Origin of the sequence: Chitinophaga sp. SYP-B3965 (assembly GCF_009647655.1) — a bacterium.
Classification (GTDB): Bacteria; Bacteroidota; Bacteroidia; order Chitinophagales; family Chitinophagaceae; genus Chitinophaga.
Genome location: NZ_WJFD01000006.1, coordinates 230,686 through 288,356, shown reverse-complemented (window position 1 = coordinate 288,356; position 57,671 = coordinate 230,686). Strand labels below are relative to the sequence as shown.

At 44.8% G+C, this 57,671-nt stretch carries 50 protein-coding genes (2 of these 50 only partly in view); 25 read left to right on the top strand and 25 right to left on the bottom strand.

Annotation, left to right across the window (positions count from 1 at the left end; genetic code table 11):
• Positions 1-1,823 carry the 5' portion of a TonB-dependent receptor gene (locus GFS24_RS26065; RefSeq protein ID WP_153664888.1) on the bottom strand. 1,471 nt of this gene lie to the left of the window's left edge, so the window shows 1,823 of its 3,294 coding nt (coding positions 1-1,823); it begins with the start codon at positions 1,821-1,823; its stop codon lies off the left edge, out of view.
• 280 nt (positions 1,824-2,103) lie between these two features.
• Between GFS24_RS26065 and GFS24_RS26060 the strand changes: the two genes are divergently transcribed.
• Positions 2,104-2,928 carry a sugar phosphate isomerase/epimerase gene (locus GFS24_RS26060; protein ID WP_216647537.1) on the top strand — a complete coding sequence of 275 codons (825 nt, stop codon included), beginning with the start codon at positions 2,104-2,106 and terminating at the stop codon, positions 2,926-2,928.
• Here GFS24_RS26060 and GFS24_RS26055 read toward each other — a convergent pair.
• Positions 2,922-3,995 carry a glycoside hydrolase family 26 protein gene (locus GFS24_RS26055; RefSeq protein WP_153664886.1) on the bottom strand — a complete coding sequence of 358 codons (1,074 nt, stop codon included), beginning with the start codon at positions 3,993-3,995 and terminating at the stop codon, positions 2,922-2,924. The genes GFS24_RS26060 and GFS24_RS26055 overlap by 7 nt on opposite strands.
• A 194-nt stretch (positions 3,996-4,189) precedes the next feature.
• On the opposite strand from GFS24_RS26055, the gene GFS24_RS26050 reads away from it, so the two are divergent.
• The 3 genes from GFS24_RS26050 (at position 4,190) to GFS24_RS26040 (ending at position 7,926) form a co-directional block, all read left to right on the top strand.
• The gene (locus GFS24_RS26050; RefSeq protein ID WP_153664884.1) at positions 4,190-6,235 is read left to right on the top strand and encodes a hypothetical protein; all 2,046 of its coding nucleotides are present in this window, start codon (positions 4,190-4,192) and stop codon (positions 6,233-6,235) included.
• 2 nt (positions 6,236-6,237) lie between these two features.
• Complete coding sequence (locus tag GFS24_RS26045; protein ID WP_153664882.1) at positions 6,238-7,074, top strand: helix-turn-helix domain-containing protein; 837 nt, start codon at positions 6,238-6,240, stop codon at positions 7,072-7,074.
• 93 nt (positions 7,075-7,167) lie between these two features.
• On the top strand, positions 7,168-7,926 hold the full coding sequence (locus GFS24_RS26040; protein ID WP_153664880.1) for a phytanoyl-CoA dioxygenase family protein: 759 nt from the start codon (positions 7,168-7,170) through the stop codon (positions 7,924-7,926).
• A gap of 45 nt (positions 7,927-7,971) precedes the next feature.
• On the opposite strand, the gene GFS24_RS26035 is transcribed toward GFS24_RS26040, so the two are convergent.
• Together GFS24_RS26035 and GFS24_RS26030 are read right to left on the bottom strand one after the other, a co-directional pair.
• A complete protein-coding gene (locus tag GFS24_RS26035; protein WP_153664877.1) occupies positions 7,972-8,400 on the bottom strand; it encodes a GNAT family N-acetyltransferase in 429 nt (142 codons plus the stop codon).
• Positions 8,401-8,482: 82 nt separating this feature from the next.
• Positions 8,483-9,946, bottom strand: a complete 1,464-nt coding sequence (locus GFS24_RS26030) for a PLP-dependent aminotransferase family protein (protein ID WP_153664875.1) — start codon at positions 9,944-9,946, stop codon at positions 8,483-8,485.
• A 135-nt stretch (positions 9,947-10,081) separates the two neighbouring features.
• Between GFS24_RS26030 and GFS24_RS26025 the strand changes: the two genes are divergently transcribed.
• A complete protein-coding gene (locus GFS24_RS26025; RefSeq protein ID WP_173003202.1) occupies positions 10,082-10,516 on the top strand; it encodes a DoxX family membrane protein in 435 nt (144 codons plus the stop codon).
• A gap of 1 nt (position 10,517) precedes the next feature.
• Entirely contained in the window at positions 10,518-11,066 is a 549-nt protein-coding gene (locus GFS24_RS26020; RefSeq protein ID WP_153664871.1) for a hypothetical protein, read from the top strand.
• A gap of 47 nt (positions 11,067-11,113) precedes the next feature.
• Here the strand turns inward: GFS24_RS26020 and GFS24_RS26015 are convergent, their stop codons facing one another.
• Positions 11,114-11,548: a carboxymuconolactone decarboxylase family protein gene (locus GFS24_RS26015; protein ID WP_153664869.1), complete on the bottom strand. Its 435-nt coding sequence runs from the start codon at positions 11,546-11,548 to the stop codon at positions 11,114-11,116.
• Positions 11,549-11,747: 199 nt separating this feature from the next.
• Here GFS24_RS26015 and GFS24_RS26010 point away from each other — a divergent pair, with 199 nt between their 5' ends.
• Positions 11,748-13,028, top strand: coding sequence for an OmpA family protein (locus GFS24_RS26010; RefSeq protein WP_153664867.1), 1,281 nt, complete (start codon positions 11,748-11,750; stop codon positions 13,026-13,028).
• A gap of 25 nt (positions 13,029-13,053) precedes the next feature.
• On the opposite strand, the gene GFS24_RS26005 is transcribed toward GFS24_RS26010, so the two are convergent.
• Positions 13,054-14,442 (bottom strand): glycosyl hydrolase family 28 protein, encoded by a 1,389-nt coding sequence (locus tag GFS24_RS26005; protein ID WP_216647535.1) that lies wholly within the window; start codon positions 14,440-14,442, stop codon positions 13,054-13,056.
• Between GFS24_RS26005 and GFS24_RS26000 the strand changes: the two genes are divergently transcribed.
• The 4 genes from GFS24_RS26000 (at position 14,427) to GFS24_RS25985 (ending at position 17,638) form a co-directional block, all read left to right on the top strand.
• Positions 14,427-14,894 (top strand): DUF5763 domain-containing protein, encoded by a 468-nt coding sequence (locus GFS24_RS26000; protein ID WP_173003187.1) that lies wholly within the window; start codon positions 14,427-14,429, stop codon positions 14,892-14,894. The genes GFS24_RS26005 and GFS24_RS26000 overlap by 16 nt on opposite strands.
• Positions 14,895-14,936: 42 nt before the next feature.
• The gene (locus tag GFS24_RS25995; protein ID WP_153664861.1) at positions 14,937-15,773 is read left to right on the top strand and encodes an oxaloacetate decarboxylase; all 837 of its coding nucleotides are present in this window, start codon (positions 14,937-14,939) and stop codon (positions 15,771-15,773) included.
• 83 nt (positions 15,774-15,856) lie between these two features.
• A complete protein-coding gene (locus tag GFS24_RS25990) occupies positions 15,857-16,267 on the top strand; it encodes a fasciclin domain-containing protein (protein WP_153664859.1) in 411 nt (136 codons plus the stop codon).
• A gap of 144 nt (positions 16,268-16,411) precedes the next feature.
• Positions 16,412-17,638: a hypothetical protein gene (locus GFS24_RS25985; protein ID WP_153664857.1), complete on the top strand. Its 1,227-nt coding sequence runs from the start codon at positions 16,412-16,414 to the stop codon at positions 17,636-17,638.
• A 19-nt stretch (positions 17,639-17,657) separates the two neighbouring features.
• Here the strand turns inward: GFS24_RS25985 and GFS24_RS25980 are convergent, their stop codons facing one another.
• Genes GFS24_RS25980 through GFS24_RS25970 form a run of 3 tightly spaced genes read right to left on the bottom strand, consistent with a single transcriptional unit; the run spans position 17,658 to position 19,885 of the window.
• Positions 17,658-18,635 carry a GlxA family transcriptional regulator gene (locus GFS24_RS25980; protein WP_153664855.1) on the bottom strand — a complete coding sequence of 326 codons (978 nt, stop codon included), beginning with the start codon at positions 18,633-18,635 and terminating at the stop codon, positions 17,658-17,660.
• A gap of 58 nt (positions 18,636-18,693) precedes the next feature.
• Positions 18,694-19,101, bottom strand: coding sequence for a VOC family protein (locus GFS24_RS25975; RefSeq protein WP_153664853.1), 408 nt, complete (start codon positions 19,099-19,101; stop codon positions 18,694-18,696).
• A 25-nt stretch (positions 19,102-19,126) separates the two neighbouring features.
• Entirely contained in the window at positions 19,127-19,885 is a 759-nt protein-coding gene (locus tag GFS24_RS25970; RefSeq protein ID WP_153664851.1) for an AraC family transcriptional regulator, read from the bottom strand.
• A gap of 275 nt (positions 19,886-20,160) precedes the next feature.
• On the opposite strand from GFS24_RS25970, the gene GFS24_RS25965 reads away from it, so the two are divergent.
• Complete coding sequence (locus tag GFS24_RS25965; protein WP_153664848.1) at positions 20,161-20,382, top strand: hypothetical protein; 222 nt, start codon at positions 20,161-20,163, stop codon at positions 20,380-20,382.
• Positions 20,383-20,412: 30 nt separating this feature from the next.
• On the top strand, positions 20,413-21,063 hold the full coding sequence (locus GFS24_RS25960; RefSeq protein ID WP_153664846.1) for a hypothetical protein: 651 nt from the start codon (positions 20,413-20,415) through the stop codon (positions 21,061-21,063).
• On the opposite strand, the gene GFS24_RS25955 is transcribed toward GFS24_RS25960, so the two are convergent.
• The 4 genes from GFS24_RS25955 to GFS24_RS25945 are packed head-to-tail and all read right to left on the bottom strand — an operon-like array spanning position 21,060 to position 23,916.
• On the bottom strand, positions 21,060-22,493 hold the full coding sequence (locus tag GFS24_RS25955; RefSeq protein WP_173003201.1) for an aspartyl protease family protein: 1,434 nt from the start codon (positions 22,491-22,493) through the stop codon (positions 21,060-21,062). The two genes, GFS24_RS25960 and GFS24_RS25955, sit on opposite strands and share 4 nt — an antisense overlap.
• 11 nt (positions 22,494-22,504) lie before the next feature.
• The gene (locus tag GFS24_RS29020; protein ID WP_173003200.1) at positions 22,505-22,930 is read right to left on the bottom strand and encodes a hypothetical protein; all 426 of its coding nucleotides are present in this window, start codon (positions 22,928-22,930) and stop codon (positions 22,505-22,507) included.
• A gap of 24 nt (positions 22,931-22,954) precedes the next feature.
• Positions 22,955-23,380, bottom strand: coding sequence for a hypothetical protein (locus GFS24_RS25950; protein WP_153664842.1), 426 nt, complete (start codon positions 23,378-23,380; stop codon positions 22,955-22,957).
• Complete coding sequence (locus GFS24_RS25945) at positions 23,377-23,916, bottom strand: RNA polymerase sigma factor (RefSeq protein ID WP_153664840.1); 540 nt, start codon at positions 23,914-23,916, stop codon at positions 23,377-23,379. Before GFS24_RS25945 ends, GFS24_RS25950 begins: the two co-directional genes overlap by 4 nt.
• Positions 23,917-23,995: 79 nt before the next feature.
• Between GFS24_RS25945 and GFS24_RS25940 the strand changes: the two genes are divergently transcribed.
• Genes GFS24_RS25940 through recB form a run of 6 tightly spaced genes read left to right on the top strand, consistent with a single transcriptional unit; the run spans position 23,996 to position 35,920 of the window.
• Positions 23,996-25,645 (top strand): glycoside hydrolase family 9 protein, encoded by a 1,650-nt coding sequence (locus tag GFS24_RS25940; protein ID WP_153664838.1) that lies wholly within the window; start codon positions 23,996-23,998, stop codon positions 25,643-25,645.
• An 11-nt stretch (positions 25,646-25,656) separates the two neighbouring features.
• Complete coding sequence (locus GFS24_RS25935) at positions 25,657-26,658, top strand: HNH endonuclease (protein ID WP_153664836.1); 1,002 nt, start codon at positions 25,657-25,659, stop codon at positions 26,656-26,658.
• Between the two features lie 16 nt (positions 26,659-26,674).
• Positions 26,675-27,610 carry an ABC transporter ATP-binding protein gene (locus tag GFS24_RS25930; protein ID WP_153664834.1) on the top strand — a complete coding sequence of 312 codons (936 nt, stop codon included), beginning with the start codon at positions 26,675-26,677 and terminating at the stop codon, positions 27,608-27,610.
• Positions 27,611-27,643: 33 nt separating this feature from the next.
• Positions 27,644-29,389, top strand: a complete 1,746-nt coding sequence (gene recD, locus GFS24_RS25925) for an exodeoxyribonuclease V subunit alpha (RefSeq protein WP_153664832.1) — start codon at positions 27,644-27,646, stop codon at positions 29,387-29,389.
• Positions 29,389-32,559 (top strand): exodeoxyribonuclease V subunit gamma, encoded by a 3,171-nt coding sequence (gene recC, locus GFS24_RS25920; protein WP_153664830.1) that lies wholly within the window; start codon positions 29,389-29,391, stop codon positions 32,557-32,559. Before recD ends, recC begins: the two co-directional genes overlap by 1 nt.
• Complete coding sequence (gene recB, locus GFS24_RS25915) at positions 32,552-35,920, top strand: exodeoxyribonuclease V subunit beta (RefSeq protein WP_153664828.1); 3,369 nt, start codon at positions 32,552-32,554, stop codon at positions 35,918-35,920. Before recC ends, recB begins: the two co-directional genes overlap by 8 nt.
• Here recB and GFS24_RS25910 read toward each other — a convergent pair.
• Entirely contained in the window at positions 35,883-36,272 is a 390-nt protein-coding gene (locus tag GFS24_RS25910) for an SWIM zinc finger domain-containing protein (RefSeq protein ID WP_153664826.1), read from the bottom strand. The genes recB and GFS24_RS25910 overlap by 38 nt on opposite strands.
• 31 nt (positions 36,273-36,303) lie before the next feature.
• The gene (locus GFS24_RS25905) at positions 36,304-37,191 is read right to left on the bottom strand and encodes an SMP-30/gluconolactonase/LRE family protein (RefSeq protein WP_153664824.1); all 888 of its coding nucleotides are present in this window, start codon (positions 37,189-37,191) and stop codon (positions 36,304-36,306) included.
• Between the two features lie 50 nt (positions 37,192-37,241).
• Between GFS24_RS25905 and GFS24_RS25900 the strand changes: the two genes are divergently transcribed.
• Positions 37,242-38,384, top strand: coding sequence for a methionine aminotransferase (locus GFS24_RS25900; protein WP_153664822.1), 1,143 nt, complete (start codon positions 37,242-37,244; stop codon positions 38,382-38,384).
• 30 nt (positions 38,385-38,414) lie between these two features.
• The gene (locus GFS24_RS25895; RefSeq protein WP_153664820.1) at positions 38,415-39,200 is read left to right on the top strand and encodes a DUF5995 family protein; all 786 of its coding nucleotides are present in this window, start codon (positions 38,415-38,417) and stop codon (positions 39,198-39,200) included.
• On the opposite strand, the gene GFS24_RS25890 is transcribed toward GFS24_RS25895, so the two are convergent.
• From GFS24_RS25890 to GFS24_RS25860, 7 genes are all read right to left on the bottom strand, one after another.
• Positions 39,201-41,099 (bottom strand): gamma-glutamyltransferase family protein, encoded by a 1,899-nt coding sequence (locus GFS24_RS25890; protein ID WP_153664818.1) that lies wholly within the window; start codon positions 41,097-41,099, stop codon positions 39,201-39,203.
• Between the two features lie 50 nt (positions 41,100-41,149).
• Complete coding sequence (locus tag GFS24_RS25885; protein ID WP_153664816.1) at positions 41,150-42,142, bottom strand: hypothetical protein; 993 nt, start codon at positions 42,140-42,142, stop codon at positions 41,150-41,152.
• Positions 42,143-42,160: 18 nt separating this feature from the next.
• A complete protein-coding gene (locus GFS24_RS25880) occupies positions 42,161-43,213 on the bottom strand; it encodes a hypothetical protein (RefSeq protein ID WP_153664814.1) in 1,053 nt (350 codons plus the stop codon).
• A 66-nt stretch (positions 43,214-43,279) separates the two neighbouring features.
• Positions 43,280-44,815 (bottom strand): T9SS type A sorting domain-containing protein, encoded by a 1,536-nt coding sequence (locus tag GFS24_RS25875; RefSeq protein ID WP_153664812.1) that lies wholly within the window; start codon positions 44,813-44,815, stop codon positions 43,280-43,282.
• Between the two features lie 9 nt (positions 44,816-44,824).
• Positions 44,825-46,003, bottom strand: a complete 1,179-nt coding sequence (locus GFS24_RS25870; protein WP_153664810.1) for a hypothetical protein — start codon at positions 46,001-46,003, stop codon at positions 44,825-44,827.
• Between the two features lie 68 nt (positions 46,004-46,071).
• Entirely contained in the window at positions 46,072-47,433 is a 1,362-nt protein-coding gene (locus GFS24_RS25865; protein WP_153664808.1) for a hypothetical protein, read from the bottom strand.
• A 254-nt stretch (positions 47,434-47,687) separates the two neighbouring features.
• On the bottom strand, positions 47,688-48,560 hold the full coding sequence (locus GFS24_RS25860) for an acyl-CoA desaturase (RefSeq protein ID WP_153664806.1): 873 nt from the start codon (positions 48,558-48,560) through the stop codon (positions 47,688-47,690).
• Between the two features lie 384 nt (positions 48,561-48,944).
• On the opposite strand from GFS24_RS25860, the gene GFS24_RS25855 reads away from it, so the two are divergent.
• Genes GFS24_RS25855 through GFS24_RS25845 form a run of 3 tightly spaced genes read left to right on the top strand, consistent with a single transcriptional unit; the run spans position 48,945 to position 54,531 of the window.
• Positions 48,945-52,067: a TonB-dependent receptor gene (locus GFS24_RS25855; RefSeq protein WP_153664804.1), complete on the top strand. Its 3,123-nt coding sequence runs from the start codon at positions 48,945-48,947 to the stop codon at positions 52,065-52,067.
• An 11-nt stretch (positions 52,068-52,078) separates the two neighbouring features.
• The gene (locus GFS24_RS25850) at positions 52,079-53,563 is read left to right on the top strand and encodes a RagB/SusD family nutrient uptake outer membrane protein (protein WP_153664802.1); all 1,485 of its coding nucleotides are present in this window, start codon (positions 52,079-52,081) and stop codon (positions 53,561-53,563) included.
• Positions 53,560-54,531, top strand: coding sequence for a TlpA disulfide reductase family protein (locus GFS24_RS25845; RefSeq protein ID WP_153664800.1), 972 nt, complete (start codon positions 53,560-53,562; stop codon positions 54,529-54,531). Before GFS24_RS25850 ends, GFS24_RS25845 begins: the two co-directional genes overlap by 4 nt.
• Positions 54,532-54,590: 59 nt before the next feature.
• On the opposite strand, the gene GFS24_RS25840 is transcribed toward GFS24_RS25845, so the two are convergent.
• On the bottom strand, positions 54,591-54,797 hold the full coding sequence (locus GFS24_RS25840) for a hypothetical protein (protein WP_153664798.1): 207 nt from the start codon (positions 54,795-54,797) through the stop codon (positions 54,591-54,593).
• A gap of 92 nt (positions 54,798-54,889) precedes the next feature.
• Here GFS24_RS25840 and GFS24_RS25835 point away from each other — a divergent pair, with 92 nt between their 5' ends.
• A complete protein-coding gene (locus GFS24_RS25835; protein ID WP_153664796.1) occupies positions 54,890-55,597 on the top strand; it encodes a hypothetical protein in 708 nt (235 codons plus the stop codon).
• Between the two features lie 179 nt (positions 55,598-55,776).
• On the opposite strand, the gene GFS24_RS25830 is transcribed toward GFS24_RS25835, so the two are convergent.
• Entirely contained in the window at positions 55,777-56,823 is a 1,047-nt protein-coding gene (locus tag GFS24_RS25830; RefSeq protein WP_153664794.1) for an agmatine/peptidylarginine deiminase, read from the bottom strand.
• Positions 56,820-57,671, bottom strand: partial view of a carbon-nitrogen hydrolase gene (locus GFS24_RS25825; RefSeq protein ID WP_153664792.1) — the 3' portion only. 27 nt of this gene lie beyond the right edge of the window; 852 of the gene's 879 nt are visible here — the last part of the coding sequence; its start codon lies off the right edge, out of view; the stop codon is at positions 56,820-56,822. The genes GFS24_RS25830 and GFS24_RS25825 overlap by 4 nt, the downstream gene beginning before the upstream one ends.

The following is a 57,671-nucleotide window of genomic DNA, read 5'->3' as shown; positions in this document are numbered from 1 at the left end:
CTATAGCCAACTCTGGTAAAGAAAGAAACGATCCTGCTTTTTGTATCTGTGGATGCAGGATACAGCGGGGTAGAGGTTCCCAGGCTCAACTGTGAAAAGGCTTTTTCGGGTGTTATGCCTATCGGGAGATATCTTACCTGGTCTGTTTGTGAAAGGGAAGAAGCCTGGTATATTTCCTGGCCCAAAAGCACAGTGATGGAATTGTCCTTGTGAAACTTAGATTTGAAAACACTGTTGTTAAAAGTAAGTGCTGCATTCTCAGTGATGGAGGTCGTGTTGCTGTTAACGATGTTGATGATGGGTTTGCCCGAGCTATTGGTGATAGCATTCCAGGTTATATAATCATCGAACACGTTCAGTTTCCCATCATTTTTATTAATACCACCGGTAACACGCAGCGACAGGTATTTAGTGAATGCATATTGCAAATAGGAGCTGATGGTGGTGCTCACCGCACGGTTACGCCGGTAAGAAGCATTGGAAAATTGAACGGGATTGATGAGGTAGTACCCTGTGGCATTTGTCTGTTCAAAATAAGACGCATCATTAGAGTTGTTGGGATCATCTGAATTAACCAGGAAGGGCCTGTATTTAACCGAATTGCGCAGGCGGTTATTGGTCACATTGCCTGATGCGCTCGTTCCGGGACCATTGATCACCTGGTCGTTATAGGCGAAGTTCAACCCCACCTTAAATTTATCTGAAACAATATGATCCAGCCGCACATTTAAGAGATTCCTTAAATAGTTGGAATTGATCATTACGCTTTTCTCATTGTTGTTGGTGTAGCTGATGTTGAAAGTAGTTGCCCTGTCTCCTCCGGTAACACTTACATTATGGGTTTGGGTGGGCGCATTTTCTCCGAACGTGAGGTCCTGCCAGTCTACGCCAGGCGCATTCCTGATCGAATCCAGCCCTGCTCCCCAGTTATTGCCATATTGAGAAGTAAAAGCAGAACTGTCTGCCAAAGTGTTCCTTGTTTTTTCCCAATTGTATTCGATGAAATCTTTTGGATTCATCACATCGAATTTTTTTGCGAGCTTGTTGATGCCATAAAAATAATTGTAGGCCACAACTGTCTTCATGGGTTTACCGCCTTTGGTAGTAATGATAACAACCCCATTTGCTCCTCTGGCGCCATAAATGGAAGTGGCCGCTGCATCCTTCAATACGTCCACAGACTCAATATCCTGCGGTGCTATTTTCGAAAGTGCATCTTCCACCTGGATACCATCTACTACATATAGTGGTGTATTATCCTGGGTGATAGAACCGCCACCCCGTACTTTGATAGTGACAGGTGCTCCGGGCCCTCCTTCTGTCGTTGAAATATTCACACCTGCCAGCCTGCCCTGCAATGCCTGCATGGCGGAACTGAGGGGGATATCTTTTATCTGCCCTGCGTTAACTGATGATACGGATACCGTAAGGTCCTGCCGGCGCTGGGTGCCATAGCCAATGACCACAACATCATTTAACTCCGTCGCTTTGTCCGCCAGGGATACGTTCACAACCTGGCCAGCAGTTACTTTCACTTCCTTTGTGGCAACGTTGATAGCAGAAAACACCAGGATAGCTTCTTTGCCCTGGATGCGAATGCGGAAATCACCACGGCTGTCAGCCTGGGAGAAATTCTTCGTGCCTTTCTCAGTGATCGTAATTCCCGCCATGAGCTCACCTTTTTCGTTGGTGATATGCCCGGTGACGACATTCGTGGCCGGTGGGGCGCTGGTTGGCTGCTGAGCTGATACAGCAGTGGAAAGGTATAGGATTCCTGCGGAAACAAGCACAACCCGGCAGGACATGTGTAGCGATTTTAGCATAACGGAAATCTATTTTAGAATAATAATGAGATTACTTTACAGAAAATAATGAAGTACGTGGAAAGCCTTACCCGAACCAAAGAATAAGAGAGTCTTAATATTGTTCACAACGTTCACCTATGTATTCAACTAACGCTGTAAAAATAACGACTACTTTCAAGGTGGAATCAGTTTCCTTTTATCTTAAAATAGCTGTTTTTTACGCTAAAACGACTTTTGGGCATTGTTACCCTATGGATGTGCTTACCTTACAACAACAACCTATAAATCAGATCTTAATATGAATAATGAATTTGAACTAAAGATCCTGGCCACCAACTGGGGCTTTCCCGGCACTATCGATGAACTTTGCAGGAAGGTAAAAGAGGAAGGATATGATGGGATCGAAACATTATGGCCATCAGAAAAAAAAGTGCAGGAAGAATTATTTGCGGCACTGAAAAAATATGAGCTGGAAGTTGGATTACTGTGTGCCGGTTTCAGCAGTAACTATCAAAAGCATTTTGATGAGTTTACTGCCATGATAGATGAAGCCGCCACACAAACTATTCAGCGGCCGCTTTACATCAATTGCCATTCCGGAAGGGACTTTTTCAGCTATGATCAGAACAAAGCTTTCATTGATCATACCACCAAATTATCCAGGCAAACGGGTATCATTATTTGTCATGAAACACATCGGGCAAGGATGCTGTATGCAGCGCCGGTGGCCAGGCATTATATTGATACCATTCCGGAGTTACGTATCACTTTCGATGTGTCGCATTGGTGTAATGTGAGCGAAACCCTGCTGGAGGATCAGCAGGAAACCCTTGATCTTACATTGTCCCGTGTAGACCATATTCATGCACGCATTGGTCATCCGGAAGGGCCGCAGGTGAATGATCCCCGGGCGCCTGAATGGGAATCTGCAGTGAATGCGCATTTTGACTGGTGGGATAAAGTGGTGGAAGCAAAAAAGAAAGCAGGTGAGCGACTTACAGTATTAACTGAATTCGGCCCACCTGATTATATGCCAACGCTTCCCTATACACGTGATCCCTTATCTGATCAATGGGCCATTAATGTGTATATGCTGCAATTGCTGCGGAAGCGTTATCAATAGTTAACATCACTGGCCCATGCCACCCAGCTGTGATTGATGAGATTACTATAATTATTTTTGTACATAGATTTATAGATCCATCCCAGCTGGGTGGTGTTCCAGTCATGCCAGCACAGCCAGCCTATCACATTGGGATAGGTGGTCCTGATCTTTTCCGCCAGCAGGTTATAGTCAAACGTGCCATTCAGGTTCGGATCACTGTTTCCTCTTACGCCATGGCCAGTGCCGAATTCTGTTAGCATGATAGGTTTGGCCAGGGTTCTTATCACACTGTAATCATTGATGACCATATTGTCGGCATACACATCCGCTCCCACAATGTCTACATAGCTGGTACCGGGGTAGTAATTGGTGTAGGCACCGTCACCCACTACATTATTGTTAGGGGCATAGATCCAGATGAGATTATTTAAATGTTTAGTATTCGTGAGATAATTGAACAGGTCGGCCCACAGTGCTCTGAAGTTTGCATGGTTAGTTGTGTAATACCAGCACCAGCTACCGTTCATTTCGTGGAAAGGCCGGTATAATATGCTTACCTGGTTTGCCTGGAAGTACGCTAATTTGGCCGCCATGGAATCCATGTTGGTCACCCATTGCGCTCTCAGCGAGCCGCCAGGTAATAAAGCGCTGAGATCACTGCCGCTGGTAACTCCAGGGTTGTTGAGGCCGCCGCAGATCTCAATAATACATCCATGCTGCTTGTTCAGATCTTTCAGGAAAGGGGAATGATTTCTCCAGTTGTCAATATCATTAAAATCAGAACCAACAATGGCCGGATACTTTCCGGTAGCTTGCGCAAAAGGATGAATGATCTGATCATCTCCCAGTTTATATTGCGTTTTATGAGAGATGTTACTGTTTTGCCCGGCCAGTATCCGTTTGCCCGGTTGATTCTTAAGGTTCTGAATGAACCTTAACAGTGAATCGGTGCTGCGGTCCAGCGTAGGATTGGCGCCCATTATCAGGTTATCGGGAATAGTAACAAGCGTGTTTTCCTGCTTCACACAGCCCGAACTGAGCATCACCTGCATTAATGTAAATAGTTTCAGGATAGCGATTTTCATAACGTTTCTTTTTTAGATGAACAGAAATTTTTTGCCTTGCGGTTATAAGATACACACATCAGGAGGGCTATTCTTCAGCATAGTCGGTTTAGCGTAGTAAACAGCTATTTTAAGATAAAAGGAAACTGCTTCCTCCCTGAAAGTTTCACTATTTTTAGGTTCTATCCAGCAAATAAAAAAGATAAAACTAACGGATGAAAATACGCTTTGCAAGAACTGGTCAACTCATATTCCTGCTCACATGTTGTTGCTCTCAGCTGATGGCCCAGTCCAAATGGCAGCTCAAAGATTTTGCGATTGACCTGAACGCGCTGGTCACACCTCCCAACCACCTTTGGGTGGGAAGTGGTTATACCAGTGTAAACCCGGTTTTAAATTCCGTCTTAGGAGTGGGAGAGGTAATGTCTCCGCCAATTTCAGGCAATGGATTTAAGTTTGAAGCCCGGTTTGTAGTGAATGGCGATACTATCAGAGATCACTTCGTTTGGGGCAGCAAGATTAGGAATATCCTTTATACCGGTGGGCAATGGCAGCCAGACAGGATCATACGCAGAGGCACCTATCACAGGATGCATGAAGGTGGCCTGATTTCCTTTGAGATCAATTCACACCTCATACCACTGGCAGACAAGCCAGGCTTTTTAATACGTTATGAGATAAAGAACAGAACAGCAGTTAACATGGATGTGACGATGATCCCCTTAATAAATAAAGGGAAACCTGCTGCATATCCGCTGAAGGAATGGGGCTTTATGCCACCGGCTGATCCGCAGAAGAACGACATTGTAAAAGTGAATGTGTTGCAGGAAGGACAGCACCTGAACATTACCCCGCAGCAAAGCCAGACTGGTTATATCGCCGTGGTGTTCGCTGAAAGTACAAACAATGATGGCCTGGCAGCCTGGGAAAAACAAACAGATGAAGCTTGGAAAAAACGACTGGCATGGGCGTTGAAAGATATCCCTACACTTAAAACAAACCATGCAGCACTCGAGAGCTATTATAAAAGATCCATTGCTTCAGGATTGGTATGCATCTGGGAAAAACCGGAATTTAAATTGCAACCTACCATTGTTACCAGCGGACTGGATGGAGGTGGCATGAACACTTACCTGTGGGATGTGGCAGGATATGCGCCCGGGCTTGTTTCCCTGATGATGGGAGACAAATTGCTGGACATTGCGCGCATGATGACGGCCATCGACCTGGAAAATTATTATGCTTTTGCACAGGATGGAACGGGACTGGGTGTAAGATATGCATACAGCACTACTGCCTTTACGGCTCTCGTATATGCCATAGCTTGCCAGGACCGTGTTTATCCCGATCTGTTTGAACAGGTAAAGAAGCTCGTGCTAAGCGATGAAAAAAGACCCATGATAAATGGCGTGATCGATTACGGAAACCAGCATAATTTACTTGAAATGCGGGGCATGGGCTGGGAACATATGGTGCCCAGTCCCAATGCAGAACGGGCATGGTGTTTCAGGCGTTTGGCAGATATGGGAGAAAAGATCGGTTATGATAAAACAGCTGTTCAGCAATGGCGCAAAAATGCAGATGTTATTGCCGGGGATGTTAAAAAAGCGCTCTGGGATGAAGCAACCGGATGGTTCTGCTGCAAATATCCCGACGGCCATAAAGAGATTGTATATTCCATCCAGGTGTTCGATATCCTCCGGACCGGTATATGCACACCAGCTATGAAGAAAAGAATGCTGGAACAATTGGAAGAAGGCAAATTCCTTTTTCCTTATGGTGTTAGCAGTGTATCCAAAGCAGATTCCATTCATTACGAAGTGACAGATACAGATTGGGGCGGCGGCGGCGCTTACTCAGGAGATCTGCCCCAGCTGGCATTAGACCTTTACCAGGAGAATCTTCCGGAAAAAGCCTGGGACGTATTAAAACGTCAATTCTGGATAGGCCAGCAACTCCCTTATTTTCCGCAGGAGCATTATTGCGATCGTCCCGGCGCACCTTCCTTTAAAAGGGCTAATGTTGTTGCAGGGCTAATGGGCGCGGGTGCTATCCTGTATGGCATGGTAGGGTTAGATCCCCGTTTGGACGGCAGCTTGTGGATCCATCCCCGATCCACTATAAAAGATAAGGTTGAAATAAAAGGATTCTCTCATAGGAACCATGTAGTAGATGTGGAGCTTTCTTCAACCTTTTGTAAGATCACGCTGGATGGTAAAATAAAGTATCAGGGGAAACCCGGAACAATAAAGATATTCTGATCATGGGCGTAAAGAAATTCCTGTTGAAAAATTTTGTGAGAGGCGATGAGGCCTTTCACCTGGCCAGGGTTACTATTCATTCCCGTCACGACCTGTCTTTGCATAAGCATGATTTTGCGGAGATCTTTTGGGTGGAAAGCGGAAACGGCACCCATTTGATCAATGGCTGCAAAGTGATGCTGGAACCCGGTCACCTGGTTATGGTCCGGCCGGATGATCAGCACACTTTCACTTCTGCAAAAGGAGGCATTACTTTAATGAACCTTGCTTTTTCGCTGGATACTTTACAACATTTAAGAAGCAGATATTTTGCCGGCTCCGATACCTTTTTCTGGACCCGTGATATTGTTCCCTATCAGACGCTGATGGCAGTTTCATCTATCCGCAGGATCTCACAACGGGCCGAAGAGGTATTGCAGAACCGCAAATCCAGCTTTTATCTGGATCATTTACTGCTGTTCATTTTCCGTTTATTGTTTGATAATGATCCGCTATCTGTAGATCAGAAAATACCTGCCTGGTTAAACCAGGCTATAAAAGGCTTTTCCACACCTTTTCTGTTTAAGCAGGGTGTACGCGGTTTTGCCAATCTTGCGGAAAGAAATATAGACCATGTGAACAGAACTGTGCAACGGACCCTGCATAAAACATTGACGGACCTGGTGACTGAACTGCGTATGAATTTTGCTACCAAACAACTCTCTATCACCAATGCGCCTATAAAAACAATCTGCAATGATTGCGGATTCACCAACCTTGGTCATTTTTATAAAACCTTTAAACAGCTATACCAACAAACACCATCAGCATATAGGAAAAGCAGCCAGACGATAGTGTAGGTCGCTTTAGCGTAAAAAACAGGGGTTAAAGAGTAAAAGATAGACCGTATTCTGATGCCCTTGCTCACTACATTTACATCAAAACATGATGTAATGGAAACAGAAGAAAAAACAAGGCTTTCTCAGGAAGAAATTTCCTATTACAAAGACAACGGATACCTACTTACCAGCAGACCCTTATTCAGTAAAGAACGATTCAACGAGTTATTTACCATTTTTGAAGAGCATCTGAATAACCGGGGTAACTTAAGGCCGGACGAACTGGATGTGCCGCACATGAAGGATGCACGTTTATTTAAATTTTTAATGGCTCCCGAAGTATTGGATATTGTTCAGGGATTAATAGGCCCGAATATAGGATTGTGGAGCAGTCACTTCATCTGCAAAGAACCAAAAACCGGAAAGAAAACACCCTGGCATGAGGACAGCGCTTATTGGAATGGCCGCTTCGACCGTTTTGATAGCATTGTTACACTTTGGCTGGCTATAGATGAATCTGTACAAGAGAACGGTTGTATGGGCGTGATCCCGGGTTCGCACAATAACGGGTTTTCCGAATATGAAAAAATGAATACGGATCACAGCATTTTTAATATTGAAATAAAAAGATCAGCAGTTGATGAGAGCAAGGTGGTGTGGCTTGAGCTGAAGCAAAATCATTACTCCCTGCATGACTCCCGCATTATTCATGGCGCCAATCCCAATACAAGTGATAAAAGAAGGACTGGCTATACCATGCGGTATTTTAATACGGACCTCGTCATGAACCAGCAACATCCTGATAATATAAATCATAAAGTATATCATTGCCGGGGAGAGAACAGGGGCAATAATCCTTTGATATTCTTATAGCAATACCATAAAGAAGCGAAAAGATAGCTTCTTTTCGCTTCTTTATTATTTTCTCAGATCACAGGCAAGATGAAGCGCAGCCAGCTTAAACCCATTCTTCAGATATAACTTCTGCGCCGTATTATTATTAAAATCGGTATCAAGCACTACTGCATCCATATTATTTGATACAGCAATAGTTTCCACATATTTTAATAATTGAGACGCCAGGCCTTTCCCTCTATAAGTTTCCAGCGTGCAGAGATCGTCAATGTAAATTATATAACCGCTATGCAGTGAAGTCATGATGCGGTATCCTGCAAAGGCAACAATTTTATCATTGTCCATAATTCCGGCGATACTGTACTTTTCATTTTGCATCATCTCCGAGATCATGGAAACCCAGTTATCTTTATTCAGATGTGGCCTTAGCAGAAAAGCAACTTCCCGGCATTGTTCAATTTCCAGCGCTGTTTTTATTATTTTAACCTCCATAATTGTTTGTTTGCTACAAAACTAGGGCAGCGACGTGGATGCTAAATATGCCAGCCAGAAGATAATGGGTGGCCCACCGGCCTTAATGCAAAATCTTTTTCAGTATCCCGAGCGCTTTTATCATTTCACTTTCTTCCAGTGAAGCAAACCCCATTCTCAGTGCATTGGTTGAAAAGGATTCGTTCTTATAAAAATTCCCATTTCCGATATAAAGCCCTTTCTTTAAGGCATCTTCAGACATTTTGATCAGATCGATCTTTTTATCAAAATTGGACCATACGCCAAGTCCTCCCTCTGGTGTTTTGAACGCTATCACATCATTAAAATCGGCTTTGAGCAAATGACAGAAATAATCCCTGCGCTGCTTATAGATCTTTAATGATTTCCGGAAGTGCCTGTCCATTTCGCCATTGTCGAACAGCACAGCAAAAGCTTCTTCCAATAGGGTGTCACCTTGTTTGTCTATCAGCTGCCTTAATGAAGATGCGGCTTCCACAAACGCAGAAGGCCCTGTCATAAACCCGATCCGCAGGGCAGGGGCAAAGGTTTTCGAAATTGAACCGATATAGATTACATGCTGATTGTGATCAACACTGGCCAATGGCAGGTAGGGTTTATTATCATAGTGGAAATCAAAATCATAATCGTCTTCGATAATGGCAAAACGGTATTCTTTGGCGAGGTTTAATAGTTTTAACCTCCGCTCCATGCTCATAGTTACCGTTGTTGGAAAGTGATGATGCGGCACCACATATAGGGCCTTTATTTTCTTGTGCTGTAAGAGTTCTTCGAGGTGATCAATATCCATTCCATGGAGATCAACAGGGATCCGCAGGAGGTTTGCACCCGAATGCCTGAAAGTATCATCTGCTGAAATGTAATTAGAAACCCCCACTGCTATATTATCAGCAGGCTTAAGCAGCAGTTGTGCAGCTAAATAGATGCCCATCTGGCTGCCTTTTGTAATGAGTATGTTTTCAGCAGAAACAACTAAACCCCTGCTATTGGAAAGGTAGTTGCAAATAGCGGTGCGAAGATGTTCTGATCCCTTAGAACTACCATACTTCAGAAAGTTCCTCCTGTAAAATCTCCTGGAAAGACTTCGATATTCCCGCATGAGCTGATCTACCGGTGCCAGGCGCACATCAGGAAAACCATCATCAATAGCAAGAAGTGTTTGCTGAAGATTTTCGGCAGGTGTCGCATTTTCAAAGTTATTGGTCCATATGAACCCCTCTTGTGGACTGTTGCTTTTGTTAGCTTCCGGAAGCCTGTTTTTGGAAAGCACAGGTAACCTGGATAGTACAAACACGCCTTTGCGTTCAATGGATTCAGCCCAACCCTGACTGATCAGTTCTTCATACGCCAGTTTCACGGTGTTCCTGTTAATGCCGATCAGATCTGCCAGTATCCGGGAGCTTGGTAACAGATCCGATGGCTGTAGCGTGCCATTCGTGATCAATGATATAAATGTATTGCAGACCTGTATATACAATGGTACAGCAGCATTTCGATCAACCTGTATTAATGATTTATATGGTAACATCCGCGCTTTGGTTTGGTGAATATCGGTATTCAAATATAGTCATTATACAGGTATCTGGGCTGGTGCCTTTCTTATAACTGGCCTATAATTACAGCCCAGCAAGTGCCTAGTTTTGCATCAATAAAAACAATGTTTATGACAAATTCATTTAAAGTACCACAACTTCTTTTGCGCATTGCATTAGGCATGGGCTTCCTCACAACGGTATCGGACAGGCTTGGTTTGCTGGGGCCGTTCGGAAACAGAAATATTGAATGGGGGAGCTGGGATAGCTTCATCAGTTATACCGGCACACTAATGCCTTTTCTGGACAGGCCAATCGTTAACGTAATGGGGAGCATCGCCACTTTTGCCGAAGTGGTTATTGGCATTCTGCTCATTATTGGATTTAGAACAAGACAGGCTGCCATCGCCAGTTGTATACTGACCTTCATTTTTGGATCAGCCATGGCCATGTTTTTAGGGATCAAAGCCCCCATCAACTTTGCCGTATTTCCGGTTTGCACCGCCAGCCTGTTACTTGCAACAATCCCTGAGTACAAATGGAGTATTGATAATTCTAAGCTATAAGATGAAAAAGATGCTGACTCTTTTACTTATCCTTCTGCCATTTTTAGCGCAAGCCCAGCTGGAGGTATATGGCAGATATACTGCAGGGGGCACGGTTGAACCTAACATTAATTATTTTTTGTCGAAGAAGATCACACAGAAGATCGCATTAACTTTCTTTGGACTCGTAGAACAAAAATGGAGTGAGGCATTGATCGGTGCTACCTATTCTCCATCCAGTTCATTTAGTGTTGGTGCAAGCGCTGGTATTGAACATGGAACAACCAGCCCTCGTTTCGGTGCCAGTATATGGACGGGGAAAGGGAAAACATCCTTCTTTATTTTAGGGGAATTGGGTAGCGGGAAGGAGAATTATTTGTATAAGGCCAACTTATTCCATAAATACACGGACCGCTTTACACTGGGTCTTACAGCCTGGAGGCTCCATGGTATAGGACCCAATTTTCGGTTCACTATTCCTAAGTTTTTATCAACTATCTGGGTAATGCCGGCTTTTGATCCCGAAGCAGATAAAGCAAGACTGATGATTGGTATCAGTGCGAAGATATAAAAGGAAAAGCCCTCGCTAAGAGGGCTTTCTTATTTATGTTTCACACACTATACTGGTATCAGGTTGGTCGTGATGCCAATCCTGTTCCAAACATTAATAGTAATAATTGCCAGGATCACTTGTGCGAGGTATTTTTCATCCAGCACTTTAGCGGCCTGCTCATATGTTTCATCTTTTACATGGTTGCTGATCAATGTAACTTCCTCGGTCAGCGCCAATATGGCCCGCTCATCTTCTGAGAAGAAAGGCGTATCACGCCAGGCATTCAGGGCATAGATGCGTTGTTCTGTTTCACCTGCCTTACGGGCTTCCTTAGTATGCATGTCAATACAGAAAGCACATCCGTTTATTTGGGAAGATCTGATCTTGATCAGGTCTTTATGTTTTCTTGTCAGTGGTGTGCTTTCTATGAATTTTTCCAGCCCGAGAACGGCGTTGTATCCTGCCGGCTCTAGTTTGTCAATTTTAATTCGTGTTTTCATTTGTTTTGTTTGCCCACAAAATTAGACCAACGCCATGGATACGGAATATGCCAATTACAAAATATAAGGTAGCCCAGCGCTTGATATTGATAAAAATAATAACTTCGTATCAGAGAGTATTTAATACCCCATAGTAGATAATAGATCAGCAGGCATATTTGAACCCCAAATTTTAGCACCTACCTCAAAAACATTTGTAATGAAAACAACATTCATTCTCCTGACATGTTTCCTCAATTGTATCACCCTGCAAGGGCAGGATATCCTGAAAAGAATAGAAGACAGAGCCAAACGAAAAGCCAATGAGCGGATAGACCGTACCATTGATAAAGGCTTAGATAAGGCAGACAAGTCCCTGGACAGTTCTTTTAGCAAGAAAGAAAAAAAGAATATTAATAAGCCGGTTATTGCAGAAACCAGTGCCAGAGGGGCGGCAGGCACAGCAGCTCCCAGGGTAAGGGTGAGCCAGCGGAGCAGTTTCCTGGATTTTGTACCAGGCAACCAGGTGATCTTTGAAGATCATTTTGAAAAGGATGCCCTGATGGATTTTCCGGCTAACTGGAATACAACAGGAACCGGAAAGGTGATCACGGTGGATGGTTTCCCGGGCCGCTGGTTTGAAGTATCGCACAATTCTGTTGTAAATCCCGTATTGAAAAAAGCACTGCCGGAGAACTGCACCATTGAATTCGATCTGATCCTTTTAGATGAAGGCGAACGACGTACCCCCAATATTGATTTTGGCCTGACACCAGTAAAAGATATACTGAAAGAGGATCTTTATTATAAAGACAAATTTTATACAACTATCCGAAGGTATAATGAAAAGGATGGAAGAACACTGGAATATGGCTTGCGGGAAGTAGTGGGCAATAAAAACGAATTCCCCTTGCCGTCTTATGTCAACAATGTGTTGCGGGTGAGTATGGCGATCAATAAAACACGTATACGGGTTTACCTGGATCAGACGAAGATCCTGGATCTGCCGCGTGCATTAACAGATCCCATGCGGAATAATTTTTTCCTGACCAATGGATATGTGATACCGGCTTCTGAACTGCCAATGGTTTTTGGAAACATACGCATCGCTTCCGGAAATGTGGATGCGCGGAGCCTGCTGATCAAACAGCTGATGGAAGAAGGGAAGGCTGTGACAAGTGATATTCTTTTTGATGTGAGCAGTGATGTGATAAAACCGGCATCCTACGATATCATCAAACAATTTGGCGATGCCCTGGTGGCCAATCCCTCCCTTAAAATAAAGATCATCGGCCATACAGACAGCGATGGTGGGGACGCTGAAAATGTTTCCCTTTCACAAAAGAGGGCAGCAGCTGTGAAGATGTATATCACAGAAAATTATGCGGTAGCCGGTTCAAGGATACAGACAGACGGGAAAGGAGAGGCGCAGCCCGTTGCGCCTAATACAAACAGTGATGGGAAAGCAAAGAACCGGCGGGTGGAGTTTGTTAAGTTATAAGAAAGCAGGGTAAAATGATAATTTGTCATTTTACCCTCACATCTTTCACAAAAGCATTCGTATCTATTATATCCCTGGTAAGTTGCTTTCCATTAAGCACAACATTTTGAAAGAGGACATCTTCAACAAGATGTGCTTCATCAATACCAACTAATTGCACTGTCAGCGGATCACCATCGGCTTTGATATCTTTAAATACTACACCCTTTATATGACCCCTCTCTGTATCTCTGGACCAAATAGCTTTTCCTATCCATAATGAAATATATCTTTTCCCCTGCTCAATGCGGATATTCTCGAATCGTACATTACTGATCAAAGCGGCATCGCACTGATAGATCCGCAACAACCATTCCCTGCCCTGATCATGAATAATATCACAGTCAGTGAACAGTACATCGTCCACATTCTCCCGAAGCTCTGCACCTATACTGAGTGCATGCGCCACCTGGTTCCAGAGTACACATTTCCTGGCTACTATATGTTTTACTTCTCCCTGATCTTTGTCTGCTTTGACTACAATGAGGTCATCCAGGGTACGGATAAAGCAATGCTGAACAGTTACGTTACGGCTGTTTGCAATGTCGATACCATCAGAGTTGGCCCTGTAACCGAGTAATTTGATATTATCTATCATCACGCGGTCCGACTGGCGGACAGGGACCGTCCAAAGGCTTGCATCCCGAAGGATCACACCTTCAAGTTGTACATCAGATGATCCACGAATAGAAATAACGTTCCGTGCATGTGTAGTACAACCGCTTTGATCGATGATCCCACGGCCACGGATGGTGATGTTCTTTCCCCGGAGATCAAAAGTAGGAGCATATCCTCGCAGGCCGCTTTCTTTGTTGACACGGAACTTTTCATCCGGCTTAATAATGGCACGCACAATAGCGCCACCGGCAATATATACAGTCTTGTTATCGCCCACAACTAATGAACTCACCTCATGTATCCCCGGGCCAAAATAAATAACATTCGGATCATCGGGGCGGGGTATATCTGTTTCCGGCGGATTGACGAAAAGGTGTAATGACCGTACCCATTCACCATTGATCTCAATTGTCAGGTTCTGAGGAGAGGAGACTTTAAAAGAAATAGTATTTCCTTTAATAACAGGCGTGATGCCAGCCGAAGCAGGTAATACTTTGGCGGAAGTTACAGTAGAAGGAACCGTAACGGTAACAATGGCAGAACCTGACAGGTCGAAATAAGCAAAGGAGGCTGTATCGCAATAGTTGGCAGAATTCACTTTATCGTCCATTGCTTTTGCTCGTTTGACAGCATCAGCAGGTGCTACCTTTGCAAGGTAAACCGGAACATCTTTCTTTCCGGCAGAAACCTTAAACGCCTGGCTGAGTATCTCTCCCTTTGGGGCAGGGTATACCGTTACTGATGCCGGCGGCTTCATGGAAAGGACTAATATCAAAAAGCAGGGAAGGAGGCCCCAACTATGTATTTTACGGTATTTTAACATATAAAAGATCTTCCTGCAATTTTATCTTTTTTCTTAGATTTATCAAGCCTATGATAAGAATTACAATAATACTGTTGTTATTTGCTTTTTCAGCAAGCGGTCAATCTATTTATAAAACCCCTTCAGGCAAAAAGTATCATCTGGCCAGTTGCAGGATGGTAGAAAATGTATCGGAGAAAATAACTCCTGAAAAAGTTAAAGAATTAGGTTTGGAACCCTGTAAAATATGCAAGCCTGTAATTGGCATCCTCCGCATTTCAACAGAAGATAAAGCAGCAGGCAAAAGCAAAACGGTGCAATGCAGTGGAAAGACTAAAAGCGGTACAAGATGTAAGCACAAAACAAGTATTGCCAATGGCTATTGTTTTCAGCACCAACCGGATTAAATGTTTCCGTAACTTCCCCCCTTAACCTAACGCCCGCAAAAAATGAAACCATCGCAACACACCAAAGCCACAGCCCTCAAAGCCCTCCACGAAAGAGAAGGCATATTCGTCATCCCCAATCCATGGGATGCCGGCTCCGCAAAATTACTCGCCAGTCTCGGATTTGAAGCACTCGCCACCACCAGTGCCGGCCTCGCTTTTATGCTGGGAAAACCTGATGGGGAAGGAGCAGTCACGAAAGAAGAAACATTAAAGAACATACAGGATATTATTGCCGCCACAGATCTCCCCGTTTCTGCTGATCTGGAAAACGGCTACGGAGATGAACCGGAAGCTTGTGCTACTACTATCTTACAAGCCGCAAAAGCCGGACTTGCCGGAGGTTCCATAGAAGACGCCACCGGGCGCCCGGATGATCCTATCTATCCATTTGAATTATCTGTAGCGCGTGTACGCGCAGCCGTAGAAGCAGCCCGCAGCCTGCCATTCCCTTTTACATTCACTGCAAGGGCAGAAAACCTCATCTATGGGCGCATAGACCTGAAAGATACAATACGCAGATTAGTAGCCTATGCAGAAGCAGGGGCAGATGTGCTCTTTGCACCAGGTTTGAAAACGCGCGAAGAAATTGAAAGTGTTGTAAAAGCGGTAGCGCCCAAACCGATAAGCGTGGTAATGGGATTGGGCAATGTAATTTTTTCATTGGATGAACTGGAACAATTGGGTGTAAAAAGAGTAAGCCTTGGTTCTTCCCTTGCACGTGCGGCTTATGGCAGTTTCTATTATGCGGCGCAGGAGATCAGAGAAAAAGGTACTTTCTCTTTCGTGAAAGATGCGGTTCCATATGCGCGGTTAAATGAAGTATTTAAAACATTGTGATATATAACATTATCAGTGATTACGTTTAATTAAGCTTACCTTTTGTTGTTGCCGGTTATACTATCGGCAGGTAAAACAACAAAATGTCAAATATTACGCAGGTTATTAACACAGACAGATACCTGAAAACTTTAAAAAAAGGTGTTCACTCCTCAGACCTGGATCAATTGCTGAGCAGCAGGGGCCCGTTCACTTTTTTCGCTCCTAATGATATTGCTTTTGATAAACTGGATAAAGGGATAATGGAAGGCCTTCTTGAAAAGGACAATAAGCTGAAACTTACAGACCTGATGAATAATCACATCGTGAACGGAAAGATCCTTTTTAAAGATCTGAAGGACGGTGATAAACTGAATACATTAGGCGGCACAGTGCTGGCAGTAGAAGTGAAAGAAGGAAAAGTGAGTATTGGCGGAGCTGTTATCCTGGAACGTGAAGCCAGAATAACAAACGGAACAATACACGCTACTGATACTGTATTTCAGAAAAGTTAGTCGTATAAAAAGAGAAGGTCAAACCGGCCTTCTCAATTCTTCCCGCCCCGTTCCACACTTTTTATCTCCCGCTTTCAGATCTATGATATGCCCGCCTGCATTTTTTTTGTTGCGACAAAAAAGATAAATCATTAATTTTCAGCATTGAATCGGAAACTGCTCATATGGTTTATTTTGTTAACCGGCATTACGCATACTGTAATGGCACAGGCCGATAAATGGGCCGGTACCTGGCAGATGAGCAGCAAACGCTGGCCTCACATTCCTGCTATAATCCTCGAGTTAAAAATAGGTGCCCCGGAACGAGGTGTTCTCTATCCTGCCAAGATCAAGCTACAATACGGTTCCTTTACCGGTATTTACGAAGTGCTGCTGGCCAGGAAGAATGATCAGCAGCTGGGCATCGGCCGTGGCAAATACCCTTTGCTGGAAACACCCTTCAAACTGGGCATCTGGATGTGGTATATCAATGGTACCCTGAATTTCCAGGAGGGAAAGATATCCGTGAAAAGGATGTGGATAGATGGTTTTGGCATCTGGATGCGGGGATTGGATGATGATGAGCTCTATACGAACACCAAAGTGCAATTAAGGGAATTTTTATACAGGGATTCCATTACCTTAAAGAAGATCAGCAGCCAACCACTGGAAGATTCAAGCGTACGACGGATCCTGCGAAAGGAAACCTCAGACATATACCTGGGCATCTATGATCCTATCATGGCCGGGGACAGTATGATCACCATGCAGGTAGAAGACCAGGAAAAACACGATAAGGACACGGTTACCTTGCTTCATAACAACAGAACGATATTTAGCCGGCAGGAGATAAATGACCAGAACCGGCGCCAGCAGATCAAACTGGATACCGGCCGCAACCTGTTTGTGTTCTTTGCAGACAACTATGGCCGTCTTCCGCCAAATACCGGGAACCTGTACACGAAGATAGGAGAGAAGGAATACAGCTTCGATTTCCGGCACAGGGCTAATGCTTTTGCCACTTTTGTGGTAGCAGATATCTATTATAAACAAAGTGCCCAAAGAGAATCCATCCCCCTCGCCAGCATAAAAGTAGACACCGCCAACATCGTACTGGAACTCTGGGACAGTGCAAAAGAAGATGGAGATAGTATTTCCCTGCGTCTGAACGGTGAATGGATCAGAACCGGCTTCCCTGTAAAGAATGCCCTGCAAAAGATCCCCATCCGCCTGCAGCCCGGTGAAAACACCCTCTTATTTATGGCAGACAATCTCGGATCAATTCCTCCAAACACAGCAGAGCTAAGGATCCGTTATGGCACGAAATCTAAAAATCTGCGCCTCAGTACGGACATGAAGAAGAATAATGAGATCAGGCTAATACTGGAATAAAAGAATTTTGCACCAGCCATCACATCTGATGCACCCTGTTATATTTATTCCTGTATTCTTTAGGCAGCAACCCTGTTACCATTTTGAAGGAGGTTCTGAATGTTTTGGTATCAGAGTAACCCACTTCATACATGATGTCCATGATCTTTTTACTGCTCATTTCCAGGTGTTTTTTGGCCGCTTCTATTTTCACCCGTTGGGTATATTCATTCAGTGTATTGGCTGTAGCTTTTTTAAATCTCCTTTCCAGGCTTCTCTTGCCTACAGACACTATCCCCGCTAATTGATCTACGGTTATTTTCTGCTGGAAATTATTTTCAATATAGGTTTGCGCCTGTTTCACCGGTTCATCGCTATGATCTTTTTGTCCCTGGAAAATGCTGAAAGGTGATTGGTTGTAACGGTCAGTATCCACCTGGAAGAATTTCGCGCAATAGACAGCGGCATCTTTTCCTGCATACTTTTCAACGAGGTATACGATCAGGTTCAGGAAAGAGATACCACCGCCACTGGAATAGATACCAGCTTCATCCGTTATGATCTTATCTACTACCAGTTTTACATCAGGGTACATATTCCTGAAGTTGTTGGCGGCTTTCCAATGTGTGGCACATTTCCTTCCTGTCAAAAGTCCCGTTCCTGCGAGTAAGAATGCACCTACACAAAGGCTGGCCAGTTCGGCACCTTTGGCATATTGCTCCCTCATCCATTCTATCAGTGCAAGGTTGTTCTTCACATGGTTATGCACGTCCCCATAAACAGCCGGGATAATGATCAGGTCCGTTTTCCTGGCCTCATCAATAGTGATGTCTGTTTGCACCGTGAACAAACCATCATTCAATTGCATGGATTTGCAAACACCTACAAACTGGATCTTAAATATGGGTGCTTTTCCCAGTCCGGCTAAATAATCATTGATCTCTGTAAATACCTGGCGGGGGAATTCGATATTGGAAAGAACGCCACCCGACGGTACAACGATGGATATTAGCTTCATGTACTAAAAATACAAAATGTTGCAATACCCTTCGTTGTTGTTGATGGGTTGGAAACCGTTATTCACCGGCATGAATCGCCACTTTGTTTCCTTCTGTGTCGATGAATACGGAAATATAACCAGCAGGGATCTGTGTTCTGGGCAGTATTACTTTCCCGCCGGCAGCTTCGATCTTGTCTATTACTGTTTGCAGAACAGGATAAGCATTTAAGTATACAGTAGTACCTTCAGCGGAAGGTTTGGAACGGCTGTTCCTCACAAGCGCGCCAGACACTCTGCCTGAACCAGCCTGAATTACACCAGGAGCCGAAGGGAAAAAGGTTAACTCTTCATTTGTTTCCGGAAACGCCTGTGTCCTCATTTCAATATCCAGGATGGTCTCATAGAATTTCTTAGCTCTGGCGGTGTCCAGCACAGGAATTTCGAACCATGTTATAACATCGGTTTCCATGCTTAGTTTTTCCATCATCATTATATTTTATGATGTAAAATTACTTCTTCCGGAGGGTGGATAATTGAATAAATCGGCCGTTTTTATTTTCTGCCAATCTTTTGGGTGTAACACCTGAATACTTTTTAACATCCCTGATAAAGTGTGCCTGATCTGCATAACCTTCTTCCGGGTAAAGTTGTTGTTCTTTCAGTTGACCGAAAGAAGCCCTGTATCGCAGGATGTTACTATAGGCCTTTAAGGAAATACCAAACCTGTCTTTAAAATAACGGCTGATCTGCCGGTTGCTCCAATGAATAGTTTGAGAGATGGATTCTGCAGAAGCTTTGCCATGAGAGGAGTAGAGGATAGCAAATAATAGTTGCTTCCTGTTATCAAAATCTTTATTAACAGCAGTGTTGATCTGTTGCAAAGCATGTTTCACAAAATGATCGAAATCAAAATCCGTTAATGGAATATTCCACAGACTGCCGGGTAATATTTGTTCTTTATCTAACAACGACGCGATCGGCTGTTTAAAAAGATAATCCACCGCGAGTAGTTTGAAACTGATCCCGATAGAAAAACTATTTGCCGGTACAACAACTGGCATTACCTTTGTCCATAAACCAGAGAGGGAAACTTTGTAAGGTTGACCATTAACTGAATGGAATATCACATCAAAATATCCATCAGGAAGAATAGAATACACCTGGTCTTTTTCCGTAGGATTTTGTACAGACCAGAAGCATTGAATGATGTCCTCCAGCGGCTTATTTGGGAGGGCATTCCGGTAGATGTAATTGGCCGTTTCCTGCATGTTGCAAATATCGGCCGTTTTACGCTAAAAGCCCTGTATTATCTGGTGTTTTACCGGATTTCCACAAAAAGCCCCTCCACATCAAGTCCACATCATTTCCAGGGCATCTCCACACCATCTACACGGTTCTCTTTACCTTCCTGTATCATTCACCTTACGTTTACTTATAGTATCCCCATAGATGAAACATTTCACACCATGATCTGCAATAATTCATGTGCAGAAATTCTCTTGGTAAGAAAAAATATTCCGCTTAATTTTATAAAAAGATAACTATGATTGACTACACTGAATACATGCTTAACGATGTTGCTCTCTTTAAGAGACTTGTTAAAGAAAATAGAGAAAAACCACTAACTGCAGAAGAAGCCACAAAAAAACTCCAGGACGCAGGTATACTTGATGAAAATGGAGAACACACGAAACCGTATGAAAATCTTGGGCGTTGGATAAAGGAAAATAACCCAGGTAAAGTAATGAAGGTAATGAAGAGATAATAAGTTTGTTACACCCAATCAAGTGTTTTTATGTATAATGTTAAACCCAATCTGATCTTTGGCTTTCACGGCTGTGATGCCCAGGTCAGGGATAGTCTGCTTAAGAATCCTGATGTTATTAGAATAAGTAAGGAGCCGTTTGACTGGTTAGGCCATGGTATGTACTTTTGGGAGAATAATATTGAGCGGGCAATGCAATGGGCCATTGAGAAGAAAAGGAGAGGGACTATTAAGGATCCCGCAGTTATTGGTGCAATATTAAACTTAGGGTATTGTTGCGATTTTCTGGATAGTCACTTTATTGAGACGCTTAAGGATTCGCACCAATTGATGTCAGCGTTCTACAATCAAAATGGCATAAGTCTACCTGTAAATAAAAATGCGCCTAATGATGCAAACAACGACAAACTTTTAAGAGAACTGGACTGCGCCGTAATAGAATTCATGCACGAGGGAAAAGACATTCAGGCCAAACGAGATCTCTCCACCCACGGTTTCCTAAAAAACCTCCCCTTCGACTCCACCCGCAGCGTCTTCACCGAAGGCGCCCCCGCATACGAAGGCGCCGGCATCCACGATAAAAACCACATCCAGATCTGCATCCGTAACATGAACTGCATCAAAGGGTTCTTCATCCCCCGCAGCAAAACCAACTTCCTGGAATACCTCAAAACCGCCTAAAGTTTCTTAGCAAACATCCGCTGCCCATTTTGAGAGAGCTGTAATCTATTTACTTTTCCAGCTTCATCCAGCTCAAATTCCAGCGTAACGCCCACCTCTTTCAACAGGAACCGGTGCTGACCACTCACCGTTAATGCCCTCTTCTCCCCATTCTTAGGCCGCCCCATCAACTGTCCGTTTTCCACTGATATTTCCAGCAGGGAATGATCCTCCAGTTCATAAGTGCCCGTATACACCTGCAAATGCGGAATGACTGATTCTCGTTGTTTTATTTGCCGGAAGGGCGCTTTGATTAAAGCGTTCGGAGAAAGATAGATGTAGCTGTTTTGATAATCAATGATCGTATTAAACCGATTCAGTACTTCATTCCCGATAAGCCCAAATGAAATATTCTCCGCACGGGATGGAAGTTCAAGATGAGTAGGGATGGCAGCCAAAGTATGTTCCCCGATCTGCAGCGAAGGTAGTAAAGCCACTACATTTTTGATGGCATTGGGCCCTGCACCTTTGGCCACTCCATCTCCGATCTTTTCCAATGCAGCATACAGGTCATGCTCTATGGAGAATTCATCATCCAGGCTCAGGCATCCTGCGTTGCCGGTATCGAAGCAAAACCAATCTGTGATATGATCGTTCAAAGTGACTTTAATATAAGGTAGTCGCCCTCTCATCTGCATATCCATTTGTGTATAACCTGGTGGGATTGGAAACGCAGCACCATGTATCACCATGAATTGCTGATCATAATTGATCTCAATGATCTTGTTCTCAAATATTTTGAATCCAATGACACCCGGCGAACTTTCCCGTTCATTATAGGCAACAGTAACATTATCCCATTTCAATTTGGCAATGGATAGTTTGTTGTGCTTGCTGGTAGAGTCAGCATAACTGCCACCATATCCAAGCCCTTTATAGATCCCGTCGAATGTCATGTTCACTTTATTTCTGCCGGATGAGGAAAGGATAATACCATAAGCGCCTGTATCAAACATAAAGTCAATGTCTTCGGAGTTGTTGATGCGCCCGGTAAAATGTATCCTGTTGTCTGTTCCAAGCTTAAAAGGGATCGTATCCCGGGAAGGAATGTATTTCACCGGGTCGGGCCAGCAAATTTGCGTATAGCAGGAATCTTTGCCATTTAGCAGGATAATGAAATCATAGGTATTGCCAGGTTTTACCTGGAAGGAGATAGAATCGATATCCGTATAGAACGTCATTTTTCTTTCTCTCTTAGGACCGATGGGATAAAAACGATCAGGCCTGGTGGAAGGAGAGAGGTCCCATATTCCTTTTCGAAAGAGATCGCCATCTTTAATATTTACGCTGGTGGAAGTAGCTTTTATGATGGGTAATTGTGCTATCAGTGGCTGGCTCAGTAAGAGCAAAAGGCTCCCTGCCCATATAGGGATGAATTTTAAAGCAGTCATATGTGGAAGTTTTATTTTTTCAGGTAAAGGAAATAAGCGAGATAACTCAATGCAATGCAGAACGCCATGATAGCCATAGAGTGAACCCCAATGGGGAGTGAATAGTATACGATGGATAATCCTGCACCAATACCGGTTAGCAGGAGGAACCATTTAAAAGCATGGGTACGATCATCTTTATGACCAGGCTGCAAAAACTGTTCAACAACTTTCTCCGGAACACCTTTCTCCAGCATTTTAGATTTGAGACGATGGTCAAGATTTGTTTTAATGAGTTTGAGGATAAAATTAATAACCAGGTATAGCGCGATCAAAGTCGCCGGCAGCGTAACAAATTGCTGGGATACATAACGGTTGTCCGGAAGGCGGTAGTAATCTTGTCCGTAGAGAAGAATGGGGGAAAGCGTTACTATGAATATGGAAAGTATCTTTTTCATCTTTTTTTTCTTAGAATGAATAAATTAAAAACGGTTCAGGATCGTCATTTTTTGCTGGTAACCTTTATACATATCGGCCAGCAGGAATAAAGCCACTGCGGCTGTGGAGACAATAATAAAATAAAGGAGAAGCGGCGGTATGCCGGTAAAGAGGCCATATATATCATTCCGAAAGAAATAACATCCGCCTGCGCAAAGAATGCTTATCAGCATGGCGAAAACAGGGATGGGTTTTCGTTCTTTTCTATGCAATTCTCTCAACACAAGAGCGCTCACATCAAAATCAAAAACGGCTGCCTCCTGTGCTTTCATACCCACAAACAATACCTCATAAGCTCCCGCCACCTCCCTGCAGGTATCACAAGTTTTCATATGTGCAACAATATCCGGACTGCAGGTAGCCTTATCCAGCACATATTCCTGTATTTCCATATCCGTCAGATGTATCATAAGTCTTCTTTTTTGTAGTGAAACGTCAGGTATTCTCTTAAAGCCTTTCTTGCCCTGAATAAATAATTCTTTACAGTTCCATCCGGCAGTCCGGTTATCTGGCCTATTTCTTCATAGCTTAATTCCTCCTGGTGATATAAAGTGATCAGTGTTTTATAAACGGGTGATAACTGATCGATAGCCGTATTTAAGATGGAGGAAACATCTTTTGAAAAGACAAACACCTCACTTCCTTCCGGTACGATCTCTCCCGGCAGCAATAACTTTTTCTTCCTGAGATGATCCATGCAGGTATTATAACTGATCTGGGCTATCCAGGTAGAAAGTTTAGCCTGATACCGGAAACCAGGCAGTTGTTTGTATACTTTTAAATAGATATCCTGCGCCAGGTCTTTCCTGTCTTCCACGTTAGGGATCATCTTGCAAACGATCTGAGCCACCAGCTTTTCCGTATTTTTAATAATGGCACCAAAAGCCTGGGTGTCTCCACTCAATGCTTTATTAACCAGTTGACTGTCTGCCGGATTCGGATTCATTGCTTATTTGACGGGTGAAGGCGGAAAATGTTGCAGGAAATCTAATTTAAAAACCGGGCTTTTTTTAATATATTGATATATGTTTCTAATTTCCCTCTCCATCAGCGCCATCATGCTCAACCAGGCTGGCTTTTACCCACAGGCCCCAAAAGTAGCCGTGATCACCAACAGCCCTGCAGCATCTAAGTTCTACGTTATCACCGCAGATAAAAAAGACACTGTTTTCTCCGGTAACTTAAGCGACGAAAAGCAATCCACTAATTCCGATACAAAAACCCGGATAGCGGATTTCACAAAACTCACAACAAAAGGCAGCTTTGTCGTAAATGTCCCCGGCATAGGTAACTCCCCAATTTTTAAGATCAGCAATGATGTCGGAAGGGAAGTAGCTATTGCCACACTGAAAGGATTCTACTACCAAAGAGTATCCATGCCCCTGGAGGAAAAATATGCCGGCAAATGGCATCGCCCGGCAGGCCATCCCGATACTGTAGTATATATTCATCCATCCGCAGCAGATGAAAAACGCCCCGCAGGAACAGTCATCTCATCTCCCGGAGGATGGTATGATGCCGGAGATTATAATAAGTATATCGTGAATTCAGGCATTACCATGGGCACGCTCTTGTCTGCCTATGAAGATTTCCCCGCGTACTATTCAAAAATAAACACCAATATCCCCGAAAGCAAAGACGCCATCCCGGATATCCTGAACGAAGTGATCTACAACCTCCGCTGGATGCTCAGCATGCAGGATCCCAATGACGGAGGTGTATACAACAAATGCACCAATGCAGCCTTCGACGGAATGGTAATGCCCGGCGTTACAAAAGCACCACGTTATGTTGTACAAAAAGGCACCGCTGCTACATTAGACTTTGCAGCAGTAACCGCACAGGCCAGCAGGATCTTAAAACAATACAACAAAAGGTTAGCAGATAGTTGCTTAAAAGCAGCAGAGAAAGCATGGGAGTGGGCAAAGTTACATCCCGATATGGAATATGATCAGCGGAACTTCCAGCCGGCTATTACCACTGGCCCGTATGGCGATAAGTATTTTAAAGATGAATGGTTCTGGGCAGGAGTAGAGTTATACATCACTACTAAAGAGGAAAAATACAAACCCGCCATCATAGATGCAGGACTGCCAACGTGGTCAAACGTAGCCATGCTGGGTTATTACACCCTGCTACGCTTCAATAAGGAACCAAAACTAAAAGAAAAGATAATAACCATGGCAAACGGATACGCAACGAAGTTGACCGCCTTCCAAACCGTTATGGGCCAATCCGTAAGAGATTTCAACTGGGGATCAAATTCCAATGCCGGCAACCAGGGTATCCTGCTCATCAATGCTTATAAGTTAACGGGAGACAAAAAATACTTAAACCTCGCCTTATCCAACCTGGATTATCTCTTAGGCAGAAATGCCACCGGTTATTGTTTTGTAACAGGCATCGGAACTAAATCTACTATGCATCCGCACCATCGCCCCTCTGTGGCAGATGGTATCAAAGATCCTGTGCCTGGTTTATTGGCCGCAGGTCCTAATCCCGGTATGCAGGATAAATGTAAATATGAATTTACCGCACCGGAACTGGCTTATTCGGATATTGATTGCGCCTATGCCTCCAACGAGATTACGATCAACTGGAATGCGCCTATCGTTTATCTCGCCAATGCTTTGGAGGCCTTGAAGGACAACGCAGGATACACAAAGCGTAAATAAAAGCCAAAACCATGAGCAAAATAATCCTGCAGCCGTGCGCTAATCTCATAGCCCAAAGCAATTTCCGAAATACAATTGAAAATTCAGTTAGCCTCAGGAAAGTGCTGCCTTTCGTTACCCCTGAGGAAGCAAAGGAACTGCGTAAGTTCTATCCTTCAGGAAAACTGCAGGTCTGGGGAGTTCAGCCAAGGAATGGACTGAATGAAAAAAAATGGACAAGGATCACCAGAGGAGATATTGCTCTTTTTTCAAAGAATAAGACCATTTTTACAACAGGCATAGTCACGTTGACATTGCACAACAAGGCATTGGCAGAGGCACTTTGGGGTAACAGTGATATTGGCGACACATGGGAATATATCTACTTCCTCACAGATATTAAAACTACAGATATCGCGGTCAGAAGGATTAATAAAGCAGCAAGATATAATGCGGTTGATAAACAGATTCAGGGATTTAATGTATTGGATGAAGAAAAAAGCCAGCGTGTATTGAAGGCTCTCAAAATGCCCGCTGGAGCACCTGTGAATGAAGTAAGCAAAAAGAGATTTCTGGAGGTAGAGCGGAGGCTTTCTAAATTAACAGGAACGAATGTGAAAGTGTTGGTAGACATGCGGGTGGAACAGCAGTATTTGAAACAGTTGTTATTCCGGGATAAACATATCGGTACCTGTGGAATTTGTAATAAAGTTTATCCTGTTTCTCTCCTGAGGGCATCACATATTAAAAAACGTTCTAAGTGCATACTGAAGGAAAGAATAAATAGAAATATCGTAATGCCCATGTGTATAATGGGATGTGATGGATTGTATGAAGAAGGATATATCTCTGTTCGGAAAGGTAAAGTAGTGAATATGAAAAAAACACCTGTAACGGAAGCTGTGAATTCATTGCTTTCATCACTCACAGGCAATAAGTGCTCTTTTTACAATGAAAGCACAAAAGCCTTTTTCGACTGGCATTATAAAGAACATTTCAAAAGCCCTTCTCCACCACAAGAGCCCAAAAAGTAGTATTTTTAAGCCCGAAATGAACTTACTAACAGTATCAGACATACAAAAGAAGGAAGGAGAGGATTTTGCACTGAAAGGGATCAGCTTTACGCAACAGCCATTTTATAACATCGCCATTACCGGCGAATCAGGCTCCGGCAAAAGCACCTTAATGAAGATCATTGCCGGGCTGGTACAGCCTGATTCCGGCGAAGTGCATTTCGAAGACCAGAAAGTAAAAGGCCCCAACGATAAACTGATACCCGGCCATCCGGGCATCGCCTATCTATCCCAGCACTTTGAGCTGCGGAACAATTACAGGGTGGAAGAACTGCTCTCTTACGCCAACAAATTATCAGACGAAGATGCAAACGCCCTCTACAAGATCTGCCAGATAGATCACTTCCTGAAAAGGAAAAATGACCAGCTGTCCGGCGGAGAAAAACAACGGATAGCGCTGGCAAGACTGCTGATCACTGCCCCCAGGCTTTTATTACTGGATGAACCATTTTCCAACCTGGACCTCATCCACAAGAATACCCTTAAATCCGTGATCCACGATATAGGGGAACAGCTGAAGATCTCCTGCATCCTCGTTTCCCACGATCCGCTGGATACCCTTTCCTGGGCCGATGAGATCATCGTGATGAGAGACGGGGCCATTGTGCAACAGGGAAAACCGCAAGAGATCTATCAGCAGCCTGTTGATGCTTACGTAGCAGGACTATTCGGAAAATATAACCTCGTAGGCCCAAAACGACTGTTTGTGCGCCCGGAGAACTTTAAGATCGTAAAGGGCGGCAGTTTTGCACTGGAAGGGATCATACAAAAAGTAGCCTTTCTCGGAAGTGCCTGGGAGCTGGAAGTAAAACTCGCAGACCAAACCATCACGGTACAAACAAATCAGAACGGCATGACCAAAGGAGGCACGCTATACATAGCAGTCCCCCAGGAAGGTGCCTGGTTCCTGTAAAAAGTTCTTATATTAGTAAGAAGCCTGTCATATATGTTCACCATAAACGACGTTCACCAACAGTTCGCGGAATATTTTAATATACCCATCCTGAAGCCATACGCTTACCTCTTATCCAAAAAGATCAGTGAGGGGCATATTTGTTTGCATCTGGATGATCTGCTGGACCAGTCAGGAGAGTTACCTCCTTATTGTGCTAACATGGTGCCAGGAACCGCACCGCTGGAAACAGTAGCGCTGGTAGCAAAGGATGGTAAAGATGATCAGCCTTTCGTACTGTTCCAGGACAGGTTATACCTGCAAAGGTATTTCCGGTACGAAACAACTTTCCTTCGCCGCATTTACCAGTCCCTGGAAACGGAGAAAGTATTGGAAGAAGAAAGACTGGCACAGCTGGAAGAACACGCTGACCTCATCCGCAAACAATTCACAACAAAAAACACAGAACCTGACTGGCAACTGGCAGCCGCTATCACCGGTATCCTCAATAATTTTACCATCATCACCGGTGGCCCCGGTACAGGGAAAACCACCACGGTGGCTAAGATCCTGAATATCTTATACGGCATAGATCCTGCCCTGAAAGTAGTGCTGGCCGCCCCGACAGGTAAAGCCGCAGCCAGGCTGGCAGAGAGCCTCCGCAGCTTTAAGAATGAAAAATTCCAGTCCCTCAGCCCCGGAACTATTCACCGCTTGCTGAAATCAAAGCGGGATAGTCCCTACTTCCATCATAATGCATCCAATCCGCTCAACTACGATGTAGTGATCGTAGATGAATGTTCCATGATAGATGTGGCCCTGTTCGCCAAACTGCTGGATGCCATCGGTCCCAAAACACGATTGATACTATTGGGAGATAAAGATCAGCTGGCATCTGTAGAAGCAGGAAGTTTCTTTGGTGATTTGTGCCAGGCACAGGGCGCGATGAATCTTTTTACACCAGAACGCAAAGAGCTCATCAACAAATTCGGCGCAAATCTGAGCCAAATACACGAAAGCACAAATGATCAACACCCGCTATTCCAACACCTGGTAGAGTTAAGAAGAAGTCACCGTTTCTCTGATGATAAAGGCATCGGGAAATTCAGTAAAGCCATTATCCAGAACAACAGAGACAATATCCTGGAATTCCTCCAACCCGGAGCAGATGAACAGGTAGTAATAGATCAGGCGTACGACAAAGAATTATTCGAACAATTCATTGCAGGATATGAAGCATTCATAAAAGAGCCGGATGTGCTGAAAGCCCTCAAAAAGATGAATGCCCTCCGCGTACTATGCGCCGTAAGGCAGGGTGAGCAAGGTTTGTACGCTACCAATAAAGCCATAGAGAAATATTTGCATGATAAAAAACTGATCAGGGCGAATGTGGAGTTCTATCAGAACCGCCCTATCATCCTCACCAGGAATTATTACGAGCATAATTTATTCAACGGCGATACAGGTATTATTCGTCCGGATGCAAATGGTGTACTGATGGCCTGGTTTGAAGATGGACAAGGAGAATTGAAAGCTGTACTGCCCGGATACCTCACAGATGCAGAAACAGTATTTGCCATGACCATCCATAAAAGCCAGGGTTCAGAGTTTAACGAAGTACTGGTGATCCTCCCGCAGGCAACAGAAGTGGCCATCCTCACAAGGGAATTGTTATACACGGCTGTTACGAGGGCAAGATCAAAAGTATATGTGCAGGCTTCAGAAGCCCTGTTACTATTGGCAGCACAACGTTTTGTAGAAAGAGCATCCGGTATCGCAACAAGATTTATAGAAAGCTAATGGCATTATATCTAAAAGTTTCAAATTCGCTGGAAAGCCTGGCACAAGTACTTTCGCAGGACTTGCAACAGTCCGGCAACAGTGTGTTTGAACCTCACCTGATCGTTACGCAAACGGAGGGGATGAACAACTGGCTGAAAATGCAGATCGCGGAGCATCACGGTATTGCTGCCAACTGCCGCTTTCTGAAACCCAATGATCTCATCCACCAGCTGTATTTTCTGCTGGGAGGGCCATATACAGAATTACTTTCTGCACAGAACTTAACCTGGCTGTTATTCCAACTGCTGGGAGAAAAGGATTTTTCCAAACGTTTCCCCACGGTAGCTGCTTATTATGAAAACAGCGGTTCAGATAAGGACCTGAAACGTATGGCACTGGCGGAGAAAGCAGCTGACTTGTTCGACCAGTATCAGATCTACCGTCCGGAAATGATCCGGGAATGGAATAACGGCAACTTAAAAACCACAGAGTGGCAGGAATATCTCTGGGCAAAAGCAAAGGCTGTTTCCGGGAATACCCTGCCGGATAAAACCATGATAGGGCATTACATCCTGGATGCCTTGAAAGATCCGGATAAACGGGCTGTGATGGAAGAACGGATGAAAACAGTTCACCTGTTCGGTTTGTCCATTATCACCGCTTATCACGTGCAGATCTTGCATGAGGTGTCTTCTTTTATCGATATACATTTTCATATCATCAATCCCGCACCCGCTGTTTATTGGTTTGAAGACAAGAGCGAAAAACAACTGGCCCGCTGGAAAGATAAAGTGATGGATGAAGCAGCCGGTAATCCCCTGATCACTGGCTGGGGCAGGGTAGTGCAGGATACTTTCGGTTTGTTCTTTAAGTACGATGCTTTTATCAATGCCTATGATGATCAGGAGATCGTAGAGCCGGAGCCGGATAGTTTATTACGCAAGATCCAGCACGATGTATTTGTAAGTGCTACTGCAGACCGCCACCCGCTGACAACAGAAGATATCAAAGATGGTTCCGTTACCATCAATACCTGCTACACCGTAGCCAGGGAAGTAGAGGTGTTATATAATTACCTCGTATACCTGGTGGATAAAAGAAAGGAATCTCTTTCCCCCAGGGATATTGTAGTGATGGTAAGTGATATAGACAGTTACGCGCCCTACATCAAAGCCGTATTCAATAATGCGCCCTATAAGTTCCGATATACAATAGCAGATGAAAGTTATGCAGATAGCGATAACCTCTTCAATGCTATTCACGCCATCCTGCAGGTAAGCGAAGAAAGTTTTAAGGCCGAAGAAGTGCTGCAGCTGCTGGACTCCTCTTACATCCGCAAAAGGTTCCAGATTGAAAACATCTCACTGATCAGAAGGGTAGTAGATGCAGCTAATATCCGCTTTGGTATGGAAGGGGAACTGGAAGATGAAACATACCTGATCAGCTGGCAGTATGGTCTTAAAAGGATTATGTATGGTATCTGCATGAGTGGGGGAGAAGAGTATGGAGAAGGCGTGAATAGTTTTTATCCCATCGATGTACTGGAAGGCAGTGCTGCACAGGAAGTGATCCGCTTCTGTCATTTTGTGGAAGTACTGATGGATGCAGTAAAGGAAAGAAAGAAGACCCGTACCATCAATGAATGGGTATTGTATGTGGAAAGTGTATTGCACAACCTCATATATGAACCACAGGAGGATATAGATGAGGATTACAACACCCTCATGCAGCAGCTCACAGATTATAACCTGTTGAATGAATACATGGGTGAAGCCGTAGCCTTTGATGTATTTGGCTATAGCTTCCTGCAAACCCTTACTGGCAACACCCGTTCCGGTCTGTTCGTGAATGGTGGTATCACATTTTGCTCACTGATCCCCATGCGAAGTATTCCTTTTAAAGTAGTGGCCCTGCTGGGTCTCAATTATGATAAATTCCCCAGGAAGGAGCAGCCTGCTGGTTTCAACCTGATGGAAAAGAACCGCCAGCGGGGAGACCGGAATGTGAAGGAGAACGATAAACACCTGTTCCTGGAAACCATCCTCTCTGCGAGAGAATATCTCTACATCAGTTATGTTGGCCAGAGTGTGAAGGACAATACCCGCATGCCACCATCTGCATTAGTAGATGAACTGATCGATTACATCGCCTCGGGTACAACGGAACCGGAAGGTGTAAGGGATCAGCTGGTAACACTGCACCCCCTGCAAAGTTTCAGCCGGAAATATGCCATGGGCGATGAACGGTTATATAGCTATCTCAATAACAGGTCTGCCGGCAGAAAGCAGATCACGGATGATAGTAAAGAAATTAATCCCTTCGGCTTTGAGGAAATTAACCTGGAAGACCTGGTACGGTTTTTCAAGAACCCTTTCAAAGCGTACTACAATAAAGTACTCGGTATTTATTACAGTGAAGAACAGATCCTGCTCAACGATACGGAGATCTTCAACCTGGATAGTTTGCAGGAATGGTCATTGAAGAATGAACTGCTGCCCCTGCAGGAAGAAGACATGGCCACACTGAAAACGCAGCTGGTAAAAACAGGTGCGCTGCCATTAAAGAACATGGCAGAAGTGGCTTTGCAACAGGCAGAAGAGAAAGCAGCACCCGTAAGGATCATGTTCGAAACCGTTACCCGTAGCAGGGAACCGGAGATCGTACCGGTGGAACTAAATATAGGAAGCAGCATATTAAGAGGAAATATTCAGCATGTGTATGATGGCCGGTACGTACAGGTATCCTGGTCAAAGAACGAAGCGAAATACCTGGTGGAAGCATACATCCGTTACCTGGCTGGAGCAGCGGGAGGTGTGCTGAATGGCGTAGCATTAATTTCAGGCGCTAAAAGAAAAGCAGTGTATGAAGGAGAACGTTTAACACAGCGGGAAGCCCTCAGACGGTTAAACACCCTGATCACTATTTACAAAGAAGGTTTCAGCCTGATCGCACCTTTCTCTCCTGACTTTGATATCAAACCAGAGATCGTGGAAGAACTGGATTTCTCCGCTTTTACAAAGATGGTGGACAAGCGACTGAACGGCTTCAGTTCATTTGATGAACCTTACATCCTGAGAGCATATAACGATGGCTTATTTGCAGATCCGGCCGTACTGGAATCGTATAAGTTCATCTGCACCCAATTGATCGTACCATTAGTAGAATTATTCCCGGGCTATCATGAATAGTAAGAATACATACAAGGATTTTGATGCCGCCACGGTAGCGCTGGAAGGAAGCAACCTGATAGAAGCCAGTGCCGGAACGGGTAAAACATATTCTATTGCCATTCTGGTATTACGACTGGTATTGGAACAACGGCTCTCTATCAAAGAAGTGCTGATGGTAACTTTCACCAAAGCGGCCGTAGCCGAACTGGAAGAAAGGATCCGTTTGTTTATCCGCAGCGCATATAAAGTAAGTACAGGCATACCCATCAAGGATGATAATATCACAAAGCTGGTGCAACAGGCAGCTGATCCCCAAAAGGTTTTAAAAGAAGCCGTGCTCTTCCTGGATGAAACATCTGTATTAACCATCCACAGTTTCTGCCAGCAGACCTTGAATGAGTTCGCTTTTGAAACAGATCAATTGTTTGGTGCGGAAATGCTGGAAGATCCGCAGAAGCTGGTAGAAGAGGAAGTGCAGCGTTTCTGGCGCAAACATGTAACCACCCTGAAAGTGGAACTCCTGCAGCAGATCTGGAGCAAAAGCCTGATGGAAAATATCGTTCAGGCATCTATAGAACACCTGAGTGGGAAAAAATACCTCAGTTTTGATGAAACGGCAGACTATACCATCACAGCAGCAGAGCAGGATAAATGGGTAGAGGAATTAACCGCCGCAGCACAAAAGAAAGAAGAAGCTGAGGAAGCAGTACTGGAATATATCATCACCCATACCGCAAGATTAAAAACACTCAGCGAAAGCAACGGATATGCTAAGAAATCATTGCTGCTGTTATTAGACACACCTGCTACTTTTGTAAGCGAGATGCTGAAGAAAAGAACTTCAGCTTACATCCCCAAACTATACCAGGATGTACTGGACCTGGCAGATCAGGCAGAAATAGCTGCTGAAGCTTACAGGGCTATCAGCAATGCGATCCACATCCGCCTGCAATGTTTCGCTATCAGTGAAGTAACTGCAGGAGTACAGGCCTTTAAACAAAGGAATAACCTGCTGGGTTACGATGATATGATCAGCAACCTGCACAAAGCATTGGTGCAAAAGGATAATCCTGCACTGATAGCAGCTATGCAGCATAAATACAAAGCCGTTTTCGTAGATGAATTCCAGGATACGGACCGCCAGCAGTATGAAATATTCGATAAAGCATTCGGCACAGGCACCATCCTCTTCTATATCGGCGATCCCAAACAAAGTATCTATGCCTGGCGCAAAGCAGACATCTTCACGTATTTCAAAGCCCGTGATGGTGTGAGCAACCTCTACAGCATGAACCGGAACTACCGTTCTTCGGCTCCGCTCATCCAGGCCATGAATAAGTTCTTCCTGCCAACACCTGATTTTGATACCTTCTATTTTAAGGGGCAGGAAGATGTAATTGAATACATGGCAGTAGATAGTCCGGAGAAGAACACGAAAGGACTCTTCTACAAGAACGATGCACCTGATGTACCCATCACAACTTACAAATTACCCAATAGTGAACAGCTGATAGAAGCCGTAGGCGCACAGGTAGCCCTGTTATTACAACCCGGTTTACATCGCATAGAAAACGAACCCATCCGCCCGTCAGACATTGGTATCTTAGTAAGAAGCCGCAGGCAGGGGATGGAGGTAAAATCACAACTGGCAAAACTGGGTATCCCTGCGGTTACGATAGATGATGCCAAAGTATTACAAACGGAAGAAGCAACGTACCTGCTCTACCTCATGGAAGCCATGATAGATCCGGATCGTTCTTCCATCAACCGCGCTTTATTATCTCCTTTCACCGGCCTCACCGTAGCAGAGATCCTCATCCTGGATGATGAAGCCGCCCTTGGTTTATTCAGCAATTACAAAAACCGCTGGACGCAGGATGGCATCTACACCGCCATGATGGATTTTGTGGCCGACTTTGATGTCCGCAACACCCTGCTGCAAACAGAGAACGGGGAACGGATCATGACGAATCTGTTCCAACTGATAGAACTGGTACACCAGGCACAAAGCCGCAAAGACTTATCCATGCCGGAACTCATCTCCTGGCTGAAGCGTGGTATTGATGGCATGGCCACAGATGGAGATGAATACACCCTGCGTGTGGAAAGTGATGAAGAAGCGGTAAAGATCGTTACCATTCATAAAAGTAAAGGCCTCGAGTATAAAATTGTACTGGCCCCCTTCCTGGATTTTGGAGAGGGTAAGAACATCGTATTGGTGAGTTACCGTGATCCGGAAACGGGAGATTATGTGGCAGCAGAAAAAAGCAAACTCACAGAAGAACAGGAAACATGGTACAAGCAACAGGCTGAACAGGAAAACCGCCGTTTGTTATATGTAGCCATTACCCGCGCGGTCTATAAATGTTACATCTTCCGGAACAGCTACTATTACGTTTCCACTTTGCTGGAATTCCTGAAAGCCTTAGAGCCGGATGATATACTGATCAATGCCGCAACAGAAACACCAGCGGTTACCGGTTACCGCTACCGTGAAAATATACCAGCCCCTTTAAGAACAACCCCAACCCCGGTACATTTCAGCTTAAGAGAGCAACACTGGCGGAAAATGAGTTACACCATGCTGGCGGCCAAACATGAAGGCACACCAAGGGAACGCGCCCTGCCGCAGGAAAATGAATATGATACTTTCATTTTCAATACCCTGAGAAGAGGCGCCAAAACAGGTAACCTCCTGCACTACCTGTTTGAGAACGTGAATTTTATAGATGATACACGCTGGGGCAAATGGCTGGAAGAAACAGTACGCCGTTTTGCGCCGGGCCAGCAGGAATTATATCTCCCCATGTTGCGCCAGTTACTGGATCATGTGCTGGGTACCACTATTCATATAGAGGGAGAAACATTCTCTTTATCTTCCGTGGCATTTGGCAAGCGGATCACAGAGTTTGAATTTGATTTCCCGGTAACTGTATTTGAAACAGAAAAACTGAACGGACTGTCGGATACCTCTTCCACGATTCTCGTGAAACTCAACGGCGGAGAGCTGGAAGGTATCATGAATGGGAAGATGGACTTATTCTTTGAACATAAAGGAAAGTATTACATCCTGGACTGGAAATCCAACTACCTCGGTTTCTCCCTGCCGGATTATTCCCCGGAAGCCCTGGCGGCAGCGCTTAACGAAAATAACTATCACCTGCAATACCTCATTTACACAGTAGCCGCTAAAAAATACCTCGAAAGCCGCCTGCCGGTTTTTGATTATGAAACACAGTTTGGGGGAGTGATCTATCTCTTTGTGAGAGGAGTACGGAAAGAAGGAGATACGGGTATCTTTGTCACTAAGCCTGCTTACGAACGCATATTGGAACTGGAAACTATCTTGACGCAAAGTGCGCCAGGAAGATATTCTTAAAACCTTCATAATTACTGCCATGTGCAATGATGAACTGTTTTAGTTCCTCTTCAGGAATGCTATGCACCAGTTCAACAAAATTCACTTTATCGGACTTTCCCTTAATAGCATACAACACCGCCACCACATGTTTGCAATGTTCCGACTGATGCGGACAGGTACAGCTAACGGTTTTGATCTCTTTATCGCTGAGGGTAACAGTTACCGTATATACTTCTGAGCCGGCAATGGTAGCCTGCCACATACCGGCTTGTTTCGTTTCCAGGTGATGCACAGATCCTTTGCTGTAATAGGCTAAGCCTTTTTGCAGCTGATCAAGACCTACATGTTGTTCAAAATTCTCAATAGTCATTTGCACTTTTATTTATCAAAGATACTCCTTATCATTCAACCCCCTTCACCTTCATCTGCAAAGTATACACCGTTTCAGATGCTGTGATAAACAACGTCTTCCTGTCCTTTCCTCCAAAACATAAATTAGCTGTCCATTTTTCCGGAACCGCTATATGCAGGATCTCTTCTCCCTTTGGATTAAATACCGTGATACCATTACCGCAGATATACACATTCCCTTTTTCATCTACTGTCATGCCATCGCCGCCTTTATTTGCAAAAAGCTGTGCGTCAGAAAGTGTGGCGTCTTTATTGATCTTGTATTTATATATTTTATTATCACCGATGTCTGCAACATATAATGTCTTACCATCTTTGGTGCCGGCAATACCATTCGGTTTTTTAATATTGTCTGCCACCATTATGGCTTGTCTTTTACCCGGTGCGAGGAAATAAACCCGTTGTGAATCCAGGTCCGGTTTCTTTCTTTCCCAATATTTACGCTGATAATAAGGATCTGTAAAATAGATACCGCCTTTAGGGGTGATCCAGAGATCATTAGGCCCGTTAAACTTCCTTCCCTGGTAATCCGTCATCAGCACGGTTACTTTGCCGGAAGGGGAGATAGACCACATTTCATTCTTATCATCCGCACAGGCGATCAGGTTGCCTTTTTTATCGAAATACAAACCATTGGACCGGCCGGCACTATCCAGGAAAAGGGAGAGTTTGCCATCTGTGCTATATTTCCAGATCTGGTTATTTGGCTGATCCGTAAAGAATACATTTCCCTGCTTGTCAGGGGCCGGGCCTTCTGTGAAAGAGAATTGTTTGGACACCAGTACCGGTTGTGCATTGTCTGCCACCAGATCAGGGTTTTGCTGGCCGTAAGAATAAGCTGCTAACGTGGAAAGGAGCAGTGTAATGATAATTTTCATAGCTTATTACTATTTTAGAGGACGATTTTGACTAAAATAAACAATATACCTTGCAAATTTCTTCAAAACTTCCAAATACCGGCACCACCATATTCAGTGTAATGAGTGCCCTGGCAAATGAACATAAGGCGGTAAACCTCGGCCAGGGATTCCCGGACTACCCCATGAACGAGGCTTTGGTGGCAAAAGTAAACGAAGCCATGCAGGCAGGGTTTAACCAATATGCCCCCATGCAGGGCCATCTGCCGTTACGGGAAGTACTTGCCGAAAAGGTGCAATACCTCTATGGCACCACCATTAACCCGGATACACAGATCACCATCACACCCGGCGGCACATATGGCATCTATACTTCGCTGACTACCGTTTTGCAGCCCGGAGATGAAGTGATCATCTTTGAACCCGCATACGATAGCTACGTACCTAATGTATTAGTGAATGGCGCCGTGCCGGTACTGATAGAACTGCAATTCCCTGAGTATAAGATTGACTGGGAAGAAGTGCGCAGGAGAATAACGTCCCGCACAAAGTTCATCATGCTCAATACGCCGCATAACCCCACAGGCTCTGTATTAAGCGAAAACGATATTGTACAGCTAAGGTCCATCGTAGAAGGTACCAATATCTTTATACTCAGTGATGAAGTCTACGAACACCTCATCTATGATAACATCCCGCATCAAAGTATCCTCCGTTATCCGGACCTGCTGGAACGCAGTTTCGTGACCTTCTCTTTCGGAAAGTTGTATCATTGCACCGGATGGAAGATGGGTTATTGCATCAGTTCCCCCGCATTGATGCAGGAGTTCAGGAAAGTGCACCAGTATAATTGCTTCTCCTGCCATACCCCATCGCAGGTAGCGCTGGCAGGGTTCCTGAAGGATAAGGATTCCTATTTGCAGCTCAGTAGTTTTATGCAGGCAAAACGGGATCATTTCCGTCAGCTGATGTCTAACACCCGGTTTTCTCCAATGCCCAGTTACGGCAGTTATTTCCAGTGTTACCAGTATAACCGGATCAGTGAAGAAGGCGATGCGGATTTTGCCGTAAGGATCACCAAAGAATTTGGTGTGGCCACCGTACCGGTATCTGCTTTCTATCAATCCGGCAGAGATCATAAAGTGATCCGTTTCTGTTTTGCGAAGAAAGAAGAAACGCTGGAAATGGCCGTAGAGCGATTGATCAAAGTATAATTTTATTCACCCCAAAAAGCAAACCATTGTATGGCAGCTACCACCATTGATGAGGTCATCCTCCAACTGGAACAGTTAATTGAAGAATGTATTAAAACGAACAGCCGCATCGGTTTCTTCGCTTCCCTCTATTACAAAGTAACGGTAAGAGTAAAAGAGGGTATCCTCAACAATGAGTTTGAAGATGGCGCACGCATGGAAAGGCTGGATGTGTTCTTTGCTAACCGCTACCTGGAAGCAGTAGAACAATGGAAACAGAACAAGAAACCTTCCGGCCCCTGGGAATCTGCCTTCCTCGCTACAAAGAAACCCACGGTGATCCTCTTGCAACAATTGCTGCTGGGCATGAATGCACATATCAATTATGACCTGGGCGTAGCTGCTGTGGATTGTGCAGTAGGCCAGGATATCCAGGGTTTACACAAAGACTTTATCAGCATCAATACCATTATCGGTTCACTCACATTTGAAGTCACGAATGCGATCAGCCGGATCTCTCCTTTATTATCACTGGTAGGCATGCATGCCAATAACGGGGAATCCATCCTCATACAATTCAGCATCTCCAATGCGCGGGATGGTGCATGGAGTTTTGCGGAAGAGCTGGCCGGCAAAACAGGCGAGGAGAGAGTGAAATGTTTGGCCGCGAGGGATCAGACCATCAAGAAACTGGCAGACGCACTGAAAAGCCCCAAAGGTTTTGTGAAGATCACCACCTTTATCATCTTCCTGTTTGAATGGAAAAGCCCCCGGAAGATCATCCAGGCTTTATATGATTATAAGAAGAAGTTCTTTCATTATCAAAAGGCTGCATAACTACCAGCCAATCCCATAATCTTCCCCATGGTTGCTGCTGCCGCCCCAAAGGCTGCCATGCACCCGGTCGAAGAAAATGGCATTGATAGGCCCGCTGCTCCGTTCCGTAAAACTGAGCTTATACCCCATGCCCTGTAATGTTGTTCTCGTTTTCTCCGGTGTATTACTGTTGAGCAGGATACTCCCCGGTTTTGGCTGACGCTCTTTTATACTCGTGCCGCCCAGGGATAGCCACAATTGATTGCTATTGATATTCTCCGCTTCTGTAGCCTGTTGCACCGTCATGCCAAATTCTACCATGTTGAGGAAGAACTGTAACAGGTTTTGATCTTGTGTGTCTCCACCCTGCACAGCAAAAGAGAGGAAAGGTTTTCCATCCTTCAATGCCATGGAAGGTGTTAAAGTAACCCGTGGTCTTTTACCTGGCGCTATCACATTAAATGGACTCAAAGCAGAATCCAGTACAAAACTCTGCAAACGCTGGCTCATGCCCACGCCAGTACGCCCTGCAATGCAAGCCGGCATCCATCCGCCACTGGGTGTGATAGAAACTACCCAGCCTTCTTTATCCGCAGCTTCCACACTGGTAGTGCCACGCCATAAACGATCTGCATAAGCACTGTCTGCCTGTTGCAGATAAGCCACTGCATCATGTTTCGGTACAAAGTTGTCTGGTTTTTTATTGCCGGTGGAATCAGTGAAGGCATCTCTTATTGGCAACAGATGTAATAAAGGATTCTTTTTCCCTTCAAAAGGGTAGGGGTCTCCCGGTTGTGTATTGGGATTATTTTTAGTTGGATCAATTTCTTTCGCTCTTTCTTTTGCATAGGCTTTACTCAGCAATCCTTTGATAGGAGGTTTAGGAGAAAAGCGGGGATCGCCATAATAAAAATCCCTGTCTGCAAAGGTGAGGTTCAGGGTTTGATAGATGGTATGAATGTAAGCAGGAGAATTATATCCCATGCTTTTAAGATCAATGTTCTCCAGGATATTGAGCCCTTGCAGTAACATCGGGCCTTGCGTCCACTCCTGTAATTTATATACTTCAATGCCTTTGTAGTTCACGTGCAGCGGCTCTTCTTCAACCGGTTTCCATTTTGCCAGGTCTTCCATCGTGATCAGGCCACCCTGTTCTTTACTGCCTCTTACAAATTCCTGTGCAATATCTCCTTTGTAGAAACGATCATAAGCAGCCATTATAGCTTCTTTACGGCTCTTTTTATTCTTCAGGGCATTCTGTTCCGCTTCTACCATTTTAGTAAGCGTAGCCAGCAGGTCCTTCTGCACAAAGATCTCTCCTGCAGCAGGCGCTACTCTTTTCTCTCCCGGATGGGTGAAGAATACTTTTTTGCTGTAGGGCCATTCTTCAATGTATTTCCTGCCGCGTTCTATACTGTTGGCGGTTTGCGCTTCTATAGGATAACCCGCTGCCAGTTCCATGGCAGGGGCCAGCACTTCTTTCAGACTGAGTGTACCATAATTCGCCAGCATATGGCAAATGCCACCCGGTGTACCTGGTGTGGTAGCAGCCAGCGGACCATATTCCGGTGGAAAACTATACCCTTTCTTTTTAAAGAATTCAACGGTAGCACCTGTAGGAGCAACACCCATGGCATTGATAGCGATCACCTTCCCTGTTTTAGGATTGTAGATCAATGCCTGTGTTTCGCCACCCCAGCTGAGTACATCCCACATGGTGCAGGTAGCAGCCAGCATAGCGCATGCAGCATCCACAGCATTGCCTCCCTTCTGGAAGATCATGGCGCCAGCTGTAGCAGCAAGCGGTTTGCCGGTAATGGCCATCCAGTTTTTACCGTGCAAAGGCGGTTTCTGTGTGGGTTTCTGTTGAGCGTTTAGAAAAGCGGGTATAAGAACCAAAAGGAATAAAAAGCGGTACATGTTCGATTTAGATATGTTGAATACTAAATTAAGAAAATACCCGCCGAATATCAGTAAATTTTAAAGTCCTTTAATTCCTTCAGTCCTGGCGCTTTTTCCAGGGAACGGGTACCCGTTTGGGTAGCACCCAGGAAACCCGTCACTTCATCGTTCACCTGCTTAAAGATCTCCTCGGAATCCTTGCGTATCAGGTCATTAGAGAAATACACGGCTCTTTTAAAAGCAGCCAGCGATTCTTTGGCTGCAGAATAATCTGCCTTGTTCACATCTTCCTGCAATTTCTTGTAAGCACCGGAGATCTCGGGAATGTCAAACCAGTCGTCCCGTTTGGTACTGGTGAACACCTCAAATACAATATAGGGGTAATCGGAAAAGCTGGTTCCATTAGCGTCTGTAATGGCAAAATCTTTCGCTATGCGGATATCATTGATATTTACTTTATCACGATGGGCTGCTATCACGGCATAATAACCTGTTTCTATTTTATTGTATGCCGTAGAGATACCTATTTCCAGTATCGATTCATCAGAAGCACCTGCCAGCAGGTTAATACCTTTTTCAATAGCACCTGCATAAGGAAGCGCGGCACTGATAAAAGTAACACCTGCCAGGGTAGACATTTCACTTAACAGCGAAATAAAAGGTTTAGCCAGGTTAGCTGCTTCAATAGAGAATAAACCGATCTCCACTTCCACATTGCCACCCCTGAAAGGAATGGGTCCCAGTAAAGGTTTATTGAAATTAAGCACATTGTAGATGCGCTTGGAATCCAGTTCCTGTAAATCTCCCGGGGTGGTTACCACATTGAACTTTGCTTTCCCGGAACGATGCAATAAAGAGATATAACTATGCACAGCGCCATAATAAGTTTTCAGCCCTCTGCGCGCATACCCTATCCGCATGGATTTCAGATAAATGTGCAGGTATTCTTCATCTCTTTTTACTTCCCGCAGTTCAACATCATTCGGTGTCTGCGCAGCCGGGATCTTTCCGTAGAACCACTCCTGTGGTTTTTTCTTGAACACGTCAGTTATCCATGACATAGTACACGTTTTATATGGTTAGTACATTAAATTATGTGCTTTATAAACAGAGTCCGCCCAGATCCAGCAGGAATATTCTGGTTGCTGGTTGATAGCAGTTCTGTAAAAAGAGAATCCCATTACCTTGCCATCCCGGTCTATCAATGCTGCGCCGGAATCCCCGGGATTGGTTTCAGGCGCCGTCATTACTTTTAACTGGCTATATGGTAATACACAGGGAATATCAGGAGACAAACCCGTAATAATAGTTTGTTTGAAACCAGAGGTAATGCCCTGGAAAGTAACAGGATCATATGGCCTGGGGCAGAGACCGGATAAGGTACCGCCTATATTATTGAAAGCAGACTTTACAACGGGCTGGTCAAAAACCGCAAAACAACTGTCTGATATCTGGTCTGTAGAAACGATCTGCGCGCTTTCATCATTGATATAGATCTGCGTAGTATTGATAAGGATGTCTTTTACGGAATGCCAGGCTACCGTAGCGCCAAATCTTCCCTGGTTATCTGAAGTAAAGATGCCTGCGGTAGAAAGCGGTTTGCCGCCAATGGCAGCAGTAACTACAGGACAGGGAGAACCAAGCGTGGTAAGGAGCGTATCCGTATAAACAATTTCGGGTTTTGTTGCAAATATCATCTGCATGTTCATCTTCCGGTTGATCTCTATCGCATAATCTTCATCTACCTGACTGATGATTTCCTGCAAATACCCTGTATTATCTACCTGTTTTAGATCGTTTTGCATTTGATGCCGCCAGAGCGCATAACCCTCCAGCAGATCTTCCTTATCTGTTTCGTCCACCAGGGAAATGGACCGCGGTTCCATTTCGTTCGGACCAAAAAGCACTAAGCTATATTGTGCATTACCATGAGGAACAACATACATTTCAGCATCAATGGGTATTCCCATAGCCCTGATCATGATCTGCCAGAAGAAACTCGCCAGCAGGTTCTCCGTTTTTCCTTCATTCCGGATGATATCATGTAGTTTTCCACCTGTTTTAGTTTGCAGGAACTGGCCATAACCATTGTCAGGGGTAGTGAGAGAAGTAGTAAACTCGCTCAGGTTCATATCAGAAACTTTTGGGGTTGTCAGTAATACCCTTAAAAGTTAATCAATATTAGAAGAACAGGCAAATTATTTCAATACCACCACTTTGCTCTTATGGATGATCACGCCGGTTTCCCTGTGGTAGATCACCAGGAAGTAAGTAGCTGCCGGCAACCCGGTAACATCTATATCAGCCTCATATTCTATGTTAAACTGCCGCAGTACCTGCCCCCATGTATTCGTGAGCTGCATGCCCATATTGCTGAGGTATCCATTCACCCGCACCTTGAACTTGCCATAGTTAGGGTTGGGGAATACCAGCACATCCCGCTGCGGCGGCACAGGCCTGATCTCTGAATACAGGATAGTACCATCTCTTAACACTGCCTTCAGGCGGTAATAACTCCAACCCCGGAAACCATTAAGATCAAGTGTGTTATAATCCAGTGCACGCAATTCATTGATGGCAGTACCTTTTGAGGCTACTTCACCCACTTTCTTAAAAGTGGTTTCATTTTCCAGCCTTCTTTCAATTTCAAAACGAAGGTTGTTCACTTCGTACCAGGTGGTCCATAATAATCCCACAGAACCGGGATTGAGCCGGTCTGCTTCAAAACGAAGGATCAGCAATTTAGTGCCTTCAATACTTTTGCGGGTAGCTTTAGCAAAATATTCATTCGCACCGGCATCTAATTGTACCGCATGTTTAGTGGCTGCCTGCTGCATGGTGCTTGTACTGAGATCACCGGTTGATGTAGTGGTGATCTGTTCTTCCCATGCATTATTTTCGAAGTGGTTCACAAAACTATTTGCACGGCTCGCCATGTAAGTGGCGGATTCCGCAGTATTCATATGTTGAAAGGATAAAGAAAGAGGAGTACCGTTCCTCCCGCTCATCCTGCCTATATTCCATGTTTTATAAATAAAAGTATCCGGCATTGCATTACCGGAAACGGCGTATTGATATACATTATCAAACACCCTTGCGCGGAAAGTTTCCGTAGCGCCCTGGTTTTGCAGGGAAGCTGGCGCATAATTATTTTCATCCGTACCTATCGGGAAAGTAAGTGCATTGCCGCGCAGATAAAGATATCCGCCTGCAATTGCCGTTCCCGTTACCACAAATCGCCTGTCACTGTAACCTGTAATATTACCGGCGGAAAGGTTCCAGCCGTTTAAGAAGAAATGCCCGTTCTGAAAATGAAGATTGTTGCGTACACTGGCATCCTGCAGATCACCCAGTTCAACTCCTGCTGCATTATCTATCATCAGGTTGGGGAAACTGCCGCCACTATTGGCTGCCATATTGTAGCCACCATAGAGTGTTTGACGGCCAGTGTTACCAGCAAACCGGAACATGCCACCTGTGCCGGTAAAACCACCCGCACTTTCATCCGTTAATACAGCGCCGGTGCCATTGGTCCATTGTTTGCCAAGGAAATAGAGATTGGACCCGGGAGCAGACCCCAGTAATCCATCATTCAAAGTATTCTGCCAGAAGGTTACCGGCAACGTACCTGAAATAGCTACCTTGCCACCGGCAGGGATATAGATCCCCTGCTGGGCGAGGCTGCTTTGCAGGCAGCAGCAGATAAAGAATAGAATGGGCAGAAAAGATTTCATGAGTATTTATTAAAGAGCAGTAGTAGTAACGTTCAACAGTATTAACCAGCGGGTGCCAATAGATTGTACTTTTATCACACCATTTACAGTAAGCGCAACAGGAGTACCTTTCAGTTCTCCGGGTCCGGCAAGATTAACAGTACCAGTGCCACTTCCGGTATATTCCCGTACGATGGTATATTCCCTGCCAATGCAACTATTGGCTGCTGGAAGTGTGGCAGTCATTGCACCGCTGCCGTTGTTTCGCCTGAACACCACCACATTGTGTGTTTCATTCAATGTAACATTCCCGGGTGTCAAAACAGTAACACTGCTGGCATAGGAGCCACCTCCGTGTAAAGTACTGGTAGGAACATTGGTACCTACGCCCAACCTGTCATTCGCATTATCCCAGAATAATTTGTCTGCCTGTTGTTTTACTTCTGTATTGGAATCAGATGTTTTTTCTGCAAAGATCAATCCCCCTGTAACCAGGTTAAGATCACCATTCATGGTTACTACCTTATACCAGATGTTTCCGGCAGTGTGTGTTAAGGGAGCAGTGTTACCTGCCCATTCTTTAACGGCCAGTGTACTCTTGTCAAAATATAACTGTGTGGTGAAACCGCCTCCTTTGAAAGACAATATGTTCCATGAGGCAGCGTCAGTACCAAGGGGGCCATTGGCAACAGTGCCGGTTACCGGGCTGGCCCATATCTTCATCCTGGCGTCATCATCCGGCGCATCAGCATTATAGGCATTGTTATCCGGCAGTGTTCCATAAGTAACACCGGCACCATTATCCTCAGTAGGTTCCCAGAGATTGGTGGTACCATTCCATTTCAATACATCTCCCGTAACTGGTGCTGTAATCGCCACATTACGGTTTTGGATCTTATTGGCGTTCCATATATTGGCGGTGTAATCACCTACTTTTTCCCAGGCGCCGTTGCGTTTATTATACATGATCTGTTCTCCGCCATCATTGACGAACACCAGCATGCCATTATCCGCATTGAATAATTTGCCCCCCGTAAGGATCTGTGATTTAAGTACGCGTGGTAAAAGCAGGCCCTGGTTAGAGCTGTTTAATTCCAGCACCGCGTCTTTTTTTACAACGGAAGGATTATCGCCTAATTTCAATTGCTGGGCAGCAGCGGGAAGGGAAGATAGTAACAAGCCGCAATACAGGGCTGTAAGGAATTTCATAGTGAGAATGTTAGATCAAGAGGAATAAATAGAGGGGTCGGCCGATTTGTTCAGCCAACCCCTGTTAATTATTTTCTGATGATGTACCAGTTAGTTCCGTCTGATTGAATAGTAATAAATGTCCAGTCATTGTAGATAACAAAGTTAGCGCCGCCTTCAATTAAAGCAGTACCATTCGGTGTAACCGTTACTTCTTTGTCAATACCGCCGGTACCGATCTTTTTGATCGTGTACATCCGGCCAACTGCTGCTGGTGGTAAATTAATGATCAGGGAAGAAGCGGTAGCGTTTGCCAGGATGGTATTGTCTTTATCCGTAAGCAGGTAACCTGAGGTATTCACTGATTTAATAGCAGTTGCCATTGAACCTTCTACGTTTAAAGTAGAGTTACCCGTAGTAGCAGTACCCACCGTTACATTCGCAGCAAAGTTCTTATCACCGCCAAAAGCCTGTGTGGCAGTAGAAACACCACCCGGATTGGTAGCATCCGCAGCATGCAGGATGATCTCATTCTGATCTGTTCCGCCAATGCTTAAACCTTTTGCATCTGCAGTGGTAGAGAATACACCCGCAACGATCTGCTTCTGGGAAGCATCCAGTTTCTCCCAGTCTGCCAGGGAAAGCAAACCGCGTGTGATGCCTGTACCTGCTGTTGGGATATTAATGATATGTTCACCCGTAGTGGTGTTGGTGGCAACGTTAAGATCCGTGCCGGCAGAACCTGCTACCAATGTCTGATCAGCTGCGGAAGATCCGTTAAAGGTGGAAACCACTGTGTTAAACGCAGCGGCAGACATCGTTCTGCGGTTCACCGCACCGGTTGCCTGGTCTATCACCAGTACTTCTACCAATGTTGTGCTGGCAGCTACGTTATGCAGGTTTACATTGTTCGCAATGTCCAGGCTGTTAGCTGTAACAGAACCACTTACCTTGGTATTACCGGTTACATCCAGTTTTTCCGTTGGTGCAGCGTTTCCGATACCTACTTTCCCGTCTGAAGCCACACGCATGGCTTCTGCGTTATTTGTCTTTACAATAACAGCAGCGGCGTTAGTAGATCCGATAAAATCTATGGCATCGTTCACCGCATTACCGGCACGATTCCAGTTCAATGCAGATTCATCAAGGGTGGCCAATTTTACCCAGGCTGCATTCTTACGCAGGTAAAGTACCTGGTCCTGTTTGGTAAGACTTTCCACGATTACGATCATACCATCTGGCGCCGCATTCAAAGGCACCGCTGTTAGCATACCAAGCTGTACACGCGGAAGCAAGAGACCCTGACGGTCACTTTCTAATTCCAATACAGATGCTTTGTTGATTGAGTAGGGCTTATCACCCACCTTCATTTGTGCGTTAGCGTTAGAGCCAACAATGAAACTACCGGCCACGAAAATTGCGCGCGCGGCAAAGCGTAGATAACTATTCATAGGAACAGAATAAAGGGATAAATAGGATTATATAAAATAAAAAGAAACGACTTGTCTTAAACTGATTTGTTCACTAATACGTGGAGAAGGGGCTGCCATCCTTCCAAATACTTAAAAACCATGTGATCTCTTACATTGTACAAATATATAAAATTATAATATATTAGGAGTACTACTTATGTGTTATTTCTTTTGCAGCAAAAAAAAGCCCCAGCCCGTGTTTACAAGGCTGGGGCAGAAATATTTAGAAGATCCTATGCTGCTACTTTGTTATTATCTTTTACTTTCTGCGGCACTCCCCGGATATCCCATACAATACCCAATAAGCCCAGCGTACGGATCACATAATAAGTGATGTCTATCTCCCACCAATAAAAACCCTGTCGCGTAGCACTCTGATAATAGTGGTGGTTGTTATGCCATCCCTCACCGAGTGTTATCAACGCCAGCACCAGGTTATTTTTGGATTCATCACCCGTTTTGTAACGGGGCTTGCCAATTTTGTGCATGAGGGAGTTAATGGTGAACGTTCCGTGGAACAACAATATGGTGCTCAGGAAGAAACCAATGAACAAAGTAGAGAGTCCGGCAGACCAATCGAACCAACCTGCGCCATTTACTTTATTACCAATGAAATACACCACGGCGGCCAGGATAACCGGCGGCACCCAATGGTATTTATTCAGCCAGAAAAGTTCTTTTTCTTTTACATCCTTGATCAGGTCAAAACGGGTAGGTTTATGTTCCGGCCCCATGATCCAGCCAATGTGTGCATACCAGAATCCGTAGATCTTGGCAGAATGCGGATCTTCTGGTGTATCACTGTGTTTATGGTGAATGCGGTGATTAGCTGCCCACCAGATAGCGCCTTTCTGAAAACTCGATTGTGCGCCAAATGCCAGTATGAATTGAAAGAACCGCGAGGTCTTGTACGATCGGTGAGAAAAATACCGGTGATAACCACCCGTTACAAAAAACATGCGCACCACATACAGTACGCCACATAAAATCCAGTCGAATGCCGTTACATGCGTGAAAATTGCCAGCAGGGGAACCAGGTGAATACCTATGAAGTCCATTTCGTGCAGCCAACTTATCTTTTTCCTTTTTGCCAGGGTAGTATCCATAACCCAAAAGTATAACCCTATTTTTAAATGACCAATGATTTAAATCAATCCACAAGACGGCGGAAGGCCTGCTGGATAACGAACAGGCTGTTTTTTAACATTAAGTTAACGATTGTGCGTGTAGGATAAAGTCCGTTTATCACTTGTAAACGCACTTCAAAATATAAGTCTACAAATTTCATAGACTAACTTGGTTATATTGTTAAACGTCTATACATTTGCATCGTAAACAAGGTGCATTCCCCGGCATAGGGGGATGTGTACTAACTATGCTGTAATTGGGAAAGAGCCAGCTAGCTCTTCCTTTTCTTCTTTCATAAGCAATACAGGAAAAATTAGCGGTCGGTTGACCGCCCGGAAATCTATTGCCTTAAAAATCTGATCATGAAAACATTTACATGCTTAATGACATTGCTGTTTGCATTGCAGTGGGCCCAGGCACAGGAAAAACGTGTACAGGGTACCGTCCGTTCCGGTGACAATGTTGCACTGCCTGGTGCCAGCGTTCGCCTGAAAGGCACACAAACCGGAGCCGTAACGGATGCTTCCGGACATTTCTCACTAACAGTACCGGATAAAAGGGCTGTTTTAGTTTTTAGCTATACCGGTTTCCAGACACAGGAAGTACCTGTTTCTGATACTTCTTTAAATATTACGCTCTCAGGCGCGGCCACACTGAATGAAGTATTGGTCGTAGCATATGGCACGGCTAATAAGATATCTTACACAGGCTCTGCTTCCACTGTAAGTGCCAAAGACCTGGAAAGACAACAGGTATCCAGCATCAGCAGAGCTTTGCAGGGTACAGTGCCCGGTGTGCAATCTGTTTCCTCTGCCGGCCAGCCGGGTAGTAATGCTACTATCCGCATCAGGGGGATCGGTTCTATCAATGCTTCCAGTGATCCTTTATATGTAGTGGATGGCGTTCCTTTTTCCGGTAATATTAATTCTATCAATCCCGCTGATATTCAATCCATCAGTGTATTGAAAGATGCAGCCGCCAGTGCGTTGTACGGTTCCCGTGCAGCAAATGGTGTGATCATTATCGCCACTAAACAAGGTCGCCTCAATTCCAAACCAGTAGTAACCCTTAGTGCCAGCACCGGTTATTCTTCCCGTGCGGTGAAAGACTATGATAAACTGGATGCAAAAGAATATTTCGAAATGCAATGGGAAGCACTTCGGAATAAACAACTGGACCTTGGCAGAACATCGGCCCAGGCTGCTCAATACGCAACAGATAATGTAGTGAGTACGTTAAAGATCAATCCTTTCGGTTCAGCATATCCGGCACCTATTGGTACTGACGGTAAATTAGTGGCAGGCGCAAAGGCTTTATGGACAGATGATTGGGGCAAATCCACCCAACGCACGGGCATCCGTCAGCAGATAGATCTGAATGTAAGTGGTGGTAGCGAACAAAGTAAATACTTTGTATCTGCAGGTTACCTGAATGATGATGGATTCATTATCGGCTCCGGTTATACCCGTTATAATGGCCGTGTGAATTATACCACCAAAGTGAATAAATGGTTTGAAACAGGTGTGAACGTAGCGCTCAGTTCTGCCAAACAGGATGCACCACCACAAAGTGATAGCGATCAGGGTAACCTCGCCAACTTCGGGCGTATTGTATCCAATATCTATCCTATCTACGAAAGGAATGCGGACGGCACTTTAAAGCTGGATCAAAATGGCAATTCGGTGTACGACTTCGGTAATTATCGTCCCAGTTCCGCAGCTACAGGTTATAACCTGCTTGGTTCTTCCGTATTGAATAAATACCTGAGCCGTTTGGATAACCTCACCTTCCGTGGTTATGTGCAGATCAATATCCTTGAGAATTTGAAACTGAAGAGCAGCATCAATGCGGATTACAACAACACCTTAACGCATACTTACAACAACCCCATATTAGGCGGATCGGTAAGCACCCGTGGTTCTGTAAGCAAAGGTGATACCCGTTTCCTTGCTTACACAGTGAACAATATCCTCGATTATACTTTCAGTTTGCAACACCAGCATCATTTTAATGTGCTGGCAGGGCAGGAGGTATATATCCTGAACACTTCTTCACTTTCCGGCAGCAAGAGTAACTTTGGTTTTGTGGGTAAAGATGAACCCAATGCTGCTTCCTTATTAACAGGTTTCAGTGGCAGCTCTGATAACTACAAACTCGCCAGTTATCTCGCCAAGGTAGATTATAATTTTGCAGATAAATATTTCTTGTCCGGTAGCTTCCGGAGAGACGGATCTTCCCGTTTCCATCCGGATTCCCGCTGGGGTAATTTCTGGTCTGTAGGTGCATCCTGGAATGTTACGAGGGAAGATTTCTTCCATGCACCTTCCTGGTTGGATGTATTGAAAGTACGGGCCAGTTATGGTGCACAGGGTAATGATAACCTCGGTGGTTATTACCAGTACCAGGATCTGTATTCCATTTATAACAGCCTTGGAGAAGCAGGGCTGATCACTTCCCGCCTCCCCACACCGGGTCTTAAATGGGAAACTAACCTGAACTTTAATGCAGGAGTAGATGTAGCATTCCTGAAAAACAGGATCATTCTTTCCGCAGAATATTTTGAACGCAGCTCCAAGGACCTGTTATATCAAAGGCCGCTTGCACCATCACTGGGTTTCCCGGCGATTGACGATAACATCGGTTCTCTTACCAATAAAGGATGGGAATTGCAATTGCAAACTACGCCTGTTATCACGAAGGATTTCAAATGGGATGTGGGTGTGAACCTCAGCCATTTCAAAAATGAAATTACTTCCCTGCCGGCAAAAGAAATTGTACCGGCCAACACTTCCGTGATAGGCCCCACCAAGAAACTAACAGTAGGTGGTTCCGTATATGATTTCTTTATCCGCGAATGGGCGGGTGTTGATCCCGCAACGGGTTCGCCTTTATGGTATAAGAACACTTATGAAACATTGCCGAACGGAGAAAGAAAGATCACCGGCCGCACCACTACCAATGTATATGCACAGGCAGATCAATATATAGTAGGAAGTTCCTTACCTGATCTCACAGGTGGTATCAACACCGTACTGAATTACAAAGGCATTGAACTGAGTGCTTTACTCGCCTTCAGCATTGGTGGCAAGATCCTGGATTACGACCGGGTGATGTTATCCCACAGTGGTAACAGTACCGGCCGTACCTGGAGCAAAGAGATCTTAAACCGCTGGACACCGGATAACAAGAACACAGATGTTCCGCGACTCACTACTGATGCAACTAACTGGAACAGTGCCTCCACCCGTTTCCTGTATGATGCTTCTTACGCCAGGCTCCGTAACGTTGGGCTGAGTTATGCTTTGCCCGCCAGCTGGACCTCCCGCCTGCGTTTGCAACAGATCAGGGTATACACGAGAGGAGAGAACCTTCTTACTTTTTATAAACAGGATGGATTGGATCCTGAGCAGGCACTGGATGGTGTAACCTTCTACCGTTACCCTGCACAGAAAACATTCTCTTTCGGTTTTGATGTTTCATTCTAAAAGATATTACGATGTCAAGGATCAATATATTACTACTTACAGGAGCCGTGTTATTACTGGCAGCTTGTAATAAATCATTCTTCGAAACATCTCCTTCCGGTAGTTTAACCGGTAAAGAGCTGTACGCATCTACCAAGAACATTGATGCACTGGTGAACGGTACCATTCGTACCATCATGGAGAGTTCCACTTCCCAGGATAATCCCGGCTATTCTGCTATCACCCTTTCCCAGGAAGCAATGGGCGGAGACGCTGTATTGCGGGACGGGGTATATGGTTTCCTGGCTACTTACGGTTTCCTGGACCCTTCTGATAACACTACCCGCCGTGCACTTTTCTTCTGGACGTTCCAGTATAAAGTGATCGACAACTGTAATAACATCATCGCTTATGTGGATGCTGCTGCGGGAACAGACAGTGAGAAGAAATTCCTCAAAGGCCAGGCGCTTGCATTACGTGCCTTCACATATCTGAACCTCGTACGCCAGTACCAGTTCACTTATGCAAAAGACAGGAATGCGAAAGGTGTGCCTTTATATACTACACCCACTAATCCTGATTCCAAACCGCAACCAAGAGCAACCGTGGCTGCCATTTATGATCAGGTGATTGCAGACCTGAGAGAAGCAGACGGATTGCTGCAGGGCTTCAGTCGCTTAGTAAAGAACCGTCCTAATCAACAAGTGGTAAGAGGTTTGCTGGCACGTGCTTTCCTTACACAGGAGAACTGGGATTCTGCTGCTGTCCGCGCAAAACAAGCCCGCGTAGGTTATCCCATCATGGAACCCATTGAATACCTCAAAGGTTTCAATGATGTAAGTAACATAGAATGGATCTGGGGCCATCCGCAGGCTACAGACCAAAACCTGGGTGGCGCTTCTTACTTCGCCTATATTGATGTAACCCCTCCAACCGGTTACAGAAGTGTAATGGCTGATCCTCACTTCAGGGAGATCTTCACAGATGGAGATGTGCGCAAAACATTGTTCAAACCAGTAGCCGATACAACTGATCCTTTGCTGGGATGGCTGAAGTATACCAAGTTCGTGAATAAAACAGATCAGTCCGGGCACATTGTATTAATGCGTTCATCTGAAATGGTATTGATAGAAGCAGAAAGTAAAGCCAGGCTGAATCAGACCTCAGACGCCTTCATTGCACTGAATGAATTAAGGGTGAAAAGAAGTCTGCCAGCCCTGCTGGATGGTTCACTCACGCAGCCGCAATTAATAGAAGAAATATTGAAAGAAAGAAGAAGAGAATTATGGGGCGAGGGTTTTGCATTGCCGGATATCCTGCGTTTGCAACAAAAACTGGTACGTGTGCCTTCCACAGAGATAATCAAAGTTCCGAAGGCAGATGGCACGTTCAAGGATGTGCTTTTAAAAGGCCATCACCAGCTGAAGTTCCCTGACAAAACGGATTTCGTTCCAAACAGCCAGTACTATCTCTTCTCCATTCCTATTAATGAACTCAACTCTAATCCAAACTTATGATACGTTCGCTTTTAAGTATCGTTTTGCTCTCAGGCGCTTTAACAGCTACTGCGCAGATCACTGGCACTGTGAAAGATGTAAACACTGGCAAGGTATACCTGCAACGTTTTGCAAATAAAATGTTCTTTACCATAGATTCCAGTAAAATAGAGAATGGTAAATTTCATTTTAAGAAGAAGCTCCCGGTGCCTGAGTTATACGGCCTCACACTCAACTCTGCCGGTAGTAATCCGTTATTTGTTTTTATAGAAGATAAGCCGATAGAAGTGGAACTGGATTCTGTTGCCTACTACAGCAAGTCTGTAGTGAAAGGCTCTGCCGCACAGGACCTCTTCACTACTTACAGGAACAGCCGTAATGTTAAAGTGGATGAATTCATTAAAGCGAATCCATCTTCCATTGTGTCTGCTTATGTATTATACCGTGATTTCTCTTACCGTTTAACGCCGGATGAGATCGATAACAATGTAAAACTGCTAAGCCCTTCGCTGCAAAACACCCAATATGTGAACGTATTGAGGGAACTTTCCCCCACTTTGCGTAAAGTAGGCGTCGGTGAAAAGGCGCCTGATTTTACACTGGCAGATACAAACGGTAAACCGGTGAAATTCTCCTCCCATTTAGGTGGTAAATATGTGTTACTCGATTTCTGGGCAGGCTGGTGCGGCCCTTGCAGAAGAGAGAATCCCAACCTGGTGCGAACATATGAAAAGTACAAAGACAAAGGCTTTGATATCTTCGCGGTGAGCCTGGATAACAAGAAAGAGCAATGGATAAAAGCCATCGCAGATGATAAACTCACCTGGACGCATGTATCCGATATTAAATTCTGGGACAGTGCGCCTGCAAAGTTATATGGTGTAAGGGCCATCCCTTCCAATGTATTGATCGGCCCGGATGGAAAGATCGTAGCGCGGAACCTCAGGGGAAAGCAACTAGAAGAAACGCTTGCAACGCTATTGAAATAAAAACAAAAAGGTCCCGACGAGAATCGGGACCTTTTCATTTATGTTGATTGATGCGAGTGTTAGCTGGTAGCTAATTGTTCCTGGGCCATATGATTAGCTCTTCTGCCAGCTTTTCTGGCCTGCTTATCCATTTTGCGATAGGCATTCTTTGCGGCATCTTTAATATCCTTCAGTGTCGACTCTGCACGGTCGCGATTTTTCATCAACCATAAAGCACCTGCTACGGCTGTTCCAACAATGGAAGCTGCGATGATTATCTTCTTCATGACTCTTTGATTTGGTTCATGTATAGTAAATCAATGGTCGTGCCAAAAAGTGATAACGAAACCGTAATTTGCACGCATACTAAATAATCTATATGGAAAAGCTTATGAAAGAAGTGCGCTTCCTGAAGATCTATTCTTTAGGAATGACGGGTGTTCTAGCCCTCTTTATTTTGATGTCATTTACAAAAAACACGCGTTTCGAAGAAATAGATGTGGAACGGATCAATATCGTTGAAAAGAATGGTCAGCTTAAAATGGTGATCAGTAATAAGGAGAAACAGCATCCCGGTATGTTGAAGAACAAACCATTTCCAGCCAGAACGCGGGAAGCCGGCCTCATATTCTTCAATTCTGCAGGAGATGAATGCGGTGGCCTCACCTACGAAGGTGATTCCGTTAACGGCTCCGGTATGGTGGTTTCTTTTGATCAATATGAAAATGACCAGGTGATGCAAATGCAATACATGGAAGATGTTGAAAAGGGCGGGCGTAAACGCTCCTATGGCATGAAACTCTGGGATCGCTCCGAGCAAATGCCGCTGGACCGGTTAATAAAGATCTTCGATTCACTGGGTGCTTTAAACAACAAGAGTGTAATGGATGCAGAAGTGAACAGACTGAAAGCAGCAAAACTGATGGGTAGAGAACGGATGTTTGTTGGGAAGACCAAAGGTGAGGAAGTCGGCGTTTTCATCCGGGATGATAGTGGCAACCCTCGTATTAAATTGTATTTGGATAAGAACAACCAGGCAAAGATGGAATTTCTGGATGAAAAGGGGAATCTTATACCCATTAAATAAGTGTTATCCTTGCTTCATCCTAGCTTCAAAGTAGCTTAAACCCGCGCTGGCGTGCAACACGAAGCTAGGATGAAGCAAGGATGAAGCTACCATGGCCGATCTGCAAAATCTATTTAACATAAAAAAAAGCCGCTCTCGTAAGAGACGGCTTTTTCTTTTACCTGTTGGTAAGATTTCCTTTATATCGCTGGTTCCTGTTGGCTCAGGCAGTGAAAACTCCCCAGCCCCCAGATAATCTCTGTAGAATCAATGCCCACCACTTCCCGGTCTTTAAAACAGCCGGAAATGATCTCCAGCGCTTCATCGTCTTTCTTACACTGGAAGGTAGGTACGATCACATATTTATTGCTGATATAGAAATTCGCATAAGATGCCGGCAAACGCTGCTCGTCGTAAATAACGGGATCGGGCATAGGCAGGTGAATGATATTCAGCTGTTTACCATTGAGCAGGCGCATTTGCTGCAGTTGTTTGAGGTTCTGTTGCAGCAGTTCGTAATTCTCATCCTGTTTATCCGTTTCCACAACTGTCAGCACCGTATCCTCATTCACAAACCGGATGGTATCATCAATATGCCCGTCTGTATCGTCTCCCACAATGCCATCTTCTACCCATAACACCTGGTCTGCACCATAATATTGATGGAGGTATTCTTCTACCTGATCCCGGTTAAGATGTGGATTACGGTTCTCATTCAGCAGGCAGCAGGTAGAAGTGAGGATGGTTCCTTTCCCGTTGAACTCTACAGAGCCGCCTTCCATGATGATACCGGGGTTAAATACCGGCAGTTTATAATGATTGGCGATGAGGGTAGGGATCACATCATCCTGCTCAAAAGGAGGGTATTTACCACCCCAGGCGTTGTAATTCCAGTCCACCACCACTTTTTTATCCTTAGCATCCGGATTGATCAGGAAAGCCGGACCATGATCGCGGCACCAGGCATCGTTGGTGGGGTGCAGAAAGAATTCCACATTGCCGAGGTTCACACCTTCAGATTGCAGGTGCCCGGTGGCAAATGCTTTCATCGCTTCGTCCAGCACATTGATGCGCACTTTTTCACTATCCGCCAGGTATTTTACAAAACGGCTGTAGTAAGGGAAGATCGTATGGATCTTTCCAGGCCAGCTGGCTTCTTTATGCGGCCAGCTTAACCATGTGGCAACATGTGGATGAAATTCTGCAGGGAAATAATAACCGAGTTGCTTGGGAGTAGTTTGCGTCATGCTTCGTCGTCAATATATCTTTTGGTAATAGGTTGGTAGGAATCGATCCTTCTGTCACGCAGGAATGGCCAGTGTGTACGGTATCTGTCTGTTTTGGACAGGTCCAGTTCCAGCACAACCGTTTCTTCCTGGTCGTGTGAGCTGAGGTGCAGTAAGCTGCCAAAAGGATTGGCCACGAAAGAGCCGCCCCAGAATTTCATCAGGCCATCCTGTTCCAGGCCTACACGGTTCACGCTCACCACATGGATGCCATTGGCCACTGCATGGCTCCGCTGAATGGTCTGCCAGGCATTGTATTGCTCTGTGTTGGTAGCTTCATCCTGACTGGTAGCCCAACCAATAGCGGTAGGGTAGAAGAGGATCTCTGCTCCCATCAGGGCCGTGATACGTGCTGCTTCAGGATACCATTGGTCCCAGCAGATCAGCACACCGATCTTCGCGAACTTTGTATGGAAGATCTTATAACCCAGGTCTCCCGGGGTGAAATAGAATTTCTCGTAATAAGCCGGATCGTCCGGGATATGCATCTTGCGGTATTTACCGAGATACTTGCCATCCGCATCCAGTACGGCTGTGGTATTATGATATAAACCTTCTGCTCTTTTTTCGAACAGGGAAGCGATGATCACCACACCCAGTTCAGCCGCCACTTTACCCAGGGCCTCCGTAGAGGGACCGGGAACAGGCTCTGCCAGTTTGAAGTTCTCATAATCTTCCACATCACAGAAGTAAAGAGAAGTGAACAGCTCCTGCAGGCAAACTATCTGTGCGCCCTTGGCCGCAGCCTCTCTTACCTTGTCGATGGCCTTTGCCAGGTTCTGCGCTTTATCGGCAGAACAGCTCATCTG

Bases quoted from the DNA above. Each gene is read 5' to 3' on its own strand.
- GFS24_RS26060 (WP_216647537.1), top strand. From the start codon at position 2,104: ATGAATAATGAATTTGAACTAAAGATCCTGGCCACCAACTGGGGCTTT.
- GFS24_RS26055 (WP_153664886.1), bottom strand. From the start codon at position 3,995: ATGAAAATCGCTATCCTGAAACTATTTACATTAATGCAGGTGATGCTC.
- GFS24_RS26050 (WP_153664884.1), top strand. From the start codon at position 4,190: ATGAAAATACGCTTTGCAAGAACTGGTCAACTCATATTCCTGCTCACA.
- GFS24_RS26045 (WP_153664882.1), top strand. From the start codon at position 6,238: ATGGGCGTAAAGAAATTCCTGTTGAAAAATTTTGTGAGAGGCGATGAG.
- GFS24_RS26040 (WP_153664880.1), top strand. From the start codon at position 7,168: ATGGAAACAGAAGAAAAAACAAGGCTTTCTCAGGAAGAAATTTCCTAT.
- GFS24_RS26035 (WP_153664877.1), bottom strand. From the start codon at position 8,400: ATGGAGGTTAAAATAATAAAAACAGCGCTGGAAATTGAACAATGCCGG.
- GFS24_RS26030 (WP_153664875.1), bottom strand. From the start codon at position 9,946: ATGTTACCATATAAATCATTAATACAGGTTGATCGAAATGCTGCTGTA.
- GFS24_RS26025 (WP_173003202.1), top strand. From the start codon at position 10,082: ATGACAAATTCATTTAAAGTACCACAACTTCTTTTGCGCATTGCATTA.
- GFS24_RS26020 (WP_153664871.1), top strand. From the start codon at position 10,518: ATGAAAAAGATGCTGACTCTTTTACTTATCCTTCTGCCATTTTTAGCG.
- GFS24_RS26015 (WP_153664869.1), bottom strand. From the start codon at position 11,548: ATGAAAACACGAATTAAAATTGACAAACTAGAGCCGGCAGGATACAAC.
- GFS24_RS26010 (WP_153664867.1), top strand. From the start codon at position 11,748: ATGAAAACAACATTCATTCTCCTGACATGTTTCCTCAATTGTATCACC.
- GFS24_RS26000 (WP_173003187.1), top strand. From the start codon at position 14,427: ATGCCGGCGGCTTCATGGAAAGGACTAATATCAAAAAGCAGGGAAGGA.
- GFS24_RS26005 (WP_216647535.1), bottom strand. From the start codon at position 14,442: ATGAAGCCGCCGGCATCAGTAACGGTATACCCTGCCCCAAAGGGAGAG.
- GFS24_RS25995 (WP_153664861.1), top strand. From the start codon at position 14,937: ATGAAACCATCGCAACACACCAAAGCCACAGCCCTCAAAGCCCTCCAC.
- GFS24_RS25990 (WP_153664859.1), top strand. From the start codon at position 15,857: ATGTCAAATATTACGCAGGTTATTAACACAGACAGATACCTGAAAACT.
- GFS24_RS25980 (WP_153664855.1), bottom strand. From the start codon at position 18,635: ATGAAGCTAATATCCATCGTTGTACCGTCGGGTGGCGTTCTTTCCAAT.
- GFS24_RS25975 (WP_153664853.1), bottom strand. From the start codon at position 19,101: ATGGAAAAACTAAGCATGGAAACCGATGTTATAACATGGTTCGAAATT.
- GFS24_RS25970 (WP_153664851.1), bottom strand. From the start codon at position 19,885: ATGCAGGAAACGGCCAATTACATCTACCGGAATGCCCTCCCAAATAAG.
- GFS24_RS25965 (WP_153664848.1), top strand. From the start codon at position 20,161: ATGATTGACTACACTGAATACATGCTTAACGATGTTGCTCTCTTTAAG.
- GFS24_RS25960 (WP_153664846.1), top strand. From the start codon at position 20,413: ATGTATAATGTTAAACCCAATCTGATCTTTGGCTTTCACGGCTGTGAT.
- GFS24_RS25955 (WP_173003201.1), bottom strand. From the start codon at position 22,493: ATGACTGCTTTAAAATTCATCCCTATATGGGCAGGGAGCCTTTTGCTC.
- GFS24_RS29020 (WP_173003200.1), bottom strand. From the start codon at position 22,930: ATGAAAAAGATACTTTCCATATTCATAGTAACGCTTTCCCCCATTCTT.
- GFS24_RS25950 (WP_153664842.1), bottom strand. From the start codon at position 23,380: ATGATACATCTGACGGATATGGAAATACAGGAATATGTGCTGGATAAG.
- GFS24_RS25945 (WP_153664840.1), bottom strand. From the start codon at position 23,916: ATGAATCCGAATCCGGCAGACAGTCAACTGGTTAATAAAGCATTGAGT.
- GFS24_RS25940 (WP_153664838.1), top strand. From the start codon at position 23,996: ATGTTTCTAATTTCCCTCTCCATCAGCGCCATCATGCTCAACCAGGCT.
- GFS24_RS25935 (WP_153664836.1), top strand. From the start codon at position 25,657: ATGAGCAAAATAATCCTGCAGCCGTGCGCTAATCTCATAGCCCAAAGC.
- GFS24_RS25930 (WP_153664834.1), top strand. From the start codon at position 26,675: ATGAACTTACTAACAGTATCAGACATACAAAAGAAGGAAGGAGAGGAT.
- recD (WP_153664832.1), top strand. From the start codon at position 27,644: ATGTTCACCATAAACGACGTTCACCAACAGTTCGCGGAATATTTTAAT.
- recC (WP_153664830.1), top strand. From the start codon at position 29,389: ATGGCATTATATCTAAAAGTTTCAAATTCGCTGGAAAGCCTGGCACAA.
- recB (WP_153664828.1), top strand. From the start codon at position 32,552: ATGAATAGTAAGAATACATACAAGGATTTTGATGCCGCCACGGTAGCG.
- GFS24_RS25910 (WP_153664826.1), bottom strand. From the start codon at position 36,272: ATGACTATTGAGAATTTTGAACAACATGTAGGTCTTGATCAGCTGCAA.
- GFS24_RS25905 (WP_153664824.1), bottom strand. From the start codon at position 37,191: ATGAAAATTATCATTACACTGCTCCTTTCCACGTTAGCAGCTTATTCT.
- GFS24_RS25895 (WP_153664820.1), top strand. From the start codon at position 38,415: ATGGCAGCTACCACCATTGATGAGGTCATCCTCCAACTGGAACAGTTA.
- GFS24_RS25890 (WP_153664818.1), bottom strand. From the start codon at position 41,099: ATGTACCGCTTTTTATTCCTTTTGGTTCTTATACCCGCTTTTCTAAAC.
- GFS24_RS25885 (WP_153664816.1), bottom strand. From the start codon at position 42,142: ATGTCATGGATAACTGACGTGTTCAAGAAAAAACCACAGGAGTGGTTC.
- GFS24_RS25880 (WP_153664814.1), bottom strand. From the start codon at position 43,213: ATGAACCTGAGCGAGTTTACTACTTCTCTCACTACCCCTGACAATGGT.
- GFS24_RS25875 (WP_153664812.1), bottom strand. From the start codon at position 44,815: ATGAAATCTTTTCTGCCCATTCTATTCTTTATCTGCTGCTGCCTGCAA.
- GFS24_RS25870 (WP_153664810.1), bottom strand. From the start codon at position 46,003: ATGAAATTCCTTACAGCCCTGTATTGCGGCTTGTTACTATCTTCCCTT.
- GFS24_RS25865 (WP_153664808.1), bottom strand. From the start codon at position 47,433: ATGAATAGTTATCTACGCTTTGCCGCGCGCGCAATTTTCGTGGCCGGT.
- GFS24_RS25860 (WP_153664806.1), bottom strand. From the start codon at position 48,560: ATGGATACTACCCTGGCAAAAAGGAAAAAGATAAGTTGGCTGCACGAA.
- GFS24_RS25855 (WP_153664804.1), top strand. From the start codon at position 48,945: ATGAAAACATTTACATGCTTAATGACATTGCTGTTTGCATTGCAGTGG.
- GFS24_RS25850 (WP_153664802.1), top strand. From the start codon at position 52,079: ATGTCAAGGATCAATATATTACTACTTACAGGAGCCGTGTTATTACTG.
- GFS24_RS25845 (WP_153664800.1), top strand. From the start codon at position 53,560: ATGATACGTTCGCTTTTAAGTATCGTTTTGCTCTCAGGCGCTTTAACA.
- GFS24_RS25840 (WP_153664798.1), bottom strand. From the start codon at position 54,797: ATGAAGAAGATAATCATCGCAGCTTCCATTGTTGGAACAGCCGTAGCA.
- GFS24_RS25835 (WP_153664796.1), top strand. From the start codon at position 54,890: ATGGAAAAGCTTATGAAAGAAGTGCGCTTCCTGAAGATCTATTCTTTA.
- GFS24_RS25830 (WP_153664794.1), bottom strand. From the start codon at position 56,823: ATGACGCAAACTACTCCCAAGCAACTCGGTTATTATTTCCCTGCAGAA.